Origin of the sequence: Gulosibacter massiliensis, assembly GCF_900626105.1 — a bacterium.
In the GTDB taxonomy this organism is placed as follows: domain Bacteria; phylum Actinomycetota; class Actinomycetes; order Actinomycetales; family Microbacteriaceae; genus Gulosibacter; species Gulosibacter sediminis.
Genome location: NZ_UYZX01000002.1, coordinates 400,374 through 456,301, shown reverse-complemented (window position 1 = coordinate 456,301; position 55,928 = coordinate 400,374). Strand labels below are relative to the sequence as shown.

54 protein-coding genes, 1 tRNA gene and 1 pseudogene (2 of these 56 cut by a window edge) are annotated in these 55,928 nt (G+C 67.9%); 27 read left to right on the top strand and 29 right to left on the bottom strand.

Annotated elements, in window-relative coordinates; all coding sequences use genetic code 11:
• A protein-coding gene (locus tag EJL01_RS11900; protein WP_125107843.1) for a siderophore-interacting protein crosses the window boundary here: on the bottom strand, window positions 1-16 show its 5' portion. The gene continues 815 nt to the left of window position 1, outside the view; only the first 16 of its 831 coding nucleotides appear in the window; the start codon lies at window positions 14-16; its stop codon lies off the left edge, out of view.
• A gap of 127 nt (window positions 17-143) precedes the next feature.
• On the opposite strand from EJL01_RS11900, the gene EJL01_RS11895 reads away from it, so the two are divergent.
• Window positions 144-1,196, top strand: a complete 1,053-nt coding sequence (locus EJL01_RS11895; protein ID WP_125107842.1) for an NAD(P)-dependent alcohol dehydrogenase — start codon at window positions 144-146, stop codon at window positions 1,194-1,196.
• A gap of 2 nt (window positions 1,197-1,198) precedes the next feature.
• Here EJL01_RS11895 and treS read toward each other — a convergent pair whose 3' ends face one another.
• Both treS and EJL01_RS11885 read right to left on the bottom strand, forming a co-directional pair.
• Entirely contained in the window at window positions 1,199-3,445 is a 2,247-nt protein-coding gene (gene treS / locus EJL01_RS11890) for a maltose alpha-D-glucosyltransferase (RefSeq protein WP_125107841.1), read from the bottom strand.
• A 61-nt stretch (window positions 3,446-3,506) separates the two neighbouring features.
• Entirely contained in the window at window positions 3,507-4,451 is a 945-nt protein-coding gene (locus EJL01_RS11885; RefSeq protein WP_125107840.1) for a ribokinase, read from the bottom strand.
• Window positions 4,452-4,605: 154 nt separating this feature from the next.
• On the opposite strand from EJL01_RS11885, the gene EJL01_RS11880 reads away from it, so the two are divergent.
• Window positions 4,606-5,571, top strand: a complete 966-nt coding sequence (locus tag EJL01_RS11880) for an MsnO8 family LLM class oxidoreductase (RefSeq protein WP_125107839.1) — start codon at window positions 4,606-4,608, stop codon at window positions 5,569-5,571.
• A gap of 18 nt (window positions 5,572-5,589) precedes the next feature.
• On the opposite strand, the gene EJL01_RS13025 is transcribed toward EJL01_RS11880, so the two are convergent.
• Window positions 5,590-5,742, bottom strand: a complete 153-nt coding sequence (locus EJL01_RS13025; protein ID WP_164509816.1) for a hypothetical protein — start codon at window positions 5,740-5,742, stop codon at window positions 5,590-5,592.
• Between the two features lie 120 nt (window positions 5,743-5,862).
• Here EJL01_RS13025 and EJL01_RS11875 point away from each other — a divergent pair, with 120 nt between their 5' ends.
• Window positions 5,863-7,065, top strand: coding sequence for an MFS transporter (locus EJL01_RS11875; RefSeq protein ID WP_125107838.1), 1,203 nt, complete (start codon window positions 5,863-5,865; stop codon window positions 7,063-7,065).
• Window positions 7,066-7,069: 4 nt separating this feature from the next.
• Here the strand turns inward: EJL01_RS11875 and EJL01_RS11870 are convergent, their stop codons facing one another.
• The 4 genes from EJL01_RS11870 to EJL01_RS11855 form a co-directional block, all read right to left on the bottom strand.
• Window positions 7,070-7,972 carry a TIGR01777 family oxidoreductase gene (locus EJL01_RS11870; RefSeq protein WP_125107837.1) on the bottom strand — a complete coding sequence of 301 codons (903 nt, stop codon included), beginning with the start codon at window positions 7,970-7,972 and terminating at the stop codon, window positions 7,070-7,072.
• On the bottom strand, window positions 7,969-10,155 hold the full coding sequence (locus EJL01_RS11865; RefSeq protein WP_125107836.1) for an MMPL family transporter: 2,187 nt from the start codon (window positions 10,153-10,155) through the stop codon (window positions 7,969-7,971). The genes EJL01_RS11870 and EJL01_RS11865 overlap by 4 nt, the downstream gene beginning before the upstream one ends.
• A gap of 119 nt (window positions 10,156-10,274) precedes the next feature.
• Window positions 10,275-10,832, bottom strand: coding sequence for an NADPH-dependent FMN reductase (locus tag EJL01_RS11860; protein ID WP_125107835.1), 558 nt, complete (start codon window positions 10,830-10,832; stop codon window positions 10,275-10,277).
• Between the two features lie 127 nt (window positions 10,833-10,959).
• On the bottom strand, window positions 10,960-11,481 hold the full coding sequence (locus EJL01_RS11855) for a TetR/AcrR family transcriptional regulator (RefSeq protein ID WP_125108047.1): 522 nt from the start codon (window positions 11,479-11,481) through the stop codon (window positions 10,960-10,962).
• A 34-nt stretch (window positions 11,482-11,515) separates the two neighbouring features.
• Between EJL01_RS11855 and EJL01_RS11850 the strand changes: the two genes are divergently transcribed.
• Complete coding sequence (locus tag EJL01_RS11850; protein ID WP_125107834.1) at window positions 11,516-12,355, top strand: hypothetical protein; 840 nt, start codon at window positions 11,516-11,518, stop codon at window positions 12,353-12,355.
• A 50-nt stretch (window positions 12,356-12,405) separates the two neighbouring features.
• Here EJL01_RS11850 and EJL01_RS11845 read toward each other — a convergent pair whose 3' ends face one another.
• Window positions 12,406-13,221 (bottom strand): DUF1206 domain-containing protein, encoded by an 816-nt coding sequence (locus EJL01_RS11845; RefSeq protein ID WP_125107833.1) that lies wholly within the window; start codon window positions 13,219-13,221, stop codon window positions 12,406-12,408.
• Between the two features lie 128 nt (window positions 13,222-13,349).
• Here EJL01_RS11845 and EJL01_RS11840 point away from each other — a divergent pair, with 128 nt between their 5' ends.
• A complete protein-coding gene (locus EJL01_RS11840) occupies window positions 13,350-14,393 on the top strand; it encodes a YeiH family protein (RefSeq protein ID WP_125107832.1) in 1,044 nt (347 codons plus the stop codon).
• Window positions 14,394-14,409: 16 nt separating this feature from the next.
• A complete protein-coding gene (locus EJL01_RS11835) occupies window positions 14,410-14,967 on the top strand; it encodes a 4'-phosphopantetheinyl transferase family protein (protein WP_125107831.1) in 558 nt (185 codons plus the stop codon).
• Here the strand turns inward: EJL01_RS11835 and EJL01_RS11830 are convergent.
• Window positions 14,954-16,318, bottom strand: coding sequence for a M1 family metallopeptidase (locus tag EJL01_RS11830; protein WP_125107830.1), 1,365 nt, complete (start codon window positions 16,316-16,318; stop codon window positions 14,954-14,956). The two genes, EJL01_RS11835 and EJL01_RS11830, sit on opposite strands and share 14 nt — an antisense overlap.
• A 27-nt stretch (window positions 16,319-16,345) precedes the next feature.
• The gene (locus EJL01_RS11825; protein WP_125107829.1) at window positions 16,346-20,335 is read right to left on the bottom strand and encodes a Pls/PosA family non-ribosomal peptide synthetase; all 3,990 of its coding nucleotides are present in this window, start codon (window positions 20,333-20,335) and stop codon (window positions 16,346-16,348) included.
• 266 nt (window positions 20,336-20,601) lie between these two features.
• Here EJL01_RS11825 and EJL01_RS11820 point away from each other — a divergent pair, with 266 nt between their 5' ends.
• The 6 genes from EJL01_RS11820 to EJL01_RS11795 all read left to right on the top strand — a co-directional run bounded on the left by EJL01_RS11820 (window position 20,602) and on the right by EJL01_RS11795 (window position 25,070).
• Window positions 20,602-21,228, top strand: a complete 627-nt coding sequence (locus tag EJL01_RS11820) for an arsenate reductase/protein-tyrosine-phosphatase family protein (RefSeq protein WP_125107828.1) — start codon at window positions 20,602-20,604, stop codon at window positions 21,226-21,228.
• Window positions 21,229-21,403: 175 nt separating this feature from the next.
• Window positions 21,404-21,727, top strand: coding sequence for a thioredoxin (gene trxA / locus EJL01_RS11815; RefSeq protein WP_125107827.1), 324 nt, complete (start codon window positions 21,404-21,406; stop codon window positions 21,725-21,727).
• Window positions 21,724-22,815: an ACR3 family arsenite efflux transporter gene (arsB, locus tag EJL01_RS11810; protein WP_125107826.1), complete on the top strand. Its 1,092-nt coding sequence runs from the start codon at window positions 21,724-21,726 to the stop codon at window positions 22,813-22,815. The genes trxA and arsB overlap by 4 nt, the downstream gene beginning before the upstream one ends.
• Window positions 22,812-23,807, top strand: a complete 996-nt coding sequence (locus EJL01_RS11805; protein ID WP_125107825.1) for a metalloregulator ArsR/SmtB family transcription factor — start codon at window positions 22,812-22,814, stop codon at window positions 23,805-23,807. The genes arsB and EJL01_RS11805 overlap by 4 nt, the downstream gene beginning before the upstream one ends.
• A 9-nt stretch (window positions 23,808-23,816) precedes the next feature.
• Window positions 23,817-24,224 (top strand): arsenate reductase ArsC, encoded by a 408-nt coding sequence (locus EJL01_RS11800; RefSeq protein ID WP_125107824.1) that lies wholly within the window; start codon window positions 23,817-23,819, stop codon window positions 24,222-24,224.
• Window positions 24,225-24,317: 93 nt separating this feature from the next.
• Window positions 24,318-25,070 (top strand): SDR family oxidoreductase, encoded by a 753-nt coding sequence (locus EJL01_RS11795; RefSeq protein ID WP_125107823.1) that lies wholly within the window; start codon window positions 24,318-24,320, stop codon window positions 25,068-25,070.
• 3 nt (window positions 25,071-25,073) lie between these two features.
• Here the strand turns inward: EJL01_RS11795 and ykgO are convergent, their stop codons facing one another.
• Window positions 25,074-25,217 carry a type B 50S ribosomal protein L36 gene (gene ykgO, locus EJL01_RS11790; RefSeq protein ID WP_241209228.1) on the bottom strand — a complete coding sequence of 48 codons (144 nt, stop codon included), beginning with the start codon at window positions 25,215-25,217 and terminating at the stop codon, window positions 25,074-25,076.
• Window positions 25,218-25,231: 14 nt separating this feature from the next.
• Between ykgO and EJL01_RS13150 the strand changes: the two genes are divergently transcribed.
• Together EJL01_RS13150 and EJL01_RS13500 are read left to right on the top strand one after the other, a co-directional pair.
• Window positions 25,232-25,705, top strand: coding sequence for a hypothetical protein (locus EJL01_RS13150; RefSeq protein WP_206427737.1), 474 nt, complete (start codon window positions 25,232-25,234; stop codon window positions 25,703-25,705).
• Between the two features lie 30 nt (window positions 25,706-25,735).
• Window positions 25,736-26,191, top strand: a pseudogene (locus tag EJL01_RS13500) (GTP-binding protein); the annotation flags it as partial.
• Between the two features lie 114 nt (window positions 26,192-26,305).
• Here EJL01_RS13500 and EJL01_RS11780 read toward each other — a convergent pair.
• From EJL01_RS11780 to EJL01_RS11770, 3 genes are all read right to left on the bottom strand, one after another.
• A complete protein-coding gene (locus EJL01_RS11780; RefSeq protein WP_206427736.1) occupies window positions 26,306-27,598 on the bottom strand; it encodes an alpha-amylase family glycosyl hydrolase in 1,293 nt (430 codons plus the stop codon).
• Between the two features lie 161 nt (window positions 27,599-27,759).
• The gene (locus EJL01_RS11775; protein ID WP_125107821.1) at window positions 27,760-27,966 is read right to left on the bottom strand and encodes a cold-shock protein; all 207 of its coding nucleotides are present in this window, start codon (window positions 27,964-27,966) and stop codon (window positions 27,760-27,762) included.
• Window positions 27,967-28,283: 317 nt separating this feature from the next.
• On the bottom strand, window positions 28,284-28,952 hold the full coding sequence (locus tag EJL01_RS11770; RefSeq protein WP_241209217.1) for a serine aminopeptidase domain-containing protein: 669 nt from the start codon (window positions 28,950-28,952) through the stop codon (window positions 28,284-28,286).
• Between the two features lie 159 nt (window positions 28,953-29,111).
• On the opposite strand from EJL01_RS11770, the gene EJL01_RS11765 reads away from it, so the two are divergent.
• The 4 genes from EJL01_RS11765 to EJL01_RS11750 all read left to right on the top strand — a co-directional run bounded on the left by EJL01_RS11765 (window position 29,112) and on the right by EJL01_RS11750 (window position 33,584).
• Window positions 29,112-30,431 carry an ISL3 family transposase gene (locus tag EJL01_RS11765; RefSeq protein WP_431834734.1) on the top strand — a complete coding sequence of 440 codons (1,320 nt, stop codon included), beginning with the start codon at window positions 29,112-29,114 and terminating at the stop codon, window positions 30,429-30,431.
• A gap of 461 nt (window positions 30,432-30,892) precedes the next feature.
• Entirely contained in the window at window positions 30,893-31,342 is a 450-nt protein-coding gene (locus tag EJL01_RS11760; protein ID WP_125107820.1) for a hypothetical protein, read from the top strand.
• A 102-nt stretch (window positions 31,343-31,444) separates the two neighbouring features.
• Window positions 31,445-32,329 carry a hypothetical protein gene (locus EJL01_RS11755; protein WP_125107819.1) on the top strand — a complete coding sequence of 295 codons (885 nt, stop codon included), beginning with the start codon at window positions 31,445-31,447 and terminating at the stop codon, window positions 32,327-32,329.
• Window positions 32,330-33,005: 676 nt separating this feature from the next.
• Window positions 33,006-33,584: an NADPH-dependent F420 reductase gene (locus EJL01_RS11750; RefSeq protein WP_125107818.1), complete on the top strand. Its 579-nt coding sequence runs from the start codon at window positions 33,006-33,008 to the stop codon at window positions 33,582-33,584.
• Window positions 33,585-33,700: 116 nt separating this feature from the next.
• Here the strand turns inward: EJL01_RS11750 and EJL01_RS11745 are convergent.
• Window positions 33,701-33,775, bottom strand: a tRNA-Gln gene (locus tag EJL01_RS11745).
• A 161-nt stretch (window positions 33,776-33,936) separates the two neighbouring features.
• On the opposite strand from EJL01_RS11745, the gene EJL01_RS13140 reads away from it, so the two are divergent.
• The 3 genes from EJL01_RS13140 (at window position 33,937) to EJL01_RS11735 (ending at window position 36,583) form a co-directional block, all read left to right on the top strand.
• Window positions 33,937-34,317: a VOC family protein gene (locus tag EJL01_RS13140; protein WP_193128325.1), complete on the top strand. Its 381-nt coding sequence runs from the start codon at window positions 33,937-33,939 to the stop codon at window positions 34,315-34,317.
• A 75-nt stretch (window positions 34,318-34,392) separates the two neighbouring features.
• On the top strand, window positions 34,393-34,719 hold the full coding sequence (locus EJL01_RS13135; RefSeq protein ID WP_206427735.1) for a dihydrofolate reductase family protein: 327 nt from the start codon (window positions 34,393-34,395) through the stop codon (window positions 34,717-34,719).
• 295 nt (window positions 34,720-35,014) lie between these two features.
• Window positions 35,015-36,583 (top strand): DEAD/DEAH box helicase, encoded by a 1,569-nt coding sequence (locus EJL01_RS11735; protein ID WP_241209216.1) that lies wholly within the window; start codon window positions 35,015-35,017, stop codon window positions 36,581-36,583.
• Between the two features lie 141 nt (window positions 36,584-36,724).
• Here EJL01_RS11735 and EJL01_RS11730 read toward each other — a convergent pair whose 3' ends face one another.
• The 7 genes from EJL01_RS11730 to EJL01_RS11700 form a co-directional block, all read right to left on the bottom strand.
• Window positions 36,725-38,035 (bottom strand): O-acetylhomoserine aminocarboxypropyltransferase/cysteine synthase family protein, encoded by a 1,311-nt coding sequence (locus tag EJL01_RS11730; protein ID WP_125107816.1) that lies wholly within the window; start codon window positions 38,033-38,035, stop codon window positions 36,725-36,727.
• Window positions 38,032-39,084 carry an LLM class flavin-dependent oxidoreductase gene (locus EJL01_RS11725; RefSeq protein WP_125107815.1) on the bottom strand — a complete coding sequence of 351 codons (1,053 nt, stop codon included), beginning with the start codon at window positions 39,082-39,084 and terminating at the stop codon, window positions 38,032-38,034. Before EJL01_RS11725 ends, EJL01_RS11730 begins: the two co-directional genes overlap by 4 nt.
• Window positions 39,085-39,094: 10 nt before the next feature.
• Complete coding sequence (locus tag EJL01_RS11720) at window positions 39,095-40,126, bottom strand: ATP-grasp domain-containing protein (protein WP_125107814.1); 1,032 nt, start codon at window positions 40,124-40,126, stop codon at window positions 39,095-39,097.
• On the bottom strand, window positions 40,126-40,647 hold the full coding sequence (locus EJL01_RS11715) for a flavin reductase family protein (protein WP_125107813.1): 522 nt from the start codon (window positions 40,645-40,647) through the stop codon (window positions 40,126-40,128). Before EJL01_RS11715 ends, EJL01_RS11720 begins: the two co-directional genes overlap by 1 nt.
• Window positions 40,644-42,056 (bottom strand): LLM class flavin-dependent oxidoreductase, encoded by a 1,413-nt coding sequence (locus EJL01_RS11710; RefSeq protein WP_125107812.1) that lies wholly within the window; start codon window positions 42,054-42,056, stop codon window positions 40,644-40,646. The genes EJL01_RS11715 and EJL01_RS11710 overlap by 4 nt, the downstream gene beginning before the upstream one ends.
• Before the next feature lie 143 nt (window positions 42,057-42,199).
• The gene (locus EJL01_RS11705; protein WP_125107811.1) at window positions 42,200-42,790 is read right to left on the bottom strand and encodes an HD domain-containing protein; all 591 of its coding nucleotides are present in this window, start codon (window positions 42,788-42,790) and stop codon (window positions 42,200-42,202) included.
• Window positions 42,784-43,182, bottom strand: a complete 399-nt coding sequence (locus tag EJL01_RS11700) for a hypothetical protein (RefSeq protein WP_125107810.1) — start codon at window positions 43,180-43,182, stop codon at window positions 42,784-42,786. The genes EJL01_RS11705 and EJL01_RS11700 overlap by 7 nt, the downstream gene beginning before the upstream one ends.
• Before the next feature lie 289 nt (window positions 43,183-43,471).
• Between EJL01_RS11700 and EJL01_RS11695 the strand changes: the two genes are divergently transcribed.
• Together EJL01_RS11695 and EJL01_RS11690 are read left to right on the top strand one after the other, a co-directional pair.
• A complete protein-coding gene (locus tag EJL01_RS11695) occupies window positions 43,472-44,080 on the top strand; it encodes a SatD family protein (RefSeq protein ID WP_164509815.1) in 609 nt (202 codons plus the stop codon).
• A gap of 244 nt (window positions 44,081-44,324) precedes the next feature.
• Window positions 44,325-45,731 (top strand): HNH endonuclease signature motif containing protein, encoded by a 1,407-nt coding sequence (locus EJL01_RS11690; protein WP_125107808.1) that lies wholly within the window; start codon window positions 44,325-44,327, stop codon window positions 45,729-45,731.
• On the opposite strand, the gene EJL01_RS11685 is transcribed toward EJL01_RS11690, so the two are convergent.
• Window positions 45,728-46,660 (bottom strand): NAD(P)/FAD-dependent oxidoreductase, encoded by a 933-nt coding sequence (locus tag EJL01_RS11685; RefSeq protein WP_125107807.1) that lies wholly within the window; start codon window positions 46,658-46,660, stop codon window positions 45,728-45,730. The genes EJL01_RS11690 and EJL01_RS11685 overlap by 4 nt on opposite strands.
• Before the next feature lie 9 nt (window positions 46,661-46,669).
• Entirely contained in the window at window positions 46,670-48,154 is a 1,485-nt protein-coding gene (gene gltX / locus EJL01_RS11680) for a glutamate--tRNA ligase (protein WP_125107806.1), read from the bottom strand.
• 38 nt (window positions 48,155-48,192) lie between these two features.
• Here gltX and EJL01_RS11675 point away from each other — a divergent pair, with 38 nt between their 5' ends.
• A complete protein-coding gene (locus EJL01_RS11675; RefSeq protein ID WP_241209215.1) occupies window positions 48,193-49,227 on the top strand; it encodes a magnesium and cobalt transport protein CorA in 1,035 nt (344 codons plus the stop codon).
• A gap of 84 nt (window positions 49,228-49,311) precedes the next feature.
• A complete protein-coding gene (locus EJL01_RS11670; RefSeq protein WP_125107804.1) occupies window positions 49,312-50,043 on the top strand; it encodes an ion transporter in 732 nt (243 codons plus the stop codon).
• Here EJL01_RS11670 and EJL01_RS11665 read toward each other — a convergent pair.
• From EJL01_RS11665 to EJL01_RS11655, 3 genes are all read right to left on the bottom strand, one after another.
• Window positions 50,018-50,788, bottom strand: coding sequence for a fumarylacetoacetate hydrolase family protein (locus EJL01_RS11665; protein WP_125107803.1), 771 nt, complete (start codon window positions 50,786-50,788; stop codon window positions 50,018-50,020). The two genes, EJL01_RS11670 and EJL01_RS11665, sit on opposite strands and share 26 nt — an antisense overlap.
• A gap of 19 nt (window positions 50,789-50,807) precedes the next feature.
• Window positions 50,808-52,370, bottom strand: a complete 1,563-nt coding sequence (locus EJL01_RS11660; RefSeq protein ID WP_125107802.1) for an APC family permease — start codon at window positions 52,368-52,370, stop codon at window positions 50,808-50,810.
• A 62-nt stretch (window positions 52,371-52,432) separates the two neighbouring features.
• Entirely contained in the window at window positions 52,433-53,323 is an 891-nt protein-coding gene (locus tag EJL01_RS11655) for a universal stress protein (protein ID WP_125107801.1), read from the bottom strand.
• A gap of 124 nt (window positions 53,324-53,447) precedes the next feature.
• On the opposite strand from EJL01_RS11655, the gene EJL01_RS11650 reads away from it, so the two are divergent.
• Complete coding sequence (locus tag EJL01_RS11650; RefSeq protein ID WP_164509814.1) at window positions 53,448-54,113, top strand: TetR/AcrR family transcriptional regulator; 666 nt, start codon at window positions 53,448-53,450, stop codon at window positions 54,111-54,113.
• Here the strand turns inward: EJL01_RS11650 and gabT are convergent.
• Window positions 54,094-55,425, bottom strand: a complete 1,332-nt coding sequence (gabT, locus tag EJL01_RS11645; protein WP_125107799.1) for a 4-aminobutyrate--2-oxoglutarate transaminase — start codon at window positions 55,423-55,425, stop codon at window positions 54,094-54,096. The two genes, EJL01_RS11650 and gabT, sit on opposite strands and share 20 nt — an antisense overlap.
• Window positions 55,426-55,568: 143 nt before the next feature.
• Between gabT and EJL01_RS11640 the strand changes: the two genes are divergently transcribed.
• Window positions 55,569-55,928 carry the 5' end (the start) of a PucR family transcriptional regulator gene (locus tag EJL01_RS11640; RefSeq protein WP_125107798.1) on the top strand. The gene runs 1,092 nt beyond the window's last position, so 360 of the gene's 1,452 nt are visible here — the first part of the coding sequence; the start codon lies at window positions 55,569-55,571; the stop codon falls past the right edge of the window.

Genomic DNA, 55,928 nt, shown 5'->3' with positions numbered 1-55,928 from the left:
CATTCGCGGTCGTCATATTAGGTAAGCCTAACTTGCAACCCTGACCGTGCGAAATCATTCAGATTCCCAGACCTACACTTGCCGTGAACGCCACGCCCACGCGGTTCCAGGCAGGAACCCGGCGCGGCCCCCAGGAGGAAATCATGAAGGCAGTTCGCTTCACGAACTGGAAGACATTCCCCGAACTCAAGGACGTCGAGAAGCCGACGCCCGGCCCCGGCGAGGTGCTGCTCAAGGTCGCCGGCGCGGGCGCCTGCCACTCCGACGTCGCGGTCTTCAGCGACTACGACGCCGACTTCCCCGTCGCGAGCATGATGCAACCCGAGTTCACGCTCGGCCACGAAAACTCCGGCTGGGTTGAGGAAGTCGGCGAGGGCGTCACCGGGTTCACGAAGGGCGACGCGTACCTCGTCTACGGCCCCATCGGCTGCGGCCATTGCGCCGCGTGCAGCCGTGGGCAGGACACCTACTGCGACAACGTCGCCACGATGCCGTACCTCGCGTCTGGCCTTGGCCGCGACGGTGGCATGGCCGAATACCTCGTCGTGCCCGCCCGCAACCTCGTGCCGCTCGGCGAAGCCGACCCCATTGACGCCGCGCCACTGTCGGACGCCGGTCTCACGCCGTACCACGCCATCAAGCTCGCGCTGCCGAAGCTCGCAGGTGGCGGCAAGACCGCGCTCGTCATCGGCCTCGGCGGCCTCGGCCAGGTGGCCGTGCAGATCCTCCGCGCCATCACCGGCGCCACCGTGATCGCGACCGACACGAAGCCCGAGGCGATGGCCGAAGCCGAGCGCAACGGCGCCGTCACGGTACCCGGCGGCGGGGGTCAGGTCGAGCGAATCCGCGAGCTCACCGGCGGCAAGGGCGTGGATGCGGTGTTCGACTTCGTCGGTGTCAAACCCACCATCGAGACGGCTCAGCAGGTCGTCGCCCGCCGCGGCCGCATCACGATCGTTGGCATCGCCGGCGGCGAGGTGAGCTGGTCGTTCTACTCGAACCCCTACGAGGCCGAGCTCACGAACACCTACTGGGGCACGATCGAGGAGCTTTACGAGGTCGCCGAGCTCTACCGCAACGGCCAGATCAAGCCCGAGGTGAAGCGCTACGCGATGGCCGACGCACTGCAGGCCTACCACGACCTCCACGACGGCAAGCTCTCGGGCCGCGCCGTCGTCGTGCCGCACCAGGCCTAGCCTTAGCCGGCCTGCCCACCCCGCTCGGCGAGCATCGCCGACGTCACGACCGGGATTGCTGACGTCGGCGTCTCGTCGCCGCCGATGAGCAGGAACAGACCCTCCATCGGTGCGATCTGTACCGGGAAGCTCTGCAGGTCGTCGACGCGGCCGATGACCTCGCGGCTCACCGCATCGGTCACGAGCCTGCGGGTCGGCAGCTCGTCGGAGCGCACGATGCCGAACACCGGCTCGTGCGAGAAGTTCAGCACCGTCACCTGCATCTGCGCGTCGAGCTGGTTTGGATTGCCCTCGTCGAGTCGGTGCACGAGCACGAGCAGACCAGGATGCGACACCTCGGGCACGTCGACCTGGCTCGCCTGGGGCAGGCGGTGCTGCTCGCGCACCTGGATGACCCGCGAAAGTTCGCTGAGGAATGACTCATCGTCGTCAAGCTGCTCGGGAATCGAGTCGTAGAGCGTGCGGGCGCGTGGTAGCCCCGCCTCGGATGCCTCGGCCTCGGGGTTCGCATTCATGATGTCCACCGCGCCGCGCTCGATCCAACGCGTGTCGCCGCCGTCGATCAGTTCGTCGACCGCCTGCTGCGGCACGGTCAGCGCACCGAGCACATCCCACGCCGAGAGCGCGAACGCGCCTGGCTGCCAGGCGTTATATTTCGCCAGGAGCAGGTGGCCCTTGCGGATGCGCGCCGTAAGTTCGTCGTCGATGTCGTTGAGCCGCTGCACACCGAGCGACGCGGCGACGACAGTCGCGCTCGTGCAGGCGATGCCGTTCGTCGTGAACACGAGGTTGTAATCGATCTCACCACCCGTGAGCTTTTCGGTGAGTTCGTGTCGCACGGTCGCCGCGATCGAGGCACCGGCAACCTCCTGGTCGCGGAAGATGTAGGTGTCGGCACCGTGACGTGAGGTCCAATGCACGAGCTCGTAGGTGAGCTCGTCGTGGTTCTGCATTCCGTGAATGAGGCTCGCGGGCTCGACGCCGTACTCGAGCGAGGTGCGCAGCGTCAGCCGCAGAAATTCGGTATCGCCGGTGAGCAGGGCGTGCTGGTACGCCGGACGAGTGATGAAGTCGTACGAGAGGTCAGCGCCGGCTGCGCCCGAGTCGCGGATGTCTTCGACCGCAAGGTTGAGTTCCTGGAACGAGAAGCCGCCGACCTTGCGAATCATGCTGCCGATGAACTGGTTGGCGGCGTGTGACAGCGGGTGCCCCTCCGACCACGCCGGCCGGCCGTCGACTGAGCGCTCGGCGGCAAGGAAACCGTTGGCGTCGAGGCGCAGCGCCGTCGCCCCGAGGTCGCCGAGCGAGTGCAGCGCGTCGCCGATGACGAGGCGCATGCCGGCGAACGTGGGGTCAAGCCAGTTGATGGTGGGCTGCCCCGCCTTGAAGTAGTGCAGGTAGACCCAGCGGCGCGTGACGCCGTCGACGCCGAGCACCTCACCCGTCGCGCTCCAGTTCGTCTCTTTCACGCCGGGCTGGTAGAAGATGACGCGCTGCAGCGAGCCAATGATGAGCCCCTCGCGGGCGAGCGCCGCCTCGGCCGAGGGGCTGAGGTTCGCCGAGTCCTCGCCCTCGGGCAACTCGGGCAACAGGTGCCAGAATTCCTCGGGGATGTTCACCATGTGGAAAATGCCGGGATACTCCTTGTACCCCATCTCGGCGAGGCGGAAGTCGGCGCCCTTGCCGGTGTGGCCAGGCACGATGTCGTCGATGACGATGCCGCCGAACTCCTCGGCCCGGTCGGTGAGCCGCTGGAATTCCTCTTCGGTGCCGAACGCGCCGTCGACGCGCGTTGAAATGCGGTCGAACTGGCCGTCGACGCTCGGGCTCGTCTGCCAGCCGACGATGCCGCCGGCGATCTTCGTCGGCCCCGTGTGAATCGCACCGATGCCGACGCGAGCGAACGCGCGCCAGAGTTCCTCGTTGCCGAGGGTCGCGAGGAACGACTCCCCCGGCTCCGTGATCATCGCGCTCGGGTAGGTCGTGAACCACACGGAGGCCTGGTCGAGCGCGCGGCGCGCGTCGGGCACGGCGTACGCGTTGCGCCACATGCTCGCCTGACCCGACAACCCCCGCGCCATAACATTCGCGTCGCCAAGCATCGAGTGCCGCTTGAGCCACTCCACGTACGAGGGATTCGATGCGTCGGCCCGGCGCGGGTCGGCGAACGTGCGCTGAATGCGGCTGATGCCGAGGCTCAGGCGCGGGCGTCCGCGCCCTTTGTGCTCATTGGTATTCTGCTCGACCATGCGGCCTCCCATCGCTCGGGGCCAGTGTAGGAGTGGCGAGTACGCGCAGCCTGGATGGCCGCTAGCGTCGCGCCGCGAGCGCGCGGTCGACCTCGTCGCGCGTCGGGATCGACTCGGATGCGCCGACTCGCGTCGCCGCGAGCGAGCCGGCCGCAAGTGCCCGCGTGACCGCTTCGCGCAGTTCCCCGCCCGCCGCGAGCGCGGCGCCAAGGTGGCCCGCGAACGAGTCGCCTGCCGCGGTCGTGTCGACGGCGTCGACGGCGACCGTGGCGAGGTGCTCGGCTCCGGCGCTGGTAACGAGGCTCGCCCCGGCCGCGCCGCGGGTGATGAGGACCACGCGCACGCCGCGCTCGAGGAACCAGCGCCCGGCTCGCTCGGCGGAGGCGTCGTCGGTGACCTCAATGCCCGAGAGCAGCCCGGCCTCATGCTCGTTCGGGGTGACCACCTCGACGTCGCGCCACAGCGACGCCGGCAGCTCGCGGGCGGGGGCCGGGTCGAGCACGACGGTCAGGCCAAGCTCGGTGGCCTCGGCCGCGACGGCAACCACCGTCTCGAGCGGCACCTCGAGCTGCAGCAGCACGACGCCGGCGCCGGGCGCGATCGCCCGCAGGCTCGCGACCGCACGCTCGGGGGTGAGGGCCGCGTTGGCGCCGGGAATCACGAAGATCGAGTTGTCGCCGCTCGCCGCGTCAACGCGAATGTGCGCGACGCCGGTCGTGCCGTCGACCTCGTGCAGTTCGCCGAGGTCGACCCCGGCCTCGCACAGCTCGTGAATCGCGACGATGCCGAAGATGTCGTCACCGACGCAGCCGACGAGCCGCGTGGTGGCGCCCGCCCGAGCCGCGGCGACGGCCTGATTTGCGCCCTTGCCGCCGAGGCCCAGGGCGAAGCGGTCGCCGGTGCGGGTCTCCCCCGCACTCGGCACCGGCGTGCCCGCTGCGGTGAGGTCGACGTTGACGCTGCCGACGACGATGACCGCAGAGCTTGCCGTTTTGGCGTTCGACATGCGCACCTGCCCTCTCGACTCCACTGGATGCTGCCGTGCCAACATACGACGAACATCCGACACCGACTCTCGGCGTCGGCCTCGGCGCGTCGCCTCGCGGAATTTCACCGCGCAAACTCCGTTGCCCTCTGGGAAGCCCGGCGAAAGGAACCTCATGCAGATCTCGTTGCTCGATCGCACTCGAACGCGCGTCGGCGACACGGATGCGCAGACCGTCGCGGCCACGGTCGACCGCGCTGTGCGCGCCGACGAGCTCGGGTTTCACGGCTTCTGGGTCGCCGAACACCACAGCGTGCCCGGCATCGCGAGCGCGACACCGGGCCTGCTGCTCGCCTCCATCGGCGCGCGCACGCGGCGCATCCGCCTCGGCACCGGCGGCATCATGGTGCCGAATCACCGCCCGCTCGTCATTGCCGAGCAGGCGGCGCTGCTTGAGGCACTGCATCCGGGTCGCGTGGACCTTGGGCTCGGCGGTTCGCTCGGCTTCATCCCCGCGGTGCGCGAGGCACTCGGCCGGATGCGCGTGACCGACGAGGAGTACCGCAACGAGATTGCCCAGGTGCGCGCGCTCGTCCGCGGCGAGGGACCGGTGCGCACGATGCCACGGGTCGCGGCGCCGCTGATCTATCTGCTCGCGATTCGGGGTGGCCTCACGCTCGCGGCCGAACTCGGGTTGCCGGTGATCGTCGGCGGCTCGCTACTCGACAATGCCGAGGCGCTCGAGGCCTACCGCAGCAACTACGTGCCGAGCGAGGACGCCCCCGAGCCTCGCCTCATTGCCAACGTCGATGTCATGATCGCGTCGACGCGCGAGCGCGCCCGTGAACTGCTCCTCCCCGAGGCGTGGGCCCTCGCCGACTCGCGCAATGTCGGCGAGTTTCGCGCACTGCAGCCGGTCGAGGAGGTGCACCGCCTGCGTGCCGCCGCCGATGCGAAGCTGCAGCAGGAACTCGCGCGACAGGTACGCCGCGGCATCGCGGGCACGGCCGACGACGTCGCCGAACGGCTCGAGCAACTCGTCGCCCGCACCGGCGTCGAGGGGCTGCTCGTGAGTTCGAGTACCTTCGACCGCGAGGCCATTGCTGCCACCGATGAGGCGCTCGCGGCGCGGCTCACCTAACGCTCATTCGCAGCGGGCTCAGTCGGCGTCGTGGCCCTTCTCGACGGCGCCGCCCTCATCGGCCCAGTCGGAACCGGGCTCGGTGTTTTCGGCGGGGTCGCTGACGACATCGGGCTCGTGCGGTGGCGCGTCGACGTTCGGCAGTGGCACGGAGATGGGGTCGATAGACATGGTCACACCTTGCTCTCGTTGGGAACTTGGGTGCCAAGCTACGCCCGCTCGGTCGACGTTCCCTCAATGTTCCTGGGTCCACCCCGTGTGACGAAACACCCGGAGGATACGATCGCGGGCATGACGACGAACCCCGCCGCCCCGCTCCTCGAGGATGCGCGGGCTCGCCGCGCGGTCGGCGCCCTGTTCCTCACGAACGGCGCGATTTTCGCGAACATCGTGCCGCGCTTCCCCGAGATTAAGGCGCAGCTCGGCCTCGACAACGCCGTCTACGGGCTCGCGGTCATCGCGTATCCCCTCGGCGCAATTCTTGCGGGGCTCGCGGCCGGGGCGCTGATCCGCCGCTTCGGCTCGGGCAAGGTCGCGGTTGCCGGAACCATCGCCACCGGCGTTGGCGTCCTCGCCGCCGGCGCGTCGCCGACGCTCGCGCTGTTCGTCGCGGCACTCGCCTTCGGCGGGGCGATGGATGCGGTCACCGACGTCGCGCAGAACACGCACGGCCTGCGGGTGCAGCGCCGCTACGGCAAGTCGATCATCAATGGCTTCCACGCGATCTGGTCGATCGGATCGGTGATCGGCGGCGCGATGTCTGCGGCCGCGATCGCGCTGCGCCTGCCGCTCGTGCTGCACCTCGGCATATCGGTGGCGTTGTTCGCCACCGTCGCGCTCGTCGCCTACCGCTATCTCTTGCCGGGGCGCGACACGGAGGTTGAGTTGGATACGCAGGGCATTGAGGTGGTGCGCTCACTCGCGACCCGCCCATCGCCACGCATCTACGTCACGCTGTTCATGCTCGTGCTCATCGCCATCGCCGGCGCGACGGTCGAGGACGCGGGCTCATCCTGGGCCGCCCTCTATCTCTCCGACTCGCTCGGCGCGCCCGAGTCGCTCGCCGCGCTCGGCTTCATCGCGCTGGTCGGCGCGCAGTTCGTCGGGCGCATCCTCGGCGACCCGCTCACCGACCGCTTCGGTCAGCGCGCCGTCGCCTTCGCCGGTGGGGCGTTCACCTTCGCCGGCATGGGCCTCGCGCTCTGGTTCCCGACCGTGCCAGGCACGATCGCGGGCTTCGCGGCCGCCGGCTTCGGCGTGGCGACGCTCATCCCGGCCGCGATGCACCGGGCGGATGAGCTGCCCGGCTTTCGCCCCGGCACCGGCCTCACGCTCGTGTCGTGGCTCCTACGCCTCGGCTTCCTGCTCTCGCCGCCGCTCGTCGGGTTCGTCGCCGATCACGCCTCGCTTCGGCTCGCCCTGCTCGTCGTGCCGCTCGCGGGGCTCGTCGTCATGGCGACGGCGTGGGCGCTCGACGGCCGCAAGCGCGAGTAGCGGCCTAGCCGCGCGCGGGCACTGCCGCGGCTACCGCTTCCGCTACCGTCGGATGCTCGAACTCGAACCCGCTCTCGACGAGCCGGGTTGGCTGCACGGCCGCGTCGGCAAGCAGCAGCGAGTCCGCGGCCCGGCGCCCGAGTGCCGTCCGCAGGCCCCACTTCGGCACCGGCAGCACGTAGGGGCGCCGCAGCCGTTGCGCGAGGGCGCGCCCGAGGTCGTTCGAAGTCGCCAGGGTCGGGCCGGTGAGATTCACGGGGCCGGTGAGCCCCTTGTCGATGATGTGGCGAATAGCCCGCACCTCGTCCTCGAGCGAAATCCACGGCATGACCTGGTTTCCGCTGCCGAGCGGTCCGCTCACCCCGAGCTTCGTCAGCGTGAGCAGCGGCTTGAGCACTCCGTCAGCGTGCACGAGCGGCGCCGTACGGAGCAGCGCCACCCGCGCATCCGGCCCCGCAAGCAGGGCCGCCGCCTCCCACTGCGCGCAGAGCCGAGCGAGGTACGTGTCACCGGGCGCGCCCCGTTCGTCGAGGGTGGCACCCGGCTGGTCGCCGTAGAAGCCGACGGCCGAGGAAGAAATGAACGCCGGAGCCTCCTTGCCGAGGGCGCGCAGCGCGTCGGCAAGCACGCGGGTCGGGCGCAGCCGCGAGCGCCGCAGTTCGGTCGCGTACCCGGGTGTCCACGGCAGGCGGCCAATGCTCGCGCCGCAGAAGTTCATGACGGCCTTGCTGCCGACAAGGATGCTCGGGTCGAGCGGCTCGAAGTTCGCGAGCCACTGCACCTCGTCGGGCGACTCGGCGGGCCGGCGCACGAGCCGAATGACGGTCGCGCCGTCATGCTGCAGCGACTCGGTGAGCGTCCGCCCGATCAGGCCGGATGCACCCGCGATTACGTATCGATCCGTCATTGAATATCCTTGCGAGCGAGTTTCGACGGCCACCAGACGGCACGTCCGACGTCAGTGAAGAGCGCAGGCACGAGCACAGCGCGTACTAAGAAGGTATCCAGCAGAACGCCAAACGCCACGATGAACGCGATTTGGGCGAGGAAGAGGATGGGGATGACGGCGAGCGCCGCGAACGTTGCGGCGAGCACGAGGCCCGCCGAGGTGATGACACCGCCCGTGGCGGCAAGCCCCCGCAGGATGCCCGCACGGGTACCGAACCGGAGCGTCTCCTCGCGCACTCTCGTCATGAGGAAGATGTTGTAGTCGATGCCGAGCGCGACGAGGAACACGAAGCCATAGAGCGGCACGGCCGCGTCGGCGCCAGGGAAGTGGAACACCTCGTTGAACACGAGCGCCGCGACACCGAGCGCGGCGAAGAACGACAGCACGGTCGTGAGCACGAGCAGGACTGGCGCGAGCACTGACCGCAGCAGCAGCATGAGGATGAGCAGGATCACCAAGAGCACTGCGGGAATGATGAGGTTGCGGTCGTGAATCGACGCCGCGTTCGTGTCGATGGCCGTCGCGGTGACGCCGCCGACGAGCGCGTCAAGGCCGGCGTCGGCGTAGGCGGCCCGAATTTCGGTCACGGTTGCCTCGGCGGCGGCTGAGTCGGCCGCGTCCGTGAGCGTGCCCTGCAGCAACACTTGGCCGTCGACGACGGTCGGCTCGGGCGTCGGTGTGCCGGGCGGACCCGCCGCCGAGATACCGTCGGCCGTGACCAGCGCGGAGCCGGATACGCTGTCGCCGCTCGCGACGCTGACGCTCGCGATGCCGTCGTGAGCGAGCAGCACGTCGGCCGCCTGCTGCAGCGAGTCGGCCTCGACGATGACGTTCACCGGGCTCCCCGAGCCGCCCGGGAAGTGCTCGCCGAGCGCCGCTTGGCCGTCGCGCGCATCCGAGCTCGCAAGCACGAGGTCGGACTGGGGCACGCCGTGCGCCTGCAGCTGGGTCACGCCGAGCGCGCCGGCGAGCAGCACGAGCGAGGAGACAACCCAAACCGCCCGCGGGCGGCGCTGGATGCGGCGGCCGAGGCCAGCCCAGCCGCCAGTCACGGCCTCGACCGCCGCGGCGTCGGCACCGGTGGCGTGCTCCGGCTCGTACTTCGGGCGGCGCGGCCAGAACGCTGCTCGCCCGAACGCATAGAGCAAGGCTGGCAACAGCGTAAGCGCGGCGAGTATCGCGAAGGCGATGCCGATCGCCGCTACGGGGCCGAGGGCGCTGTTCGACTTGAGGTCGCTGAGCAACAGGCACAGCAGGCCCGCGATGACGGTGCCTCCCGAGGCCAGGATCGGCTCGAAGGCACCGCGGAGCGAGTTCTTGGTGGCCCGCCATTTGTCGTTCGTGTGGCGCAGTTCTTCGCGGAAACGCGAGACATAGAGCAGGGAGTAGTCGGTCGCGGCGCCGATGACGAGAATGAACAGGATGCCCTGGGTCTGGCCGCTCAACATCAGCACGCCTGCCTTCGCGAGCCACCAGACGGTGAGCAGGGCGACCGTGAGCGCAAACACGCTCGTCGCAAGCACCGCGATCGGCAGCAGGAGCGAGCGGTAGACGACGATGAGGATGACGAAGACAGCGAGGAGCGCCACGAGCAGCAGCACGCCGTCGATGCCCGAGAACGCCGCGCTGAGGTCGGCTGTGAACCCGGCCGGGCCGGTGACGTAGGCCGTGACTCCCGCGGGCGCGGCGGCCTCGAGCCGCTCGGAGAGTTCGGCCACGACGTCACCGACCTCGGCGTCGGCCGAGATCGGTACGAATGCCTGCGCCGCGAGGCCGTCGTCGGAGGGCATCAGCGGCGAAATGTCGTCGGGCACCGCGTCGAGCTGCGACAAGTCGGCCACCGCGGCCTGAAGAGTGTCGAGCTGCTGCGCATCCAACTCGGTGGACGACGTGAACACGACCACCGCCGGCAGCACGTCGTCGTCGGTGAAGCCGCTCGCAAGTTCCTGCACCCGCGTTGCGTCCGCTGAGTCGGGTAGGTAGGCGGTTTGATCGTTCGACGAGACCTCGCTCACTTTGCCGAAGTACGGGCCTCCGATGCTCGCCCCGAGTAACCAGAGCAGGATGATCGAGGCGGGAAGGATCACCCTCAGCCAGCGCGGGATGGCGGCGGTCGTCGCAGACGAATTCGCGTGGCTCATGGGGCTCCTGTCGACTCCGACCAGTATTCCCGTCGTGCGCCCACAAGTCCAACCAGAATGCACCGAAAACGGCGACGGCCCGCGAGTCACCGCGGGCCGTCGCCGCGTCGAGGAGGCGCCTAGGCGTTCGCCTTCTGCACGCGCTCAATGAGTGAGATGAACGCGCCGAGGTAGGCGGTCAGGAACTCCTTGGTGCCGCCGTTCGTGATCTCGCCGTGCTCGTCGATGAGGCCCGGCGTCATCTGGATCATGCCCTCGGGCTGGCCCATGACGATCGCGTTGAAATGACCCATGATTGCCCGGAGGTGCTGCTGCGCAGCGGCGGTCGAGATCGGGCCGCCCGAGGCACCGATGACGGCGACGGGGCGACCGCTGAACGACATGTTGCCGTAGGGGCGGGTCGACCAGTCGAACGCGTTCTTCAGCACGCCGGGGATCGAGCGGCTGTACTCGGGCGTCGCGATGAGCACGCCGTCGACGTCGCCAATCGCCTGCTTGAAGTCGGTCGCGACCTGGGGGAACTCGGCCTCGAGGTCCTGTGAGTAGAACGGCAGGTTCTTGATCTCGATCTCGCGGAACTCGACGCCCTCCGGCGCGAGCTTCGCGATCGCCTCGACGAGCGCGCGGTTAATAGACGTGCTCGAGAGGCTGCCGACGATGTAACCGATGGTGGTCACGAATGTGGTCCTAAAAGTCAGGCGGAAGGGGCGGGCCGACAGCGCGGCCCGAGAGAATGCAATCCACGACGGCGCGCATCTATTCCCACGACTTCGGGCGCCCGCGCCTCGCCGGAGACTGCCCCGCTTACTCGGCGTCGAATCTCGGCGCGAGCCGCTGGTGGAGGGCGCCGACATCGGCGCCCGGCAGCAAGGCCGAACGCACGATGATGCCCTGCGCAGTCGTCAGCAACGCCTCGATCTCGACCGCGACGCGTTGAGGAGCCTCTTCGCCATACTTTTCCTCGCCCCAGGGCAGCAGCAATTCGGTGAGGTGCTGCTCGAGCAGCGCGAGGTTACCGGCCATCAGTTGCCGCAGCTCGGGGTCGTTGAGCACCTCCGCCCACACCTGGAGCAACACTTGCGGCACGTTCATGATCGGCAGTTTCGGTGCGTAGTTGAGGAAGATCTCGCGCGGGGTCACCATGCGCCCGGCGGTTCTCGCCGCGTCTCCGATCGAGGTCGCTCGATCTTCGAGGAGCTCAGCTGCCACGTGCCGAAACAGTTCGGTTTTGCTCGAGAAGTGCGAGTAGATCGACCCGGCCGAGAGCCCCGACTCGGCCGTCTCCGCGATCGAAGACGCAGTCGCAACCCAGGCCGACGGTGCCATCGACTTCGTCCGCGCCGGCGACCGCGACGAGGCCGTGGCCCAGGTCGAGGGCCGCGACACTTACGGCGCGATTGTGATCAGCGCATCCGGCGCGCCCGAGGTGCTCACTGCATCCGCCGGCAGCGCCGTCGCCACCCAGCTGCTCAACGGCGTCGCGACCCAGCTGCAGGCCCAGCTCACCGAGCAGGTGACCGCCGCCGGCGGCGATGCGAGCATGGCGCCGCAGGTCGTCGTGACCGAGCTTGTGCCGCTCGCGGCATCAGATGCGGCAGGCTCCGGCCTCGCCGCGTCGGCATTCCCCCTTACGATGGGCGGCATGCTTGGCGGCGTGCTCACGGCGCTGTCGATCAAGGGCCTGTGGCGGCGCCTCGCCACCGTCTCCCTGTTCAGCGCGAGCGCCGCGCTCATCATTACCTTCGTGCTGCAGACCTGGTTCGAGTATCTTCAGGGCAACTTCGGGGTGAACTCGCTTGCGATCGGCCTGTCGATTCTCGCGTCGTCGACGTTCATCGTTGGTGCCGCGACGCTCCTCGGCACGCCAGGCATCGGCGCCGGCGCGCTCGTGACGTTCCTCATTGGCAACCCGCTCTCGGCCGCCGCGATGCCGTGGCAGTTCCTCGTCGAGCCATGGGGTGCCATCGGTCAGTTCCTCGTGCCCGGCGCCTCGAACTGGCTGCTGCGTTCACTGAGCTACTTCCCCTCGGCAGACACCTCGCAGCAATGGTGGACCCTGGCGGGCTGGGTCGCGTTCGGACTCGCACTTGCTTTCATCGGCACGACCGTTCGCGGCCGACGCGGCATCGCACCCGCCGAGGTCGAGCCCGCCGAGGCAGCGACGGCCGAGGCAACGACGCGCGCACCGGTCGCCGCCTAGCGCCCGCTCGGCCCCAGACCCCCGCGCCCAACTCAGTTTGGCGCGGGGGTTTACGCGTGTTTCGCGTGGCGCAAGAGGTACCAGCACCACAGCGCGAAGCAACCGATACCGACCGCGAGCGCGACGAGCAGGGCGACGCCGAACGGCTGCTGCGTGAGCGCGGTGAGCGCCTCGTCCATGCCGCCAGCCTCCTCGGGGTCGTGGGCGATCGCGGCAGCGATGAACAGGCCGCCGATGAGCGAAATGGCGATGCCCTTCGCGATCCAGCCCGCGCCAGCGAGCCAGCGGGTGGTGCCGGTGAGCTCGGTCTCGAGCTCTTCGTTGAACCTGCCCGAGATGCCCTTGACGATCTGAGCGACGCCAACCGCGACAACGCCGAGGCCGACCGCCGCGACGAGCCAGGGACCAAACTGCATCGACATGAGCCGCGACGTGAGTGACTCCTCGCCGCCACCGCCACCCGAGCCGCCGCCGAGCGCGGCCGCGATCGACGAGGCCGCGAGCACCGCGTAGAGCACGGCGCGGGCGAACGCGCCGAGTCGCTTGCGAAGGCGCTTGCCGCCATCGAACTCGCGGTAGCCCACGAACCCGGCGACGAGCTGCCACACGACGAGCGCGATGAAGCCGATGCCCACGACCCAGAGCAACACACCACCGAGGGGCGTCTTCGCAAGTTCTTTGAGCGCGCCGGTGTTGGAGGCATCCGCGCTGTTGTCGCCGAACGCGACCCGCAGCGCCAGCCACGCGATAACGAGGTGCATGAGGCCGTAGGCGAACACCCCGATCTTGACGAGGGCGCGATAGGCAGGCTGCCGCTGCACCTGATGTGCGGCATCTTTGGCGGTGGACTTGGCGACGTTCGACATGTCTCGACGCTAGCGAATCCGCTCGGCAATCCACAGGGCGCCCGCGAAAGCCCGTTACAAGACGCACCGGTACCCCTGCCGAAAGGTGCCTCTACCGTGCGGGCACACGGCGCGGAAACATCGACGACATGGCCTCCACCACCGTCGACGCACCAGCCCAGTCCGCCCTCGCCCCTCGCATCCGCTCAGCAGTGCCCGGCACGGTCATCGCGGTCGCGGCCGCGATGGTGTCGATGGCGGTGGGGATGCTCGTACCCGGGCTGAGCGCGATGCTGCTCGCGATCATCCTCGGCGTCGTCGCGGCGAACACGGGCCTCATTCGCGCGCCGCTCGAGCCGGGCATCAGCTTCGCCGCGAAGCACCTGTTGCGGGCGGGCATCGTGCTGCTCGGCCTGCAGCTCGTGCTTGGCGACATCGTCGCCCTCGGGGGCCCGATACTGGTCGTGGTGCTCGCCATCGTCGGCGGCGGCATCTTCGGCACGCTCGCGCTCGGTCGTCTCTTCGGCGTGCCGCGGCAATTGCGTCTCCTCATCGCCTGCGGCTTCTCAATCTGCGGCGCCGCTGCGGTCGCGGGCACCGCCGGCGTCACCGACCCCGACGACGAGCACGAACAAGACACGGTCACCGCGGTTGCCCTCGTCGTTATCTTCGGCACGATCATGATCTTCGCGGTACCCGGCCTAGCGACCCTGCTCGGTCTGGATGCGCGCATGGCCGGTATGTGGGCCGGCGGTTCGACCCACGAAATCGCGCAGGTCGTGGCGATCGGCGGCATCGTTGGCGGTAGCGCGCTCACGGTCGCCGTGCTCGTGAAGCTCGCGCGCGTGCTGCTGCTCGCGCCGGTCATGGCCGTGCTGAGCATCCGCGCCCGGCGAGAGGCCGCAGCCCACGCCGAGCAGTCGGCGCCGAAACTGCCGCCGATTCTGCCGCTGTTCATCGTCGGGTTTCTCGCCGCGGTGCTGCTGCGCTCGTTCTTGCCACTGCCGACCATGGCCCTCGACCTCGCCGGGCAACTGCAGACGGTGCTCCTCGCGGCGGCGATGTTCGGCCTCGGCTGCGGCGTGCGCGTCGCGCAGCTGCGCAAGGTCGGCGCCCGACCGTTCGCCCTCGCCGCCGCAGCCACCGTGCTCGTCGCTGGCATCGCGCTCGGCGGGGTTCTCGTCGCCGCCTGACGCGTACGATGCTCGCGTGGAGACGCAGCAGCTCAAGACGCCTGGCGGCGCCCGCCTCGCCTGGGCGACGACGGCGGGCGCGCCGCGGCGTGAGATCGCCCGCGGTCTGCTGCGCGGGCTGCTCGCGCCCGACTTCGGCGACATCGCCTTTACGCAGGCGTGCGCCGTCTGCGGCAGCCGCGAGCATGGCCCGCTGCGAGTCATCGCCTCCACGCGCGAGCGCATCCCGCGCGTCAGCGTGAGCTATGCCGCCGGCGTGGCGGTCGCCGCGGTGGCGCCCATCGGCGTTGCCGAGTTCGGCATCGACGCCGAGGCCGACTCTCCCCGAACCAGGGCCGCGATTGCCGAGGCCCTGCCCGACTGCCCGGACTCGAGCATCCGGGCCTGGACCGCCCTTGAGTCCGTCGCGAAGGCGAAGGGCACGGGCCTACGCGGTGACTGGCAGCGGGCGGATACGGCGGGCTACGACCTCGAGCACGTCACGCTGCCCACCGTGCCGGACGCGGCCGAAACCGACTCCCGGCCGATCGTCGTGGCGCTCTGCGCGCGGTGGACCGTCGCTACGCGGAGGTAGTGGGCGGCAGAGGGGCTGCCGGGGTCGGAGGCGTCGCTGGCGACACGGGAGGCAGCGGCGGCACCGGCTTCTCGTGGAGCCACGCCTTCCATAGGTCGGCCTGCGTCGGAATGCCCGCGACTTCCTCGACCACCGCGAGGAAATCTTCCGTGCCAACGAGTCGGTGGCGATACTTCGAAGCCCAACGCCGCAGCACGGCCCGGAACACGTCGTCGCCGACCGTGCGCCGCAGCGACTCGAGCAGCAGGGCGCCGCGCTTGTAGACGCGGTCGTCGAACAACTGCCGCTCACCCGGATCGGCAAGCACCAAGTCCTGCCGCTCGCGCACAAGTTGCGCGTAGTGATGCTCCGCGCACTCGGCGATGGTCTGGCCGCCCGCTGCCTCCGACCACACCCATTCGGCGTAACAGGCGAAGCCCTCGTTGAGCCAGATGTCGGCCCACTGGCGAATGTCGACGCTGTTGCCGAACCACTGGTGCGCGAGCTCGTGCGCAATGAGCCGTTGCTCGTCGGCCGCGCAGTGGTTCACACCGAACGTCGCCATGCCCTGCGCCTCGAGCGGAATCTCGAGTTCTTCCTCAGTCACGACCGTCGTGAGGTCGACCTGCGGGTACTGACCGAACCAGTCCTCGAACACCTCGACCATCTTCGGCATGGGTGAGAACGCCTGGCGCACGCGCGGCCACTGAGCGGGCGGCGTGACGATGCGGCCCGCGCCGAGCTTGTATTCGCGGTACTCGCCGACGTGCACGGCGACGAGGTAGGTCGCCGTCGGCACCGAGCTCGCGAAGCGCCACGTGCGCTTGCCGCCGCGCGACGACACACGCCCCGGCTTGCCGGTCGCCGCGACGAAGAAATCCTTGTCGCAGGTGAAGGCGATGTCGTAGGTGGCGCGGTCGTCCACGCGGTCGTTGCAGGGGAGCCAGGTCGGCGCACCGGTCGGCTGCGAGGCGACGAGGGCGCCGTTCTCGAGCTCTTCCCAGCCAATCTGCCCCCACTTCGAGCGCACTGGGCCAGGCCGGCCCCCGTACTCGATCTCAACCTCGAAGCGGGCCCCCGCCGCGAGCCGGTCACCAAACTTGAGCTGCACGCTGCGGCGATCCTGTGTGAACTGCTTGTGTAGCTTGCCGCGCACCCTCACCTTCGACGCCTTGAGCGCGTGCAGGTCGACCCGCAGCGACTTCGTCGCCTCGAGCACGAGGATGCGCAGGGTCGCGGTACCCTCGAGCCGGTTCGTGCGCGGGGTGTAATCGAGCTCGAGTTCGTAGTGCTCGACCGAGTACCGGCCGTCGCCGGAGTCGGGCATGTAGGGGTGCGGAAAAGCGGTAGGTAGCGTCGAAAGTGACTTCATTCGGAGAATCTCAGCGCGCGAGCGCGGTTAGTTGGTGGATTGGTAGGCGCGCACCTTCACGGCACGCCACGGGCCGATGGGATTTCCGCTCCAGCGCGAGCCAACGGGCACCGTCTCGCCACGCATCACGAGCGACGCGGGGCCGACCGTGGCATGGTCGCCGATGCGCGCAGCGGGAAGCACCACGCTGTGTGGGCCGAGCGTTGCGCCCGCGCCGAGCTCGACCCTGTCGATGCTCATGATGCGGTCGTGGAACAGGTGCGTCTGCACGACGCAGCCGCGGTTCACGGTCGAGCCGTCACCGAGCGTGACGAGGTCGGGCTCGGGCAGCCAGTAGGTGTCGCACCAGACACCGTGACCGACCTTCACTCCGAGCGAGCGTAGCCACACCGCCATCGCGGGCGTGCCGATGGCCGAACGCGCGAACCAGGGCGCGGCGAGCATCTCGGTGAATGTGTCGCTCACCTCGGTGCGCCACACGAAGCTCGACCAGAGCGGATGCTCGCCGACGCGGATCGGGCCGACGATCGTCCACTTTGCGACGGTGGTGATGAGCGCCGCAACGCCGCCGGCGACGAGCATGACGACACCTGAGAGGAGAAGGGTCCACAGCGGGCCCGTCGTCTCCCACAGCCAGGCGAACGTGAACAGCACCGCGACGCCAAGCCCGCAGGTGACGAACACCGGCACGATGCGACAGAGTTCCCAGAGCGTGCGCGCAATGCGCAGGCGGCCGCCGGGGTTGTACGTGCGCTCGTCGTCGCCATCCTGCGTCACACGCCGCAGGCGGGTCGCCGGCGAGCCGAGCCACGACGAGCCCGACTTCGCCTTCGACGGCGCGACCGAGAGCACCGCGACGAGCGAGTTCTTCGGCACCTTGTGGCCGGGGCCGGCCATGCCGGAGTTACCGAGGAACGCCTTCTTGCCGATGCGTACCTGGCCGATACGCAGCCAGCCGCGGTGCAGCTCGTACGAGGCCACCATCGTGTCGTCGGCGAGGAACGCGCCATCGTCGATGCGCGCCATCTTCGGCAGCAGCAGTACCGTCGAGGCCTCGACGTTCTTGCCCACCTTGGCCCCGAGCATCCGCAGCCAAATCGGTGTGAACAGGCTCGAGTAGAGGGGGAAGAGGAAGTTGCGAGCCGCGTCGAGCAGGCGCTCGGTGGTCCAGGCCGCCCAGCCCTGGCGGCTGTGCACCGGGTAGGTGCCCTCGCGCATCCCGATCGACAGCAGGCGCACAAGCACGACGACGGCGCCCGCGTAGACGACGCCGGCGGCAAGCACGGCGGGCACGAGCCACGCCATCGCACCACCGAACGCGCCGAGCAGCGTCTCGGCACCGCGGATGCCCTGCACGAGTACCAGCGCGCCGACCGTGAAGGCGACGAACGGCAGCAGCGCGAGGCCGACCGACGAGATGCCGTAGGCGACCTTCCAGATCGGCCGCTGCGGGGCGACGCCCTTCGGCCAACCTTCGAGCGCCTTGCGCTTCTTCGAGTCTTTCGCGCCACCGATGCGCACTGCGGGCGAGCCCGCCCAAAGCTGCTCCGACTTCACGCGGCCGAACACGGCCGAGCCCGGTGCGATCTCGGCGCCGTCGTCGACGCGGGTGCCGGGCGCGAGCGTCGAGCGCGCGCCGACCGTGACGTTGTTGCCGATCTGCACGCCGCCGAGGCGCAGCAGATCGCCGTCGATCCAGTAGCCGGTGAGGTCGACCTCGGGTTCGATGGCGCTGCCGCGGCCGACCTCGAGCATGCCGGTGATCGGCGGCAGCGAGTGGAGGCTGACCTCCTTGTCGACCTTCGCGCCGAGCAGGCGGGCGTACACCGACACCCAGGGGGCACCGGCGAGGCCGACCGCGTCGATCTGCGTCGCGAACTGTTCGGCGAGCCAGAGGCGCATGTGCACGCCGCCGCCACGCGGATAGTCGCCAGGCTTGACGCCCGCGAGCAGCAGCCGGGCAACAAGCACGGCGATCGACATGCGACCGAACGGGGTCGACACGATCACGAGGCCGATGATGAGCACCCACCACGAGACTTCAGGCAGCACGGCAAACGCGACCGGGTCGATCGCGTTCAGAATCGTGGTCGCGGTGAGCAGGTACAGCAGCCAGCGCACGCCGCTCGCGATGAACAGCGGAATGCCCGCGAGCGTCTGCGCCCACTGCGTGCGCTTCGGCGTCGGCCTGGGCTGGTGGTAGCTGTCGGGGTCGGCGTTCGCGTCGGTCGCGGCGACCGCCTTCGCCATCGCGGCGAGGCGCGGCACGTCGTAGATGTCGGCCACGGTGAACTCGGGCACGCGGGTGCGGATGCGCGACACGAGCTGCGCCGCGGCGAGCGAACCGCCGCCGAGGTCGAAGAAGTCGGCGGTCACCGACGGCACCGGCACGCCGAGAACGGCCTGCCACTGCTCGCCGAGCCAACGTTCGGCGTCGGTGAGGTCGGGGTTCGCGTCGAGTCCCTCCCCCGCGCCGGCGCCGGGAATCGGCCATGGCAGCGCGGCGCGGTCGACCTTGCCCGAGGTGCGGATGGGCAGTTCGTCGACGACCGCGAGCAGCGGCATGACGCCGGCCGCGAGGCGCGAGGCGAGGTAGTCGCGGGCGTGCGCGCGGTCGAGCTCGCCGCCGTTGCCCTCGACGACGAGATAGCCGACGAGCACGGCGACGCCGGCCTCGCTCTTACGCACGGCGGCCGCGGCCGCGGTTACGCCGGGGAGGTCCTGCAGCGCGTTCTCGACCTCGCCGAGCTCGATGCGGCGGCCGCCGACCTTGACCTGGTCGTCGGCGCGGCCGAGGAACATCAGGCCGGTGTCTTCGAAGCGCACGAGGTCGCCCGAACGGTACGCGCGCTCCCAGCCGAGCGACGGCATGGGTGCGTACTTTTCGGCGTCTTTGGCGGGGTCGAGGTAGTGGGCGAGGCCGACACCGCCGATGATGAGCTCGCCCTGTTCGCCCGGGGCCACACGGTTGCCCTCGGCGTCGACGACGGCGAGGTCCCAGCCGTCAAGCGGCAGGCCGATGCTGATCGGCGAGACGCCGTCGAGCTGGCAGCCGCACGAGACGACGGTTGCTTCGGTCGGGCCGTAGGTGTTCCAGACCTCGCGCTCCTCCGCGACGAGGCGGGCGGCGAGCTCGGGCGGGCAGGCTTCGCCGCCGAAGATGAGCAGGCGCACGTTCTCGATCGACTCGGCAGGCCACATCGCGGCGAGCGTCGGCACGGTCGAGACCACCGAGATGCTCTGGCGCACGAGCCACTGCGCGAGGTCCTCGCCCGAGCGCACGAGCGCGCGCGGGGCGGGCACGAGGCAGGCGCCGTGACGCCACGCAAGCCACATCTCCTCACACGACGCGTCAAACGCGACCGAGAGACCGGCGAGCACGCGGTCGCCGGGGCCGAGCGGATCCTGCTGGAGGAACATATTCGCCTCAGCGTCGACGAAGGCGGCGGCCGAGCGGTGCGTCACGGCGACGCCCTTCGGAACGCCCGTCGAGCCAGAGGTGAAGATGATCCAGGCGTCCTCTTCGAGGGCCGGGTCGGCCGAGTCGATCGGCGTCTCGGGCGGTTCGACGCCACCGAGCTCACGTTCGCTCGGCACGTAGCCCTCGTTGCCAATGATGCCGGCAACGTGGGCCTCACCAAACACGAGCGTCGCGCGTTCCTCGGTGTCGTCGGCGTCGACCGGCACGTACGCCGCGCGGGCCCGCATGATGCCGAGGATCGCGATGTAGAGCTGCTGCGAACCCGAGTCGACGCGCACGCCGACGCGGTCGCCGGGGCGGACTCCCGCCTCGCGGAGGGTCGCCGCCATCGCCTCGACCTCGTCGAGCAGCTGGCCGTAGCTCAGCGCGGCCGAACCGTCGTCGATCGCCGAGGCCTCCGGATGCTCCGCGGCCGTCGCGCGGAGGATGTCGATGAGGGTGCGCGGTGCCGGCGCGTGGGATGCGCGGCGAAGCACCTCCTGCGCGTTCGGGGAGGGCTGCTCGACGGGCTGCGCGTTGGTCGGGGTCGTCTCCAAGTTCTCCGGTGCTCCTTCTTCGGGATCCGCGGAAGTCGGATCAGTGCGACAGCCCCCATTGTCTCACCGGCCCTGCGCCCCGCCGCGGCGCGGCGCCACGTTGCCCCGTGCGCGCCACGATCTACGCTCATATCGATTCTGATCAATGTCAGGCGATACGCCCTTTCCTTCCCCCGCGAGTCCCGCAGGCCCGGATCCGGTCGTCTCGATCACCGACTCGGCACTCGCCAACAGATTGAGTTCAGCCCGCCGAGGGAACCCGCAGCATGAACATCGACAACGCGATCGGTGCCGGGGTCGCCACCAACCTCGCAAACAAGCTTGCAGCCGAGTTCCCCCAGTTCAGCCCCGAATTCGCGGCCACGATGGTTCATGATTCGTACGCACAGCTTGCCCAATCTCAACCGTCTGCACACCAGCTCGTCGCACTGACCGAGCGCTTCTCCCGACAGCGCATCACCGACTTCGCGCGCGAGCACCACTCCACCGTGCCGCAGGTCCTCTTCGCCTCCGTCGCCAACGCTGGCCGCTCGCAGCCCGCCGCCGCCCTGCTCGAGCGCGAGTCGGGCGGCGCGATCATCGCCCGCTCAGCAGGCTCGCGACCGGCCGCGGAGATCCACGCGAACTTGCATCCGCTGCTCGTCGAGATCGCGGGCCAGGCGGGCACCGACGCCGCGTACCCGAAGCCCCTCACCGACGACGCGGTGCGAGCGGCGGACGTGGTGATCACGATGGGCTGCGGCGACGTCTGCCCGGTGATCCCCGGCGTTCACTACGAAGACTGGCCGCTCGGCGACCCGGCGCTCGCCTCGGATGAGGGCGTCCGGGCGATCCGCGACGAGATCGAGACCCGCGTCCACCACCTCATCCGCTCCCTCGACGACCCGCGGTAGCACAACGCGCGGCTGATCCACTGCGGGCGACCCCCGGGGCCACGCCGCCGCCATTGCCTGCACCGGTTCGAAAACTGTCGCATTATCGGTTGACAAACTGTTTCGATGCACGCCAATATAGACACACGTCGAAACAGCGTCCGGCTGTCTCACCGCCCTCCCGAGGAGCCCCGCCATGACCGTCACCGAAGTCACTGACGCGACCTTCCAGCACGACGTCCTCGAATCCGACATCCCCGTCGTGGTCGACATCTGGGCCACCTGGTGCGCCCCCTGCAAGGCCATCGCGCCGATTCTCGACGCCGTGTCCGCCGAGTACGACGGCCGCGTCAAGATCGTCAAACTCGACGCCGACGCAAACCCTGACACCGTGACGGCCGCCGGCGTCACCTCGATCCCCACCCTCAGCTTCTACAAGGACGGTGAGCGCGTCGACGTGCTCATCGGCGCACACCCACGCGGCGTCATCACGGCGAAGGTCGAGGAGCTGCTCGCATGACGGCCACCCAGGTCACCCCCGCGCCCCAGACACCCGCCCGCCTCTCGAATCTCGACCGCTTCCTGCCCCTGTGGATCGGCCTCGCGATGGTCGCGGGCCTGCTCATTAGCCGGTTCATCCCGGCGCTGTCGGATGCGCTGCACCGGCTCGAGGTCGGCGGCATTTCGGTGCCGATCGGCATCGGTCTGCTCGTGATGATGTATCCGGTGCTCGCGAAGGTGCGCTACGACCGCATCGCCGCAGTCACCGGCGACCGCAAGCTCCTCGTCTCGTCGCTCGTGCTCAACTGGCTCGTCGGCCCGGCCGTGATGTTCGCGCTCGCCTGGATCTTCCTACCCGACCTGCCCGAATACCGCACCGGCCTCATCATCGTCGGCCTCGCCCGCTGCATCGCCATGGTCGTGATCTGGAACGACCTCGCCTGCGGCGACCGCGAGGCCACGGCGGTGCTCGTCGCCATCAACTCGGTGTTCCAGCTCGTCGCGTTCTCGCTGCTCGGCTGGTTCTATCTCACGGTGCTGCCCGGCTGGCTCGGCCTCGACACCCAGGGGCTCGACGTCTCGGTCTGGAACATCGCCCTGAACGTCCTCGTATTCCTCGGGGTACCGCTCATTGCTGGCTTCGCCTCCCGCTGGCTCGGCGAAAAGCGAAAAGGGCGGGCCTGGTACGAGGAGAAGTTCCTTCCAAAGGTCGGGCCCTGGGCGCTCTACGGCCTCCTCTTCACAATCGTCCTCCTCTTCGCGCTCCAGGGCGACGCGATCATCGCGAAGCCCCTCGATGTGGCCCGCATCGCCCTCCCGCTGCTCATCTACTTCGCCGTGATGTGGTGCGCCGGCATGCTGCTCGGTCGCGCCCTCGGCCTCGGCTATTCACGCTCAACCACCCTCGCGTTCACCGCTGCCGGCAACAACTTCGAGCTCGCGATCGCGGTCGCGATCGGCACCTTCGGCGCCACCTCGGGCCAGGCGCTCGCCGGCGTCGTCGGCCCACTCATCGAGGTACCAGTGCTCGTGGGCCTCGTCTACGTCTCCCTCTGGGCCGCCCGCGCCTGGTTCAAGACTGATCCGTATCAGGAGTCGACAACATGACCACCACATCCGACCCCGCCTGCTCACCCGTCGAAGTGACGGCAATTGGCGAAGACACCGCCAACGACCTCGCTGAAATGTTGAAGTCGCTGTCCGATCCGCTCAGGCTTCGGATGCTCTCGGCGATCGCCACCGACCCGCGCGGCGAAGCCTGCGTCTGCGACCTCACCGACCTCGCCGATGTCTCCCAGCCGACGATCTCCCACCACCTGAAGAAGCTGAAGGACGCTGGGCTGCTGCAGTCCGAGCGCCGCGGCACCTGGGTGTACTACCGCGTTGCCCCCGAGCGGCGCGTCGCGGTCGCCTCACTCCTCGACACCTTCGCGGCGTCGATGATCTCCTACGGCCCCGAGGAGCGCGCCGAGCGCGTCGAAACACTCCGCCGTATGGATGCGCGGGTCGAGTCGCTCGCGCAAGAGCTCGTCGAGTCGTTCGACCAGCTCAATCCCGAGTTCGTCACCACGATGGTGCGCGAGTCCTACGCCGACCTCGTGCGGTCGGCACGCTTCACCCAACACCTCATTCCACTGACCGAGCGATTCGCCCGACAGCGGTTCACCGACTACACGCGCGACCATCACGCCGACCTGCCGCAGGTGCTGTTCGTCTGCGTCGCGAACGCAGGGCGGTCGCAGCTCGCCGCCGCCCTCGTCAACAAGCTGGGTGAAGGCAAGGTCGTCGCCCGCTCCGCGGGTTCATCGCCGGCCGCCGAGGTGCATCCGCACGTCCGGTCGCTCCTCGTCGAGATCGAAGGCGAAGAGCTCGCCGGTAAAGCCTTCCCGAAGCCGCTCACTGACGACGCGGTCCGCGCGGCGGATGTCGTCGTCACGATGGGCTGCGGCGACGTCTGCCCCGTGATCCCCGGCGTCAACTACGAGGATTGGCCGCTCGGCGACCCAGCCCTCGCATCCGAAGAAGGCGTTCGCGCCATCCGCGACGACATCGAGGGCCGCGTCCGCGACCTCATCGCATCCCTCACCTCAACGAACTAAGGACAACACGTGACCACTCAACGACCAAGCGTGCTGTTTGTTTGCGTGCACAACGCGGGGCGCTCGCAGATGGCCGCCGGCTACCTGCGCCACCTCGCGGGCGACGCCATCGAAGTGCGCTCCGCCGGTTCCATGCCCGCCGACCAGCTCAACCCCGTCGCCGTCGAGGCGATGCGCGAAGAGGGCATCGACATCGCCAGCGAGCAGCCGAAGGTGCTCACGACCGAGGCAGTCAAGGAGTCTGACGTCGTCATCACGATGGGCTGCGGCGACACTTGCCCGATCTTCCTCGGCAAGCGCTACGAGGACTGGGAGCTCGACGACCCCGCCGGTCAGGGCATCGACGCAGTGCGTCCGATCCGCGACGTGATCCGCGGGCGCATCGAGGCCCTCGTCGCCGAGCTGACCAACGCCTAACCCGAGCATCCCCGGCGGAATCACAGCGCCCCCCACAAGACTGTGCGGGGCGCTGTGACGTTGCGCCAGAACACACAATCTTGGGGGGTACCAATGCGCATCGCTGTCGCAGGCGGCACCGGCACGGTCGGTCGCCACGTCGTTCGGGCGGCCTCGGAGGCCGGGCACGAGCCCGCCGTGCTCGCCCGCTCGCTCGGGATCAATGTCGTCACCGGGCAGGGCATCGGCGGCGCGCTCGCCGGCGCGGACGTCGTGGTCGACGCGACGAACCTCTTCACGCTCTCGGGCACGAAGGCGCGCCGCTTCTTCCTGTCGGGCACGCGCACGCTCATGGATGCAGGGGCTCGCGTCGGCGTGCAGCACTACGTCGCGCTCTCCATCGTCGGCATCGACGGCATCAACACGAGCTACTACGGCGCGAAGCTCGCGCAGGAGCGCTCGGTTGCGGCGGGGCCGATTCCGCACACGATCGCGCGCGCGGCGCAGTTCCACGAGTTCCCGGGCCAGCTCCTCGGGCTGCAGCGGGGCCCGCTCGCCGCGATCCCAAAGGTGCTCATGCGCCCCGTGTCGGCTCGCGAGATCGGCGACCGGCTCGTGCGCCTTGCCGAGCAAGGCCCGGCGGGGCGGGTGCAGGATCTCGTCGGTCCGCACGACGAGACGGCCGCCGACCTCACGCGCCGCCAGCTGAAGTTCGACGGCAGCCGACGAAAGGTCATCGAGGTGCGGCTCCCGGGCGCGTACGGCAAGGGCCTCGCGTCCGGCCTGCTGCGCGGCACCCAGGATGCGCTGCAGGGCACGATCACGTTCGACGAGTGGCTCGCGAGCGAGGACCGCCTGCCCCGCTAGCCGCTACCCCTGCCGCCCCTTGAACCGCGGGTTGCGCTTGTTGATAACGAACACTTTGCCGCGCCGGCGCACGACCTGCGCGCCCGGCTGACTCTTCAGCGACTTCAGCGATGCCCGAACCTTCGTTTCAACCTCCTTATTGCTAATAGTTATCATCCTAGATGCTTGCCGTTCAGTCGGCCAAAGGAGACCGCAGGCACGAGACCAAGGTGGCCGCCGTCGTGGGCAGTTGCGCACCCGAACGCGCCCGCTACGCCGAGCAGCTCAGGCGGGCGACCGACGGGGTGCACGTGAGCGCGCGGCGTCTCAGCATGTCGCCAGACCCGCTCGACGAGGCGTGTGCCCTCGCTCAGTGGGCAAACACCCCGGCTGGCGCAGTCATTGAGTTCCCGACCACGACGATCATGACCGAGCTCATCGGCGCGCTCGCTGACCCGGCCGCGCACCTCGAGGTCGCGGCGATCGTCCGTGTCGTCGACGCCGCCCACCTGCTTCGCGATCTCGCGCGCGACGACTCCGCGCGCCACCGGGCCGCGCCGTGGCAACGTGAGGCGGGCGTCCGCTACGCTGCACGCGCCATGCTCGCCGCCACCGAGATCGAATACGCCTCGATGGTCGTGCTTGTGAACTGGTAGGCGCTCTCGACGCCGGATCTCTCGACCACGATGGCGCTCGTGAGCAGCCTCAGCCCGCAGGCGCGGCTGCGGCTCGACCACGACGGTGTCGCCGTACCCGAGACCGCCGAGAACTACGCCGCCACGCGGGAGCGTCCGGGCTGGGTCGGCCTGCGTGGCGGCGACTCCGACCCGCACATTACGGACCGGCGCGTCACGGGGCTCCGCTACGAGCACCTCCGCCCGCTGCACCCCGAGCGCCTGCAGACGCTGCTCGACGATTGCATCCAGCAGGGCGAGTTCGGCACGGTGCTCCGCTCGACGGGCTTCTGCCACTTCGCGACGCGGCCCGGCATCGTCGGCGAGTGGAACCACGTCGGCTCGATGATCTCCTTCGAGCCGCTCTCCCTCGCCGCACGCCGCCACGACGCCGACGAGGTGCTCGCGATCGGGCAGGACCTCGCGCTCCTCGGCCTCGACCTCGATGTCGCGGCCCTCACCGCCGCGCTCGACGAGGCCGCGCTCACCGACGACGAGTTCGCCACGGGCCCCGGGGCCTGGGCCAGATTCCCCGACCCCGTCCCCGCCTGGGACACTGCCGACGCCGAGACCGACGAGCTGCTACGCCTGCACGCACCAGCCGTGCGGCGCCACCGAGCCGGTGAGGCCGCGCGTCGCGTCATCGCAGTCGACGAGCTCGCCCGGCCCGAGCGGCCCCGCGGCGTCACCGAGGTTCAGCGTGAGGCGCAACGCCTGGTCGCTCGAGGTCAGCGCGAGCACGAGCCGCTCGTTCGCCACCTCGACCGCCTTCGACCTGGCCCGGTGGAGCCAAGGGTGCCGGCGGCGCAGGCCGAGCAGCCGCTGGTGCAGGTGATACGTGCGCGAATCCGCGCCGACGAGTTCGTCAGGCGACGCGGGAAACTCGGGGCGAATCGCGTCATCTCCGCCTGCGCGCTCCTCCTTCACTGCGCGGAAGGCGAACTCGTCACCGCTGTAGATCTCGGGGGTGCCACCGAGCAGCGCGAGGAGCACGAGCGCGTGGTCAAGGTCGCGCGGGTCGGCGATCTGGCTCGCGATGCGCGTGACGTCGTGGTTGCCCACGAAGGTCGTCGGCACAAACCGTTCGAGCATCTCGTTGTGCCGCCCGAGCGCCCATGCAAGCTCGTAGAAGTTGCGGTCGTTGAGGCTCGACCAGATCGCCTTCCACAGCTCATATTGCGTGACCGCGTCGACGCTGCTCGCCGCCGCGAATTCGGCGTAGTCGCCGTGAATCACCTCGGCTTCGAACCACACGTCGGGGTATCGGCGGCGCACGTCCGGGAGCACCGCCGCCCAAAACTCGGTCGGCACCGCGTACGCGGCGTCGAGGCGCCAGGCGTCGGCGCCGCGCTCGAGCCAGGTCGACATGATGTCGACGACGAGGTCACGCACCCGCTCACTGTCGTGATTCAGGGTCAGGAGTTGTTCGTGCCCCTCGAACGCGACGAACTCGCGGGCTGCACCAGGCGCATCCGTGCGCAGCAGCGAGTCGGTGCGCGGCCCTTCGCGCAGCGCCGCCGCGGCGATCGGATGCGCGCGGCCGACGTGGTTGAACACACCATCGAGCTGGATGCGCAGGCCCCGGTCGTGCGCCTCGCTCACCAATCGCTCGAAGTCGTCGAGCGTGCCCAGGCGCGGGTCAATCTCAGAGTGGTCGAGGGTGTCGTAGCCGTGCGTGGCGGCGGTGAAGATCGGCCCGAGGGCGATGCCCGAGCAGCCGAGCTCGATTACGTGGTCGAGCCAGGGAATCAAGCGGAGCAGCCGGTGCGCATCCTGGTCGTGGGGCGCGGGGTAGGCGCCAGTGAAGCCGAGTGGGTAGGCGCGCCACCAGATCGCGTGTTCGACCCATGCGGGTTCGTGAATGTGTTCGGTCATGACGCCTCCAGGCCGGAACGTGCTGGCCGCCGGGTAAGCGGCCGCAGCTACCAGCTTCGACGATGACGGCTTGACGCGAGGTCAGTGGCCGCGACCGGAAACGGCGAAGGCCACTCCGCCCGGGCAATCATGCCCAGCCGAAGCGGCCTAGTGCGCTCGAACTACGAGATAACGGTGATGTTCGCCGCCTGCATGCCCTTGGGGCCCTGCTCGGCGTCGAATTCAACCTTCTGACCCTCTTCAAGGCCGCGGAAGCCGCTGCCGTTGATGGCGCTGAAGTGCGCGAACAGGTCAGCCGACCCGTCGTCGGGGGCGATGAATCCGTAGCCCTTTTCGGAGTTGAACCATTTGACGGTGCCTGTGGCCATGACGTCTTAACTTTCTTTGTCTTGGACCTTGGGTGATCCGGTGCCCGCGGTGAAGGTGCCACCGCGGCTCAGTTGTGCGGAGGCGGTGGTCGCGGTCTTCACCAGCGACGCCCGCAAACGCACCATCCACGCTGCAGCGGGTGCGTCGCGGAAACCTGAAGCATCATCGTATCGTGTCGAATGACCGAGCGACACCACCGCCGCCGTTTGACCGTCAGGCGGATGCGGTGAGCCAGTCGACGAGCTCGGGCCAGGCCCGCTCGCCGACCTTGCGGCGCAGGAGGCCGTGGTGACCGAGACGCTCCGCGCCGAGTTGCTCAGGCGAGAAGGTGCGGCGATCGACACTGGCCGAAGTCAGGCGCGAGGTGAGCGCATCCATCCGACCGGGCGAGGCCCACGGGTCGTCCGAGGCGCCGATCGCAAGCACGTCGCTCGTCACCGCACCGGCGCGCGCCACCGCATCCATGCTCGGGTCGTCGAAAAAGTAGCCCGGTTTGCCCGCCCAACGGCCCCCGTTCGATCATGGCGGCCGCAGGGAGGTCCTCGCCGAGGCCGAGCCGCTTGCCGGGCATGTACCCGAGCGTGCGGCTCAGCGTCGGGCCGACGACGCCGAGGATCGCGCCGACCCGGTGCCGCTCCCCAGCGGGCTCGATCCTCTTCGTGTGCGCCACGTGCGACGACACGATCGCGAAGCGCGCGACGTCGTCGACGCCGTTGCCGAGCGCCATCGCGTGCCCGCCGATGCTGTGGCCAACCGCGGTGACCGGCACCGCCGGAAAGCGCGACCACGCCCACTCGGCGACCGCCGGCACGTCCTCCTGCATCCAGTCGCGCATGCGCAGGTGCTTGTGGCGACGCGGGTCGCCGGAAGCGCCCGTGCCGCGATAGTCGTAGGTCACGGCGGCGAGCCCGCGGCTCGTGAGGTACTCGGTGAAGGTCGAATAGAAGCGTTCCGGTGTCGCGGTGGCCGGGTTGACGATGACCACGCCGGTCGGGGTGCCCGCGGGGCGCCAGAGCGTCCCGGCAATCGGGCTCTTCGGACATTCGGTGGGGGTAGGGCTCGCCGGGTGAGGTTCGACGGGTAGGGGTCGAGGTCCCCGAGGATCAGAAGCGCTAACCACCTGATCCATTACGAGGACCTCGACGTGCTTCACCCTACTTCGGGGTGCGCTGACGCGCGCTCTGCCACTGACCCGTGTTCCCGCTGCGACCTCCTGCTCGGCCTCGACGGCGTCCATGTCGAGCACGTGGACCGCCGCAACGGACTACTGATCGTGACGGTCTCGAGTCCTGCGGCGCCTGCCGGTTGCCCGTCGTGCGGGACCGTGGCGACCGGCCGTGGACGTCGCCGCCGGCGGCTTCATGACGTGCCCGGCATGACACGGGTGCGAATCGTGTGGCGGCAGCGAGTCTGGCGGTGCGACGAGTCGGGCTGTGCACGACAGACGTTCGTGGAACAGCTGCCGTCTCTTGTCGCCCCGCGTGGGGCACTCACCCGACGCGCGGTCGTCTGGGCAGTCGGTCAGCTGCGTCGCGAACACGCCACGATCGAAGGATTGCGTCGCCAGCTGGGCACGTCGTGGAAGACGGTGTGGCGGGCCGTCGAGCCGGAGCTTGTGAAGCTCGCGGCCGATGAGTCCCGGTTCGAGAACGTGACAACGCTGGGCGTTGACGAGCACATCTGGCATCACGTCGACCCGCGCAAGCGCGGTCCGAAAGAGCTGACCGGGATGGTCGACCTCACCCGCGACAGCACCGGGAAGACGCGGGCCCGGCTGTTGGACCTCGTGCCGGGCAGGTCGGGGAAGGCCTACGCGACCTGGCTCAGCGCACGTGGCGACGCATTCCGCGAGCAGGTGAAGGTCGCGGCGCTGGATCCGTTCGCCGGTTACAAGACCGCGATCGACGACAAACTGCAAGATGCCACCGCCGTGCTGGACGCGTTCCATGTCGTCAAGCTCGGCACCGTCGCGGTCGACGAGGTTCGCCGTCGGGTCCAGCAAGACACTCTCGGCCATCGCGGTCGGAAAGGTGATCCGCTCTACGGGATCCAGACCATCCTCCGCGCCGGGGCTGAGAACCTCACCGACAAGCAGTGGGCGCGCCTGACCGCAGCCATCGAGGCGAACCCGGCCCACGACGAGGTGTTCGTCGCATGGCAGTGCGCGCAGCAACTTCGCTCGGCCTATCACCAGAAGGACCTCGCTGAGGGGCGACAGATCGCCGAGAAGGTCGTCGAGTCGTTCCACACCTGTCCGATCCCCGAGATCGCACGCCTCGGCCGCACCCTGCGACGCTGGCGCTCAGCGTTCCTCGCCTACTTCACCACCAGCCGAGCAAACAACGGCGGCACCGAAGCAATCAACGGGATCATCGAGCTGCATCGTCGCCTCGCTCGCGGCTTCCGCAACCGCGAGAACTACCGCCTACGAATGCTCCTCGCCGCCGGCGGACTCACCCCATGACCCCACCGAATGTCCGAAGAGCCGGCAATCGTGTCACCGCCGACCGAGATGGCGAGGCGTTCACTGCTCGACGTTGAGGCTGAAGACATGTCGAGGAGCCTAGGTCGGGGCGCAACCACCGAACCGGAATTTGGATGCTCTCGCCCATGTTCGAGCTCACGAGTCGCTGCGTGTTGTGCATCCATTCGAACCGCGGCTCGTTCGTTGAATTCGGATACACCACCCACAAAACTTGCACGAGCGCGAGCACATCAGACAATTTTCAGGATGTTTCGCGAATTGACTTGACTCACACACATTTGGGTGCGTACGTTAAACAGGTCTCAAGGAAAGGGGGCAGGAAGATGATTATTTCAACTCGGTACATCACGTCAGGCAATGTCTTTGCCGGCACGCCGATTTCCCTTCGCTGCGCCCCGGGAGTAGCCCTCCACTAGGCACCAAGCTGGGCCTCCGCCCGCTTGATCTGCGCGAATCAGCATCGCTGGCCCGATGCGGGAGACGTCTCTGCACTGCAGCCGTGCATCCACTCGATCATTCTCGAGCCGGGCACTAACGCACCGCCGCAATTCCCCACCGCCAATTCTTTGGCGTGCGCAATTATTCTTTGTGACTCGAAAGTCTTTCTCGTGAACAATAGCGTTCAACTCGTATCCACCGACCGCAATCACCAACATCTGTCCGTTCAATTACCCGTTCAAGAACAATTCGAAGGCCTTACGTTCTTCGACCGCGTTTCGCTCCGCATGGGCGTCTGGCTCGTGCTGCGCACCGAACGCCGGCGCGTCAAAGAGGCGCACGAGCGCGAGACCCTGCTGCTGCGCCACCGCCTGCAGCAGGAGGCCGAGAGCCTGCAGCTCGAGCGCGAACGCAAGTTCGCGGTGCCGGGCCTGCAGCGCCGCATATTCTAGGCGCGTGTGTCATGGCACCGCCGACGACACCAAAGGTGGGGCCCGGGGTGGTCGCTAGTCAGACTGCCCCGGGCGTCACCGACCAGTAGCGTGGCTTTCGCTATGAAGTTCACCCACGACACGCAGCGCGGCGCCTGGCTGCTCGACCGCGTCGGCGCTTGGTCCAGCGTCGGCGGCGTCGCCGGCACTGGCTTCGAGACGTATGCGCGCATCCTTCACCCCGTGCACGCGTGGCGTTTCGGCGACGACGTCGACGATTGGGGCTCAGCCTGCATCACCGAGAAGGCACGGTGGGGATGGGCGCGCGTCGCCGAGCGCAACGGTCGCGTCATGCATCCGCTCGTGCAATGGCGCAGACTCACCGACGACGGAACGGCGCTTTCTTTCACCGATGGTTGGGAGGTGTCGCAGAGCGATGAGGGGCGGCTTGACCCAGAATTGCTTGCAGCGCTGACGCAACACCTCGGCGCCGCGACGACCGCGCCCGACGATGTCACCGCCGGCGTCTGGACCGGCTGGGGCGAGCTCCACGACGGCGGCTCGAGCGCCTACATCGTCTTCGGCACCGACGAAGCCGAGGCGAAGCGCGAGCGGGCCCGGCTCGCGGCGGAGGCACGCGCATCCGTCGCACCCGAGGTGCGCAAGGCCGTGACCCGTGGCCCCTGGCTGCAGTGGCCCGGCCGCGAATTCCTCTTATTCGAGACGAGCCTCGCCGAGCTCAGAGACCCGAGCTGGATGCGCGGCGCCGGCCTCGGCGCAACGAACGGCGACGACGGGGTGACGCCGCAGCTGCTCTGGCCGGCCGACCGGGCCTGGGTCGTCGCGAGCGAGATCGACTGGGATTCGACGATCGTTGCGGGCAGCCGCGAGCTGATCGACGCAGTGCTCACTGACCCCACGTTCGAGGCGTTCGAGGTCGACGAACACTCGGATCTGTCTTGGGACGGTGACACTGTCAATCCGACGGGCAGCCAGCGCAACGGCTGAACCCACGTCGGCCGCGGCGCAGAGCACGGCAGACGCGGTCGCCCTAGCGGTCCTTCTCTGTGACGTTGTGAACGGTGTGATGGCGAGTTAGTTGGCCCAACGGCTCAACCAGGCAACGAGGCAAGGTGACCCAGCTGTCCCATATTTGACGCAGAAGGGATATATACCTCCTGCGCCGTATATGGGACACCTGGGTCACGAAGACCCGGTCAAATTGCGTGGGGTCGCGAACTTCGGTGCCAGTGGGGTCCCAAATCACTGTCGTGGCCGTCGCCGATCGGCGCCCTGATGACCGTCGCGTGAGCAGTGGCCCTCTCGGCGACGCGGCCGAGTGGAAGTGGGGTTCTCGGCCACGCAGCCGGATCGAAGTGGCGCGCTCAACGACGCGGTGCGAGCGGACGGGGCGCTGTCAGCGACAACTGGCGCGATGCTGACAGCGCCAGTTGTCGCTGACAGCGCCCCTGCGTACGACGAGAAACCGATGGCGCCGCGCAGGCCGGCCTCGGCGAACGGACAGGCCCTGGCCGGCACCCCACTCCCGTTTCCCGGCGCACCCGAACGGCCCAAGCTGGGAACTTCCAGAGCACCTAGAAATTTAGTTGCAGCTTGAAGCGATTAGTGCTTGTATTTAGTTGAAGCTGCAATAAAGGGCTGCGGCACGAAAAGGAGTTCAATCATGACCACCTTCACGATCTTCGGCACCGGCAACATGGCCAACGCGATCGGCGGCATCCTCGCTGCCGGCGGTGCGTCGGTCGAGCACATCAGCCACGAGCAGGGCGCGAACGCGACCGTCTCGCGCGACGTTGTCATCCTCGCGGTCCCCTTCCCCGCCGTCGCGGAGATCGTCGCGAACTACGGCGAGCAGCTGAACGGCAAGGTAGTCGTCGACATCACCAACCCGCTTAACTTCGAGACCTTCGACTCGCTCGTCGTGCCCGAGGGCAGCTCCGCCGGCGCCGAGCTGCAGAAGCGGCTGCCGGGCGCTCGCGTGCTCAAGGCTTTCAACACGAACTTCGCCGCGACCCTCGCCTCTGGCAAGGTCGGCGAGAACGCCACCACCGTGCTCGTCGCGGGCGACGACGCCGACGCGAAGTCGCAGCTCGTAAGCGCCGTCGTCGCGGGTGGCCTCAAGGCCATCGACGCCGGCTCGCTCAAGCGGGCGCACGAGCTCGAAGCCCTCGGCTTCCTGCAGCTCACCCTCGCCGCGGGCGAGAAGATTCAGTGGACCGGCGGCTTCGCTGTCGTCGCGTAGTTTTCGCAGCCACAATAGGGGGAGGGCCTCGACTTCGGTCGAGGCCCTCCCCCTATTGTTTCCGCCGTCGCGAACATCGGAAACGAAAAAACCCTCGCGCTCGCGAGGGTTTTCATTGGCTGGGGTACCTGGACTCGAACCAAGAACAACGGTACCAGAAACCGCCGTGTTGCCAATTACACCATACCCCATTGGTGCGCCCGCCGACCCGTGGAAGAGGCCGCGGCACAACGAATTACTTTACAGGGTTTCGAGCGAAACGCAAAATGGGCAGAACTTCGGCAACCGCTCACCTCCGGGCGCAATACTCACCGTGACAGGAACCAGCAACCAGCAACACCACGGAGGCACCATGATCACTGAGTTCGGCAACGTCATGATCTACGTCGAAAACCCTCGCGAGGTCGCGGATTTCTGGGTCGACACCGTCGGCTTCACCAAGGTCGACGAGCAGGCGGTCGACGGCACGACCCTCTTCATCGAACTCACCCCGACAGCGGACTCCGACGCCCACATCACGCTCTTCGATCGCAACGTCGTCGCGCAGTCCTCGCCCGAGCTCGACCTCGCGACCCCGTCCATCCTCTTCAAGAGCCCGAACATCACCGAGATGCGCGAGACGCTCGCCGCCGCCGGCACGACGGTCGGCGACATCGTCGAGGCGGGCGGCATGACCACCTTCAACTTCGCCGACCCCGAAGGCAACTGGTTCGCGGTCCAGCAGGTCGCGTAACGCAACCAATTCGAGAGGAGCCCCCGATGGCTTCCACCACCTCGCGCGAACCCCCCGTTCCACACCCCGGTCGTCGTGCTCACGAGCCAGCCGCGCGAGCCGCTGCACCTCGAGGGCGGCACGAGCTTCTACTTCTTCGATGGCCCCGCGGATGCGGCGCTCGCCTACGCTCGCGAACTCGCGCCCGGCACCGACGTGCGCATCGGCGGTGGCGCCACGACGGTGCGCGAGTTCCTCGCCGCCGACCTCATCGACGAACTGCACATCGCCATCGCGCCGATCGTGCTTGGTCGCGGCGAGCGACTCTGGGACGGTCTCGAGGGGCTCGAGGAACGGTTCAACATCGAGTCCGTCACTTCGCCGAGCGGGGTCATCCACCTGATGCTCTGGCGGCGCGGCTAACTGTGCCGGGCCACCCACGTGCCGCCGGGCGTTCGCGCTCAGCGGCACATTTCTGTGCGCACCCGGGGCGCCAGCCCTGGCCCCGCATCGGGCTCGCCTGTAGACTAGGCAGTCGGTCCTCCTGTGAGGCCCATCGTCGCTGACGTAACTTGCCCGGGCATTCCAGCACCGTGCGGCACTCTTCCGCGGCGAACCGATGCGCAACATCTTGCGCACTCGCCGACTAAGTCACGATGCATGCTGCGCGACGCAACCCGTCGTGCTGGAGCCCGTGGCTGCACACCGAAAGCACAACTTGACTTCACCTACCTTCGCCGAGCTCGGCGTTCCGGCCCCCATGGCCACCGCCCTCGAGCAGAACGGCAAGACCACCGCCTTCCCCATCCAGCGCGACACCCTCCCCGACTCGCTCGCCGGCCGCGACGTGCTCGGCCGCGGCCGCACCGGCTCGGGCAAGACCATCGCCTTCGGCATCCCGCTCGTCGCGAACCTCGCGAAGGATGCGCAGGCGAAGCGCAAGCAGGCCCGCCCGCGCGGCCTCGTGCTCGCGCCGACACGTGAGCTCGTCACGCAGATCGCCGAGACCATCGAGATGCTCGGCACCCCCATGGGCGTGCGCGTCACCACGATCTTCGGCGGCGTTTCGCAGAAGCGCCAGGAAGATGCCCTCAACCGCGGCGTCGACATCGTCGTGGCCGCGCCGGGTCGCCTCGACGACCTCATGCGCCAGGGCGTTGTGAGCCTCGACTCTGTTGAGATCACCGTGCTCGACGAGGCCGACCACATGGCCGACATGGGCTTCCTGCCCGTCGTCACGCGCATCCTCAACGCCACCCCGAAGCGCGGCCAGCGCCTGCTGTTCAGCGCGACCCTCGACGGTGGCGTCGACGGCGTCGTGAAGAAGTACCTGCACTCCCCCGTGCTGCACTCGGTCGACAGCGCCGAGTCGCCCGTGCCGCAGCTCACGCACCACGTGTTCGAGGTCTCGGGCAAGAACGACAAGGATGCCCTCATCGAGGCGCTCGCGTCGGGCACCGACCGCCGCATCTTCTTCACGCGCATGAAGCACCAGGCGAAGAAGCTCGCGCGCCACCTGACGGCCCGGGGCATCCCCGCCGTCGAACTGCAGGGCAACCTCTCGCAGAACGCGCGCGACCGCAACCTCGCGGAATTCGTGAACGGCGAGGCCAAGGTGCTCGTCGCGACCGACGTCGCCGCGCGCGGCGTGCACGTCGATGGCGTCACCCTCGTGGTGCACATCGACCCGCCCGTCGAGCACAAGGCCTACCTGCACCGCTCGGGCCGCACCGCGCGTGCCGGCAACGAGGGTGACGTCGTCACGATCGTGCTGCCCGAGCAGCGCGGCGAGATGAAGCAGCTGCTGCGCGCCGCGAAGATTCGCGTGACGCCCGAGCAGGTCACCGCAACGAGCGCATCGGTCGCGCCCCTCGTGGGCGAGATCGCCGAGCGCGTCGACCCGAAGGTCACCGAGCGCAAGCGCGCCGACGCGCAGACGGCCCAGCAGCGCGCCAACGGCCAGGCTCCGGCCGGCGAGGGCCGCTCGCAGGGTGCCAACGCGAAGCGCAAGCGCTCGCGCGGCGGCCGCGGTCGCAGCAACGGTTCGGGCCAGGGTCAGAGCCAGGGCCGGGGCGACTCGCAGTCGCAGTCGCGCGGCGACAGCCCGCGGCAGAACACCGGCGGGCACCGCTCCGCGGGCGAGCGCGCCGGCAACGGCCAGCGTTCGGGTTCGGGTCAGCGTTCTGGCTCGACTTCGGGCAAGTTCGCGAGCCAGTTCCCGTCGCAGGGTTCGGGCCAGCGCCGCGGCGGCCGCCGCGCGCAGAGCCCCGGCGGCAGCACCCGCTAACTAGCTGATCGTCGCGGCTCGCCGCGATGAAGTTGGACGAAGGCCGAGATTTTGGTGGTTTGAACGGGCTGAGCCCGTTCAAACCACCAAAATCTCGGCCTTCGTCCGTGTTTCCGAAGTGTCTCCGAAAACAGCGCCCAACTACCGCGCCCCGACCGCCGCGAGCGCGCCGGCGAGGTCGGCGCGCAGGTCCTCGACCGACTCGATGCCAACCGAGAGCCGCACGAGCCCGTCGTGAATGCCGAGCGCGGCGCGGCGCTCGGGCGTGAAGTTCACGTGGGTTGTCGTGCCGGGGTGAATCGCGAGCGAGCGGGTGTCGCCGATGTTCGTCATGCGCGAGAACACGCGCAGGTGATCGATGAAGGTGCGGGCGCCCTCGAGGCCGCCCTCGACTGTCACCGAGAACACCGAGCCGCTGCGCCCACCGTAGAGGCGCTGCGCGAGCTCAAAGTCGCGGCCGCCCGGCAGCCCCGCGTAGTCGACTGACTCGACGCCCGGCTGCTCGGCGAGCCAGAGCGCGAGCTCGTGCGCGTTCGCGGAGTGTCGCTCGAGTCGCAGCGACAGCGTCTCGAGGCCCTGCTGCAGCAAGAACGCGTTGAACGGCGACAGCGTCGCGCCGAAGTCGTACAGCTGGTTGAACCGCACGTACTGCTCGAATGCTCGGCGTTCGCCCCAGCGCGTCACTGCGTCGGCGAGCTGCGGGTAGCGGTCGGCATTCGCTGCCCAGTCGAAGGTGCTGCCGTCGACGACGACGCCCGAGAGCGTCGCGCCGTGCCCGCCGAGAAACTTCGTCGATGAGTGCACGACGATGTCGGCGCCGTGCTCGATCGGGCGAATTAGCGCGGGCGTACCCACCGTGTTGTCGACGATGAGCGGCACGCCGGCCTCGCGGGCGATCGCCGCCACCGCGGCGACGTCGACAATGTCGTTCTTCGGGTTCGGAATCGTCTCGGTGAAGACGGCGCGCGTCTCGGGCCGCAGCGCCGCCCGCCATTCGTCGGTGTCGCGCCAGTCGGCGACAAACGAGACCGAGATGCCGAGCCGGCTCAGCGTCCGCTCGAAGCCGGCGATCGTGCCGCTGTAGATGCTCGCGGTCGAGACGAAGTGGTCACCCTGGCTGCACAGCGCGAGAATCGTCGCCATGATCGCGGCGCTACCCGACGCAAACGCGACGGCACCCGAACCGCCCTCGAGCGAGGCGACGCGCTCCTCGGCCACCTCGACGGTCGGGTTGAGGTGGCGCGAATACAGCTGGCCGTCCTCGACGCCCGCGAAGCGATCCCAGGTGTCCTGAAATGAGTCGAAGCGAAACGCGTTGCTCACGTGAATCGGCACGACCCGGTCGCCATGGTCGGCGTTCGGCCGCTCGCCCGCGTGCACCTGGCGCGTGTCGAAACCGAACGCATCCCAGTCGTAGTTCGGCGGCACGACGCCGTCGTGGGGCGTCGTCATTGGCCGACCAGTTCGGCCGCCCGCAACTGCTCCACGAGCGGAATCACCTGCTCGCCGAAGCGAATCAGGTCGCCCTCGGGGTCGGCGAACTGCAGCAGCAGCACGTCGAGGCCGACGCGCTCGAACTCGAGGATGCGCCGGGCCACCTGCTCTGGCGTGCCGACGAAGTTCGGGCGCAGGCCGCGGTTCGACACCGAGTAGTCCTCGAGCGAGACGTTGACGTTGAGTTCTGACTTCGAAATGAAGTCCTGGTACGACTCGAAGCCGGGCGAGCCCTCAGCGACGTTCGTGATGCGTTCACGCTCGGCGAGGGCCTCTTCTTCGGTGTCGCGCACGATCGCGAACGCGGCCATGCCGAATTGCTTGAACGGCGCGAGCCCGGTCGCCTCGCGGCGCACGCGCATGTCGGCGATTTTCTCTTCGAGCTCGTCAACGGTGCCGCCGTGCGTCAGGTACGAGTCGGCGTACTGCGAGATGGATGCGCGGCCGGCCGCTGATTCGCCGCCCGCGAAGATGTGCGGCGCGGGGCTCGGCTTCGGCTGCAGGTGCGTGCCCTCGAACTTGATGAACTCGCCGTCGAAGTTCGCGACGTCGTCGCGCCAGAGCGTCGTCATCGCATCTACGTACTCGCGCGTGAACGCGTAACGGTCGTCGTGCGCAGCGAACTCGATGCCGTACTGGCGCGCCTCCTCGGCCCACCACCCCGACACGACGTTGATGCTGAAGCGGCCGCCCGTGAGGTACTGCAGCGTCGCCGCCTGCTTCGCGGTGAGCTGCACCGGCTGGTGGTAGATCGGGCGAATCGCGGCGAGAATCTCGAGCTTCTCGGTCGAGGCCCCGAGCGCTGAGGCGAGCGACCAGGCGTCGAGCACCGGCCCATCCGCCCCGCCGATGTCGCTGAGGTTGAGTTCGAGAATCAGCGTGATGTCGAAGCCGACCCGCTCGGCCGCGCGCGCGATGCGTTGTTGTGCCGCGAGGTCGATCGGGAAGGTCTCATCAACGTTGCGAAGCCAACGATCCATCGTCGGCGTCCAGTAGCCAAAGCGCATGTGGGGAGGGTTACTTTCGGAGCTGGTCGAGTTCGCGGCCGAGCGCGCGAACGAGGGATGCGGCGGCCGACGCGGGGGCGATGGCCTCGACGTCGGGGTTGTAGTTCGTGTTCGTGTTGATGTCGTAGACGACGCGGCGGCCGTCGACCGTCTCCATGAACTCGATGCCCGCGACCTCGATGCGGTTCGCGGCGAGGAAGTCGCGCAGGCGCACGATGAGCTCGTCGTCGGCGGTCACCGATTCGCGGATGCTGAACAGGCTGTCGGCCCCGACCTCGCACGCGGCGGCGGCCGGCGCGAAGTCGCCGAGCTGAATCGTCGTGGCCGCCAGTGCCTCGACCTCGACGCCACCCGCGCCGACGGGCACGGCGCACGCCTCGGCCGGGCACAGCTCGAAGCTGCCGGCCGACGTGTCGACGCGCACGGCGTAGACGAACTCGCCGTCAACGAACTCGGCGCGCGTGATGAACGCCTCCGCGCCGACGAGGTATTCCTGCAGCAGCGTGATGCCGTCGATCGGCTCCTCGAAGTCGGGCCCGTCGACGTAGGCGACAAACTCCTCGAGGCGGTCGAAGCGGCGCACGCCCAGGCCCTTGCCGCCCTGGTTGTGCTTCGTGATGAACGGGGTCGCGAGCTCGGTGGCGCGGGCGACCAGCTCATCTTTGCCGAACACCGCGACGGTGTGCGGCACATCGAAGCCGGCTGCCGCGAGCGCGGAGGTCTGCGCCAACTTCGACACCTCGAACTCGATGACGTGGGCGCCATTGACGACGCGGCGACCGTGCGCTTCGAGCCAGCGCAGCGCCGCGCGGGCGTAGTCCTTGGCGTTGCCGTGGTCGCGCGTGTGTGACGAGGCGCTGAGGCGCGACCAGAAGACGCCCTGCGGAGGCTCGGCCGCGAGGTCGATCGAGCCCGAGATGAGCTCGATCTCGCGCAGCGGCACACCCTGCGCGGCGAACGCCTCGCGCAGCGGCGGCAACCAGGCTTCGTTTTCGTGCAGCACGTAGACGGCAGGCTCGGCCCGTGGCGTGAAGTCGCTCATCAAATTTCGAATTCCTCGAATCGGCCGAAGCGGCCGCGGTAGTACGCAAGTGGTCCGCCGGATGCGGCGGTCGCCTCAAGCGCGCGGCCAAAGTACACCGTGTGGGTGCCGCCGACCGGCGTGTCCATGACCTCGCAAACGATCGTCGCGAGCGCGTCGTCGAGCGTCGGCACGCCGCCGAACTGCGAGAGGCTGTAGTTCACGCTCGCGAACTTGTCGTCGTTCTTGCGCGAGAAGTGCTTCGCCAGCTCGGCGTTGTGCTCGCCGAGGATGTTCACGGCGAAGTAGCCCGAGCCGGTCACGGCCGGGTTCGTCGTGCTCGTCTTGTTGAGGCAGACGAGCACCGACAGCGGGTCCATCGACAACGAGGAGAAGGCGGATGCGGTCGAGCCGTAGAGCTTGTCGCCGAATGCGGTCGTGACGACGGTGACGCCCGAGGCGAAGTGGCCGACGACGTTCTTAAACTCGGCCTCGGTCAGCGCGTCGAACTGCGTGTGCGTGGTGGTGTTGGTGTCTGTCATAGTGCGAACTCCCGATCTTCTGCATCTTCCACCGTCTCGCTGAACGCCCCACGGTACCGGGCGGCCGGGTGCGTCTCGAGCGCCCTCGCCTGGCCCTCACCGTAGAGGCCCTCGCGCAGGGTCGTGCCGGTGTACTCGGTCTGGGCACGGCCGCGTCGCTGCAGCTCGGGGACGACGTAGTCAACGAGGTCCTCGAAGCTGCCCGGCGTCACGGCGTAGGCGAAGTTGAAGCCGTCGAGCCCGCCGACCTCGACCCAGCGCTCAAGTTCGTCGGCAACGGTTTCGGGCCCGCCCACGATGACGGGGCCCATGCCGCCGATGCCGCGGCGGGAGACGATGTCATTGACCGTCCACTGCACCGTGTTGTCCGAAGACGCAAGCGATGCGAGCACCGAGCGCAGGCTGTCGTTGTCGACGGCCTCGAGCGGCTGATCGCGGTCGAACTTCGAGTAGTCGATGCCCGTCCATCCGCCGTAGAGCGCGAGCACGCCCTCGGGGCTGGCGTAGCTCAGGTAGTCCTTGAGCTTCTCGATCGCCTTGGCGTCGTTCTCATCGGTGACGACGGTGACGAGGGCGAAGATCTTCACGTCGTCGCGCGAGCGGCCCTGGGCCTCGGCGCGGTCGCGGATGTCGTCGGTGATGACGCGCGCACCCTCGGGGGCTGCCGGCGAGATGAACACGCCCTCGCCGTGGGAGGCGGCGAAGGTGCGGCCGCGGGGCGAGGCGCCGGCCTGGAAGATCACCGGCGTGCGCTGCGGCGACGGCTCGGTGATCGCGAAGCCGGGCACCGAGAAGTGGGTGCCTTCGTGCTTGATCGGGTGCACCTTGGCGGGGTCGGCGAAGATGCCGTTCGCTTGGTCAAACACGACCGCGTCGTCGTCCCACGAGCCCTCGAGCAGCTTGTAGACGACGTCGAGGAATTCTTCGGCGAGCTCGTAGCGGTCGTCGTGGCCGAGCTGCTTTGTGAAGCCGTGGTTGAGTGCGGCCGAGTTGAGGTACGAGGTCACGACGTTCCAGGCCACGCGGCCCTTCGTGAGGTGGTCAAGGGTCGCGATGCGGCGTGCGAAGGGGAACGGCTGGTCGTAGGTGACGGCGGCGGTGACGCCGAAGCCGAGGTGCTTCGTGACGGCGGCCATGGCGGGCACCTGCAGGAACGGGTCGTTGACCGGGGTCTGCGCACCGTCGCGGAGCGCGGCTGCGGCCGAGCCACGGAAGACGTCGTAGGTGCCGAGCACGTCAGCGATGAAGATGCTGTCGAAGCGGCCGCGCTCGAGCGTTTGGGCGAGGTTCGTCCAGTAGTCGAGGTCCTTGTAGCGGTGCGCCTGGCTTTCGGGGTGGCGCCACGTGCCCGAGCTTTGGTGCGTCGTCGTGGTCATGTCGAACGCGTTGAGAATAATGCGTTTCGCCATCGGCGTTCCGTTCTCTCGAGGTCAGTTGGCAGCGCGCACGAGGGGCGCGACCAGTTCATCTTGTGGGCGATGGCTCGCCGAAGCGAACCACCGTGACCCCGAGTTACAGCTATTACGGTGTGTGACGAGTTGGGCGATTGGGGCTAGCGAAGATCGTCGAGTTCGCGCAGCAGGTTCACGCGGGCCCGGTCTTCCCAGTGGTCGCGGCCGTAGTCGGTGAAGAAGAGTTGCGGGCGACCGACGAGGTCGTCGACCTGCTTGCGGCGGCGCGCTCGCCACGCCCGCCCACTCAGCTCCGGCAGCTCGACGCGGATGCCCTCGATGTTCTCTTCGTACGCATCCCAGTCGAGCGCGAGGCCGACCAGGTCGGCGTCGGACACCCGCGCGCCGGCCGCGTCCTGCGCATCCGGCCAGTGGTTGATGGTGATGAGGATGAGCCGGGTCACCTCGTCGAGTTCGCCATCGGTGAGGTTGCCCCAGAGCAGCTGCTCGGCGATGTCGACCGACGCGTGCTCGTCGTCGGGTGACGTGTTGGTGTGCACGGCGTCGTGGCACCAAAAGGCGATCTTCTCGAGCTGCGTGCCGCCAAGCGTGTCGAGCGCCGCGAGGCCCGACTCGAGGTGGGTCACGCCGTGGTAGTCGCGGTGGGGCTCCTGCCACATCTCAAGCAGCCGCTGCTGCACAGAGTCGGGCAGCCCGGCCGTGTCGAGATTGCCGCCGTCATTGGTCACCACAGTCGCACCACTCCATACGCGATTCCAGCGAACGCGGCCGCCCAGAGCATGCTCGCGAACGTTCCAATAATGAAGAGCTCGCCCACGCGAGAGTCGGCCTGCGCACGCAACTCGGGGTATCGCCCGAGGCCCTTGATCGCGATGATCATCGCGAGGCCGGCCGGGAAGCCGGCGACGAGCGTCGCGTACACGGCGGCGCGCTCGAGGATGCCGATCCAGCGGCCCCCGCGCAGCACGCGGCCGGTCTCGAGCAGCGGCAGGCCTGATTCGGCCGACGGCTGCGGTGCATCGATGCGGCGCAGCAGAAAGCGAACGACCGGGTTGCCGAGCAGCGCGACCACGCCGAGGGCGGCGATGATGAGGGCCTTGAGCAGCAGCTCGAGGGGGTCCATTTCGCCTCCTACGGTGTGGGATGTTCGGGTGTAGTTCGCTCGCGGGCACTGAAGGTTTGGGCTTCATTTCTGAGAAATGAAGGTTTGCTTCGCGGTACGCGAGGCGCGCCTGTTGATTGTCGCAGTTTCAGCCAGGGCGTGTCGTGCCACGCCGAGGCTGGCCGCTAACGCAAGTCAAGCAGCAGCATGCGACATTGCGGCCACTCCACCTCAGCCTCCACCCCTTCCAAAGCAGTCAAAATGAAGGTAAACTCTTCATATGAGCAAAATGAAGGCAAATACTTCATGCGTGGCGCTGCTTGTTGACATCGTCGACTCGCGCGGCTCTGATCGCTCGGCGGCCCACGCGGCGATTCTCGACGCGCTGCCCCAACTCGACTCTGCGGCAGCGCTTGAGCCACTGCATCCCACCGTTGGCGACGAACTGCAGGGCATCTACCCCACGCTCGGTGCAGCGCTCGCTGCGAGCTACCGACTGCGACTCCTGCTCGACGGCGTGGTCGAGTTGCGCTTCGGCCTCGGCGGCGGCGAGGTTCGAGTGATCGACGAAGAGCGCGACATACAGGACGGCAGCGCGTGGTGGCGCGCCCGCGAAGCGATCGAGGCCTCCGAAGCCCTCGAAAACGACCCGCAATATGTCGACGTTCGCACCGGCATTGTCGACGGTCGCGAGGCCGCCAACCCGCTGGCACGGGTGACCGTGGAGCTCGTGGATGCGCAGCTCGCGCGGCTCCGCGCCGGCGCGCGCCACAGCCTCCGCCTCTTGCTCGATGGCGTCGACAATCAGCGCGCCGCGGAAGCCCTCGGCATCAGCGCATCCGCGAACTCGCAGCGGGTGCGCACGAATCAGCTGCGCATCCTCGCCGACACCATCGCCGAGCTCGGCAAGCTCGCGTAGACGGCAAAGCCGCACCGCGCCGAGACGGGCAGCGGCACGCAATATCCAGCGTCGTCGATTCATGTCGTAGGCCCGTGGTGCACTTGCTTCAGCTCCACGGGACTTCGACTCGCACGACGAGAGGATGCACGCCGAAGCACGTGGGCTTAATTAGCATGTTTGTTCTAATGCACTGAAGATTCCTCTTGCCTTTCTGTTCTATTGCTGGGAGAATTGACACATCCCGCGAAGGAGGTGCAGCCCGATGCCATCTACGCCACCAGCCGACGACCACTTCGACTCCGCCACGCCTCCTCCCGAAACCGATGGACTCAACGAGCCGCTACAGCAGATCGGCGACTTCCTCGTCGAGGTGAAGGCGGCACGCGGCAAGGCCGACGCCGCCGAGGCACAGGCGCTCTCGGCCGCGTTCCTCATCACCGAGCAGCGGTCACACGCCGAACGTGCGGAACACCCGCATCGCGGGGCGTATGCCGAGCTCTTTCGCCACAACCTTCGCTCGATCATGGGCTCCTATGGCGCCCTCCTCAACCTCAGCGACGCCGCACTGATCACGCGCGCGCACGCCTCACACCGGCTCACCTCAAAGTTCGCCTCTTGGCTCGAGCCGTTGCGCGCCGGCGAAGTCTCGAAGCAACAAGTTGACTCGATGCTGCGGCATTCGAAAGACCTGCCCGACGAGGTCCTCGACTCCTACGGCGAGCAGGTGCTCAACTATGCCAAGACGCACCTCCCCGGCAAGACCGAGAAATTCGCCGAGCGCCAGGCCGCACGGCTCGCGGCAAGCGAGTTCGAAGAGAACCATGCCCGCGAGGTACAAGAACGCCGCGTCGTCATCCAAGATGTCGAGAACGGCATGTCTTGGCTCTCGGCGTACCTGCCCTCGAGCATGGCGAACGCTGCGTTCGACCTGCTGACCACCGAGGCCAAAATCCTGCGCGATGAGAACAAGCGCGAGATCGCCGAACACAACGAAGCGAACGGCGGGGATGCATCTGGCACAGACGCCGACGACTTCCGGCCCGACGAGCGCACCATCGAGCAAATCCGGGCAGACCTCCTCCTCGACACCCTGCTCACCTCCACCCCGCAGGGCATCCTCGAGAGCAAGTCCGCCGGCAAACGGCGCGTGGAAGCCAACATCAGCATCGTCGTGCCCGTGCTCGCGCTTCGCGACCCAGAAGCGCCGCGCGACATCGCGACGCTCAACGGCACACAGCCGATGAGCGTCGAGGAGGCTCGCGACTGGTTCGGCGATGTGCCCTCGATCGAGCGCATCCTCACCGACCCCATCAACGGCCACGTCATTACGGCCGACACCCGGGTCGCGACCGCATCGCTCACCCGCTACCTACGTGCACGAGATCAAACTTGCCGGCACCCCGGTTGTCGCCGACCCGCGGCGAAATGCGAGCTCGATCACACCATTCCGTGGGAAATCGGCGGCAAAACCGTGCCCGAAAACCTGCAATACCTCTGCAAACGCCACCACATACAGAAACACCGCAAGCCCTGGCGAGTACGACATCTCGGCGGCGGCGTGCTCGAGTGGACCTCACCACTCGGCCATGTGTTCATCGATTACCCAGAACCGATGGGCCCAGTCATGGGCCCAGAGTTCAAGTACGCCGACGACCCGGCGCCGTTCTAGAACCCGGTCGCGTCGCGGTGCGCGGCGATCGCCGTGCGTGCGCCCTTGCCCGCCGAGATGATGAGCACCTCGGGCCCGGGCGCGGTGAGCTCGCCCGTCGCGTAGAGGTTCTGCACACGGGTGCGGCCGAAGTTGTCGGCGACGATGAGGCCCTCGGCATCAAGATCGGGCCGCAGGTCGTCGTCGAGAAACCCGATCTGTGCCTCGAACGCCGGCAGCACGAACGCCGCCTCGACCGGCACCACATCGCCATCGACGGTGCGCACGCCCGTCATGGTCGCGCGCTCCCCCACGACGTCCTCGATGTCGCGGCGGTCAACGGCCACACCGAGCAGCCGCAGCCGCTCGGCATCAACCTCGTGCACCTGCTCCTCGTTCGCAAACAGCGTCACGTGCGAGCCGATGCGCGACAACTGCGCGGCCCGGTACGCGAGCGTCTTCGCGCTCGGCACGCCAAACACCGCGATTGAGGCATCGCGCTTATTCCACGCATCGCACACGACACACGAGTGGATGTGCGTGCCGTAGTACGCGCGCAGGGTCGGCAACTCCGGAAAAATTTCCTTCAGCCCGGTCGCGAGAATTACGCGATCGCCATGCACGAGCCGTGCCCGCGTGCCGCGCACCCCCTTCGCCTCGACCCGGAATCCCTCGCCGTCACGCGAGATTCGCGTCACCTGCGCGAACTGAATCTCGGCGTTCTCGTACGCCTCGACCGACTCGCGGCCAGCGGCACGCAGCTCGTTCGGAGGAATGTTGTCGCGTGAGAGAAAGCCGTGCGCCTCCATCGTCGCCGAGTGCCGCGGCCGATTGCCGTCGAGCACGAGCACGCGGCGCAACTGCCGCGCAAGCAGCAGCGCCGCCTGCAGGCCGGCGGGGCCGCCGCCAACAATGACGACCTCGTAGTGGTCTTCCGGCGCGATGGTCACATCGGCCCCCTAGGCGCTCAGGTGGTCGCGAAGCTTCTGGATGCGCGCGAGCGTCGCCTCGCGGCCGAGCAGCTCCATCGACTCGAACAGCGGCGGCGAAATGCGGCGACCCGACAGGGCGACGCGGGCAGGGCCAAACGCGAGCCGCGGTTTGATGCCGAGCTCGTCGATGAGCTTCGCGCGCATCGCGGCCTCGATCGGCTCGGTCGCCCACTCGCTCACGCCCTCGAGCGACTCGGCGGTTGCCGCGAGCACGTCGAGCGCGCCATCTTTCAGCGTCTTGAGCGCGTCGTCCTCGAACACGAGGTCGTCGGTCGACACGAACAGGAAGCCGAGCAGGCCGGGCGTCTCGCCGAGCAGCTGCATGCGTGACTGCACGAGCGGCGCGGCCTGGCGCACGATCTCGAGCTGCGCATCCGTCGCCGGCGTCGCGACGAGCTCGGCGGCCTGAAGGTACGGCACGAGCCGACCCGCGAAGTCCTCGGGCTCGAGCAGGCGCACATGCTCAGCGTTGATCGCCTCGGCCTTCTTCAGGTCGAAGCGGGCCGGGTTCGGGTTGACGTCGGCGACGTCGAACGCCGCGCACATCTCTTCCATCGTGAACACGTCGCGGTCGGCCGCAATCGACCAGCCGAGCAGCGCGAGGTAGTTGAGCAAGCCCTCGGGGAGGAACCCGCGGTCGCGGTGCAGGAACAGGTTCGACTCGGGGTCGCGCTTCGAGAGCTTCTTGTTGCCCTCGCCCATGACGTACGGGAGGTGACCGAAGCGCGGAATGAACTTCGCGACGCCGATCTCGACGAGCGCGTGGTACAGCGCGATCTGTCGCGGCGTCGACGAGAGGAGGTCCTCGCCACGCATGATGTGCGTGATCTCCATGAGCGCGTCATCAACTGGGTTCACGAGCGTGTAGAGCGGCTGGCCATTCGGGCGCACGACGACGAAGTCGGGGAACGAGCCCGCCTTGAACGTGATCTCGCCGCGCACGAGGTCGTCGAAGCTGAGGTCGGTGTCGCGCACACGCAGACGCAGGCTCGGCTCGCGGCCCTCGGCGCGGAACGCCGCCTTCTGCTCGTCGCTGAGCTCGCGCTCGAAATTGTCGTAGCCCTGGCGCGGGTCGCGACCGTTCGCGACGTTGCGCGCCTCGATCTCCTCGGCCGTCGCGAACGACTCGTAGAGGTGACCGGCCTCAAGCAGCTTCTGAATCACATCCTGGTAGATGTCACCACGCTGCGACTGGCGGTACGGCTCGTGCGGGCCGCCGACGCCGATACCCTCGTCCCAGTCGAGACCGAGCCAATTCAGCGCCTCGAGAATCTGCTGATAGCTCTCCTCCGAGTCGCGCTGCGCGTCGGTGTCTTCGATGCGGAACACGAACGTACCGCCGACGTGCTTCGCATATGCCCAGTTGAACAGGGCGGTTCGGATGAGCCCGACGTGCGGGGTGCCGGTGGGCGACGGGCAGAAACGAACACGAATCTCTGATGGTGCAGTCATGGTCTCTCTATCCTAATGTTCGTGAGACCATTCGACTTGTGACTCATGGCCCGATCATTCGCCTTATTTCTGGCGGGCAGCCCTCGAAGGCCCCCGCCGGTACGACGCCCGCCGACGCCCTCGACTTCGTCAGTGACGCACCCGATCGCATGGCCATGTCGTTCTACCCAGAGCCCACGCCCGAGCAGATCGCCGAGCTCGGCACCGCCTGGCAGCTGCACCCGGTCATGCTCGAAGACATCCTCATCGCGAACCAGCGGCCGAAGCTCGAGCGCGCCGGGGACGTGCTGCTGCTCGTACTGCGCTCGGCCCGCTACCTTGACGACATCGAAGAGATCGACTTCGACGAGTTCCACGTGCTCGTGCGCCCGGGTAACGTCGCCGTGCTCTGCCAAGACAACGAATGGATCGACGGCACGCGGGTGAGCGATCACGACGCCGAGCATCCCTTCAGCCTGATTCGCCGCGACGACGACAGCGTGCTGGCGCAGACGAACCTGCTCGCGCTCGGCCCCGAGGCGGTCGTTTACCGCGTCATCGACGCGATCGTCGACGGTTACGAGCCGGTGCTCCGCGGCCTCGAGATCGACCAGGAGCAGATCGAGCGCCAGGTATTTAGCGGGGATGCGGCGGTCACCGAGCGCATCTATCGCCTGAGCCAGGAGGTCATCGACATGCTTCAGACCGTGTCGTCAATGACCGAGGTCGTGACGGCCCTGCGCGGCGGCTTCGGGAAGTATGACATCCCCGCCGAGCTGCAGAAGTACCTTGACGACGTCGCCGACCACCTGGCGCGCCACGTCGCGCAGACGCGCGAGCTCAAGGAGTCGCTCACGCAGATCCTCAGCGTCAACTCAACCCTTGTGGCGCAGCGCCAGAACGAAGACATGAAGAAGATCTCCGGTTGGGCCGCGATCCTCTTCGCCCCGACCCTCGTCGGGGCCATTTACGGCATGAACTTCGACCACATGCCTGAACTCCACTGGGCGTTCGGCTACCCGATGGCGCTCGGCATGATGCTCGCGGTCGGCGTCGGGCTCTACTTCTTCTTCAAACGCGCAAATTGGATGTAGCTGGCCGCGTCCCGTCCGAAGGCGCAGGCCAAGTACGCCAACGGGGCGATGTCGATGCGCCCGCACGCTTTTTAGGCTTAGCGAATGCGCACCGCCTCCCCGCCTGAGCCCTGGCAGCCCAATCCCCACGCGACGGGCCTCCGACGTCGCATCGGCGAGTTCGTGCTGCACCCGGGGGTGCAGAACTTCATCATCGAGCTCGCGGCGAAGATGTTCTCGCTCGGGCGCGCATTCTGGCGCGATGGCTGGAACGTGTTCGACTTCCTCGTCGTCGCGATCGCGCTCATCCTCTCATCGGGGCCGCTCGCGGTGCTCCGCGCCCTGCGCGTGCTGCGGGTGCTACGGCTCGTCAACCGACTCCCCCAGCTGCGCCGCATCGCCGAGGCGATCATCCAGGCCATCCCGGGAATCGGCGCGATCGCCGCGCTCATGGCAATCATCTTCTACGTCGGCGCCGTGATGGCGACCGTGCTGTTCGGCGACTCACACACCGAGATGTTTGGCTCGATCCCGGCGTCGCTGCTCACGCTCTTTCAGGTGATGACGCTCGACAGTTGGGCGCTCGGGGTCGTCGTGCCCGTGATGAATGCGCATCCGAGCGCGTGGCTCTTCTTCATCCCGTTCATCCTCGTGTCGGCGTTCGTCATGCTCAATCTCTTCATCGCGGTCATCGTCGACACGATGTCGAATCTGCACGAGACGGCGCCCAGAGACGAACGCCAAGCCCTCCCACACGACCACGAGCTCGCGGCAATGCGCCACGAGCTCGCAGAAATCAAGGCGTTGCTACTTAAGCAGCAGTCACCGGGTTCATAAGCGCGCCGATGCCCTCGATCGCGCAGGTGACCTCGTCGCCGTCGACGATCTGGCCGACACCCTCGGGGGTGCCGGTGAGCAGCACGTCGCCGGGCAGCAGGGTGAAGATGCTCGACGCGTACTCGATGAGCGTGCCGATCGAGCGCTCCATCTGGTTGAGGTTGCCGACCTGGCGGGTCTCGCCATTGACCTGGCTACCGATCGCGCCCTCGGTCGGGTCGAACTCGGTCTCGATGTAGGGGCCGAGCGGGCAGAACGAGTCAAAGCCCTTCGCGCGCGACCACTGGCCGTCCTTGCGCTGCAGGTCGCGAGCGGTGACGTCGTTGCCGACGGTGTAGCCGAAGATGACCTGCGCCGCGTCGCTCGCGGGCACGTTGCGCGCCACCTGGCCGATCACGACGGCGAGCTCGGCCTCGTAGTGCACCTCTTCGGACAGCTTCGGCAGGATGATCGGATGCCCGGGGCCGACGATCGACGTGTTCGGCTTGAGGAACATGAGCGGTTCGCCCGGTACCTCGTTGCCCATCTCGGCGGCGTGGGCGGCATAGTTACGGCCAAACGCAACGACCTTCGAGCGCGGGATGACCGGGGCGAGCAGGCGCGCCTCGTCGAGCGGGATGCGCTCGTCGGTCGTCTCGAAGCCGGTATAGAGCGGGTCGCCGAAGAGCTTGACGAGTTCGTTGGTCTCTTCGTCGAGAATGCCGTAGGCGAGCTGGTTCTGGTAATCGAAACGTGCGATCTTCACCGCGCCAGCCTAACGCGCCCTACTCGGGCAACAACTCGACACCCTCGACCTTGTCGCGCTCGTACTCCGATACCTCGAGGGTTTCGCCGCGGAAATACCGCGGGTTCACGACGCGCATCACGATCATGAGCACCACGCCGAGCAGCAGCACGCCGATGCCAAGCACGAACACGAGGCCGACCCCGCTGATCGACGAACCCGAGCCATACCCGGGGTCTATTGAGTCGATGCAGGTCTGCACGAACATCCACACGAGTGTCGCGCCGCCGGCGAGCGGCAAGAGGAAGCGCATGAAGAAGTTGCGGAGGCTCGTGAACCAGCTCCGGCGAAAGTACCAGACCGCGGCGAGCCCGGTGGCGCCGTAGTAGAAGCAGACCATCATGCCGAGCGCGGTGATCGTGTCCCACAGCGCGTTCTCGCTGAGCAGGCGCATGACCACGTAGAAGACGATGGATGCGGTGGCCGCGACGAACGTGGCAACCCCAGGCGATTTGAAGCGCGGCGAGATCTTCGCGAACGACTTCGGCATGGCCTCGTAGAAGCCCATCGCGAGCATCGTGCGTGCCGGCGAGACCATCGTCGACTGGAGCGAGGCGAGCGACGAGGTGAGGATCGCGATCGACATGAGAATCGCAAATGGCCCCATCACCTCGGGCGCGAGCACCGCGAAGATCGACTCCTGGTTCTCCGGGTTGCCGGCACCGAGCCCCTCATCGCCGACACCAGCCCACATCAGGGTCGCGACCGTGACGAGCAGGTAGAGCACGACGATGGTGATAATCGTGACGGTGGCGGCACGGCCGGGCGTGCGCTTCGGGTCCTTCGTCTCCTCGTTCATCGTGATGACGGTGTCCCACCCCCAGAACATGAAGATCGAGAGCGAGACGCCGGCGATGACCACCGAGAGGTCGCCGACCTCGAACGGGTTGAACCAGCTCACGTCGACCGGCGTCGCGTCGAAGGCGTCGCCGCCGAGCGCCGACGAGATCGCGGCGACCGAGTACCAGACGAGCGCGATGAGCTGGAACACGACGAGGCCCCACTGCACGCGCTCGGTCGTCTCGACGCCGCGATACCCGATCCACGCCGCGACCGCGACAAAGATCGTCGTGACGACGATGTTGAGGAACAGGTTGTCGCCCGGAACGTCCGCGATCGCGGAGTTACCGGTGATCTGCGCGAGCAGAATAAAGAAGAAGTCGGTCGCGACCGCCGCGAGGTTCGAGAGCACGAGAATCGTCGCCGACACGAGGCCCCAGCCGGTCATCCACCCGATGATCGGGCCAAACGCGCGCGTCGCCCAGGTGAACGAGGTGCCCGAGTCGGGCAGTGCCATGTTGAGCTCTCGGTACCCAAAGAGCACGAGCAGCATCGGGATGAAGCCGATGAGCAAGATCGCCGGCGTCTGCAACCCGACCTCCGACACGGTCGGCCCGAGCCCCGAGGTGAGGGTGTACGCGGGCGCAATTGTCGAGACGCCGATGACGGCGCCGCCAATCACGCCGACCTTGCCGACGCTGAGGCCCTTCGAGCTCGGGCCCTTAATCGCGGTGGTGATGGGGCCGTCGATCTGCTTCGTCATTCCGCTCCATTAATCGATTTAGTTCAGGACATAAGGATGCGCACCGACCGTACGCGTCAGGCTCAGTCGAGGTATTCGCTCGGCAGCACGACGACCGGCACCTCGAGCGCATCGAGGATGCGCCGGGCTCGCGAGCCGAGGAACACGCTGAGCCCGCGGCCGAGCCGGCTCGAGCCCAAATAGGCCACGTCGCCCGGGCGCCACTCGATCTTTGCGAGGGCATCCTCGAGGCGATGCCCCTCGGCGATCTCGATCGTCGCGCGTCCCGAATCGAGCAGCCCCGAAGCTACCGCTTCGAGCTGCTCGCCACCGAAACGACGGGCCTCATCGGTGATCTCGCGCACGTCGCGCGGCGCGATTTGGTCGATCTGCACGAGTGACACGAGCCGCAGCGGCACGTCGCGTCGTACGGCACGCACAACCGATCGGCCGATCACCACTTCGCTGCCCGAGCGCGTGCCGTAGATGCCGGTGACCCGCTGCACGCCGCCGCCTGGATTCGTGAACCTGCGCGGTGCGAGACCGACCGGCACCGGGGATGCGTGCAGCAACGCGTTCGCGACCGAACCGAGCGTGAATTTGCCGAGCAGCGGCCCAGCCTGCGCGCCGATGACGATCATTTTCGCGTCGAGCTCGGCCGCAGCATCCAGCAACCCATGCGCGGCCGAATCGTTGAAGCGAAAGTCGACCTGCGCGTGGATACCCTCGGGCACGCGCCGCAGCGCATCGTCGGCCCAGTCACGCAGCTGATGCGAGTAGATGTGGTCGCTCGGAACTGGGGTACCGACGCTCGCAGTACCAAAGGCGTTCGGCTCGGGCAGCACCATGACGATGCGCACCTCGGCGTCGATACCCTCGGCCATGAAGCTCGCGAACTCGAGGGCGTCGTAGCCGCGGGCATCCGCAATATACCCAACGACGAATCGATCACGGGGTACCTGCGTTTCGGCCATTCGTTGCCACTCCTCTGTGTCGCGCACGCAACTCTGCGCGCCGACAATGCTACCCCGAATGGCTTCGCTGACGAATGACGATCATTTATTGATTACGCTGGAGACATTCACCAAGGAGGTCGAAATGGTTGGCAATCGACGCCCGGCAGGGCGGCCGCGCACGCGCATCCTCGGCCGCGAGGTCATCACCGACGCAGCCCGCAAGATTATTGCAACGAACGGCGTGCAGTCGTTCACGATGACGCAGCTTGCCTCGCAGCTCAACGTCACCCCGTCGGCCGTGTACAACCATGCCGATTCGAAGCTCGAGATCCTTCGTTGGATCGAAGACGCGATCATGGGCGAGGTCGACACCGACGCATTCGACACGCTGCCGTGGCGAGAGGCGCTCAAGGTCTGGGCCCGCAGCTATCGCGACATCATGGCGAACCACTCCGAGCTCATCACGGCCATCGCGACCACCGAAGTGATCGAGTCGCCTCAGACCGTGGCGATGTACGAGCAGGTGACGAAGGTGCTCGTGGCGGCCGGCTGGCCGCTCGACTCGGTCGTGCGACTCATCACGGCGCTCGAGTCGTTCATTTATGGCAACGCGATCAACGAACACGCGCCGGAAGACATTTACAACGTCGGCGAACTCGCTGGCTACGCCCCAACCTTTTCGAAGGCGGTTGAGGCGCAGCCGACGCGCAGCCAACACGATGTCAATGACGAGCTGTTCGATATCGGCTTCGAGGCCATCGTCAGCTGGTCATACGACCACTACGTAGTTACGCGTTCGCGCGGATAGCCTCGACCAGCACGTTCAGGCCGTCGCGGAGAGTCTCCTCGGGCATCACGAGCGGGGGCAGCAGGCGAATCACGTTGCCGTAGGTACCGCAGGTGAGGAACAGCGCACCCTGCTCGAGGGCGGACTTGACGATCTTGCCAACGACCTCGGCGTTCGGCTCCTTCGAGCCATCCTTGACGAACTCGATCGCGAGCATCGCACCGCGACCGCGCACCTCACCAACGATGCCGACCTCGTCAACGAGCGGCTCGAGAATCTCCTTCGCCACCTCGCCGATCTTCAGCGCGGCGTCGAGCAGGCCCTGCTCTTCGTAGGCGTCGAGGGTTGCGAGCGCCGAAGCATTCGCCACCGGGTTGCCCGAGTAGGTGCCACCGATGCCGCCGGGCTGCGGGGCATCCATGATCTCGGCGCGACCGACGACGGCCGAGAGCGGCATCCCGCCAGCGAGGCCCTTCGCGGTGGTGATGAGGTCGGGCTCGATGCCGCTCCACTCCGAGCAGAACCACTTGCCGGTGCGGGCCATGCCGGCCTGCACCTCGTCGGCGACGAAGACGATGCCGTTGTCGTTCGCGAACCTCACGAGCGACTCGAGGAAGCCGTCAGCGGGCACGAGGAAGCCACCTTCGCCGACGAGCGGCTCAATGACGATCGCAGCGACGTTGTTCGCGCCGACCTGCTTCTCGATGGCGGTGATGGTGCGGGCCGCAGCCTCTTCACCGGTCATGCCCTCGGGGTCGCGGAAGGGGTAGCTCAGCGGCACGCGGTAGATCTCGTTCGCGAACGGGCCGAAGCCGTCCTTGTACGGCATGTTCTTCGCGGTCATCGCCATGGTGAGGTTCGTGCGGCCGTGGAAGGCGTGGTCGAACACGACGACGGCGTTGCGACCGGTGTACTTGCGCGCGATCTTCACCGCGTTCTCGAGCGCCTCGGCGCCCGAGTTAAACAGGGCGGCCTTCTTGTCGAAGCTGCCGGGGGTGAGTTCGGTGAGTCGCTTGCAGAGCTCGATGTAGTTGCCGTAGGGCGCGGTGTTGATCTGCAGGTGCAGCGCGTTCGCGGCGGCCTCCTGCACGGCCTTGACGACCTTGGGGTTCGCGTTACCGACCGTGGTCACACCGATGCCCGAGCCGAAGTCGATGAACTGATTGCCATCGACGTCGCGCAGTACGACACCGTCGACGTCCTCGATGTAGCTGGGCAGAGCCGAGCCAATCGACGCGCTGACGTACTTGGCGCGCTCCTTCGCGAGCTCCTGCGACTTGGGGCCGGGGATCTCGGTGACAATCTTTCGCTGCTGTTCGAGACGGAACTCCATTGCTCTGCCTTCCTTTCGTTGCTGACGGACGCAATTCTTCGCCACTGAGGTCAGCGTACGCTGATGGCCCCGGCGATTTGATGTGGCCTTGCACGACACTCATTTCGCTTGTTGTGCATGCGCACGAGCAATAGGCTCGGTCCATGGTCACGACAATTGCCGGTCTGCTGCGCACCCCCGAGCTCGGGCTTCGGCCCCGCCTCGGCGACGACGCGCAGCTGCGCCGCCCCGTCGACTGGGCCGTCGTTACCGAACTCATCGACCCCTCCCCCTACCTCGCGGGTGGCGAGCTGGTTCTTACCACCGGGGTGCGGCTGCGCACTCCCGGCAATTTTGAGCAGTTCGTCTCGACTGCCGCGAAGGCCGGCTCGGCGGGCATCGGTTTCGGTGTCGGCATTAGCCACGACGAACTGCCGGATGCGCTGCTCGCGTCCGCGAGGCGCGCGGGCCTGCCGGTGTTCGAGGTGCCCTTCGAGGTCGCGTTCTCAGAGGTGATCCGCCGC

Coding starts and splice junctions, on each gene's coding strand:
- EJL01_RS11670 (WP_125107804.1), top strand. CDS start 49,312: ATGCGCACCGCCTCCCCGCCTGAGCCCTGGCAGCCCAATCCCCACGCG.
- EJL01_RS11750 (WP_125107818.1), top strand. CDS start 33,006: ATGACCACCTTCACGATCTTCGGCACCGGCAACATGGCCAACGCGATC.
- EJL01_RS11730 (WP_125107816.1), bottom strand. CDS start 38,035: ATGACGACGCCCCACGACGGCGTCGTGCCGCCGAACTACGACTGGGAT.
- EJL01_RS13025 (WP_164509816.1), bottom strand. CDS start 5,742: ATGTCTATCGACCCCATCTCCGTGCCACTGCCGAACGTCGACGCGCCA.
- EJL01_RS11885 (WP_125107840.1), bottom strand. CDS start 4,451: ATGTCGAACGCCAAAACGGCAAGCTCTGCGGTCATCGTCGTCGGCAGC.
- gltX (WP_125107806.1), bottom strand. CDS start 48,154: ATGACTGCACCATCAGAGATTCGTGTTCGTTTCTGCCCGTCGCCCACC.
- EJL01_RS11655 (WP_125107801.1), bottom strand. CDS start 53,323: ATGGCCGAAACGCAGGTACCCCGTGATCGATTCGTCGTTGGGTATATT.
- EJL01_RS11805 (WP_125107825.1), top strand. CDS start 22,812: ATGACCACCACATCCGACCCCGCCTGCTCACCCGTCGAAGTGACGGCA.
- EJL01_RS11795 (WP_125107823.1), top strand. CDS start 24,318: ATGCGCATCGCTGTCGCAGGCGGCACCGGCACGGTCGGTCGCCACGTC.
- EJL01_RS11720 (WP_125107814.1), bottom strand. CDS start 40,126: ATGAGCGACTTCACGCCACGGGCCGAGCCTGCCGTCTACGTGCTGCAC.
- EJL01_RS11845 (WP_125107833.1), bottom strand. CDS start 13,221: ATGTCGAACGTCGCCAAGTCCACCGCCAAAGATGCCGCACATCAGGTG.
- EJL01_RS11840 (WP_125107832.1), top strand. CDS start 13,350: ATGGCCTCCACCACCGTCGACGCACCAGCCCAGTCCGCCCTCGCCCCT.
- arsB (WP_125107826.1), top strand. CDS start 21,724: ATGACGGCCACCCAGGTCACCCCCGCGCCCCAGACACCCGCCCGCCTC.
- EJL01_RS13150 (WP_206427737.1), top strand. CDS start 25,232: ATGCTTGCCGTTCAGTCGGCCAAAGGAGACCGCAGGCACGAGACCAAG.
- EJL01_RS11660 (WP_125107802.1), bottom strand. CDS start 52,370: ATGACGAAGCAGATCGACGGCCCCATCACCACCGCGATTAAGGGCCCG.
- EJL01_RS11715 (WP_125107813.1), bottom strand. CDS start 40,647: ATGACAGACACCAACACCACCACGCACACGCAGTTCGACGCGCTGACC.
- EJL01_RS11870 (WP_125107837.1), bottom strand. CDS start 7,972: ATGACGGATCGATACGTAATCGCGGGTGCATCCGGCCTGATCGGGCGG.
- gabT (WP_125107799.1), bottom strand. CDS start 55,425: ATGGAGTTCCGTCTCGAACAGCAGCGAAAGATTGTCACCGAGATCCCC.
- EJL01_RS13140 (WP_193128325.1), top strand. CDS start 33,937: ATGATCACTGAGTTCGGCAACGTCATGATCTACGTCGAAAACCCTCGC.
- EJL01_RS11710 (WP_125107812.1), bottom strand. CDS start 42,056: ATGGCGAAACGCATTATTCTCAACGCGTTCGACATGACCACGACGACG.
- EJL01_RS11755 (WP_125107819.1), top strand. CDS start 31,445: ATGAAGTTCACCCACGACACGCAGCGCGGCGCCTGGCTGCTCGACCGC.
- treS (WP_125107841.1), bottom strand. CDS start 3,445: ATGGTCGAGCAGAATACCAATGAGCACAAAGGGCGCGGACGCCCGCGC.
- EJL01_RS11865 (WP_125107836.1), bottom strand. CDS start 10,155: ATGAGCCACGCGAATTCGTCTGCGACGACCGCCGCCATCCCGCGCTGG.
- EJL01_RS11775 (WP_125107821.1), bottom strand. CDS start 27,966: ATGGCCACAGGCACCGTCAAATGGTTCAACTCCGAAAAGGGCTACGGA.
- EJL01_RS11875 (WP_125107838.1), top strand. CDS start 5,863: ATGACGACGAACCCCGCCGCCCCGCTCCTCGAGGATGCGCGGGCTCGC.
- EJL01_RS11725 (WP_125107815.1), bottom strand. CDS start 39,084: ATGCGCTTTGGCTACTGGACGCCGACGATGGATCGTTGGCTTCGCAAC.
- EJL01_RS11820 (WP_125107828.1), top strand. CDS start 20,602: ATGAACATCGACAACGCGATCGGTGCCGGGGTCGCCACCAACCTCGCA.
- trxA (WP_125107827.1), top strand. CDS start 21,404: ATGACCGTCACCGAAGTCACTGACGCGACCTTCCAGCACGACGTCCTC.
- EJL01_RS11830 (WP_125107830.1), bottom strand. CDS start 16,318: ATGAAGTCACTTTCGACGCTACCTACCGCTTTTCCGCACCCCTACATG.
- EJL01_RS11650 (WP_164509814.1), top strand. CDS start 53,448: ATGGTTGGCAATCGACGCCCGGCAGGGCGGCCGCGCACGCGCATCCTC.
- EJL01_RS11780 (WP_206427736.1), bottom strand. CDS start 27,598: ATGACCGAACACATTCACGAACCCGCATGGGTCGAACACGCGATCTGG.
- EJL01_RS11895 (WP_125107842.1), top strand. CDS start 144: ATGAAGGCAGTTCGCTTCACGAACTGGAAGACATTCCCCGAACTCAAG.
- EJL01_RS11700 (WP_125107810.1), bottom strand. CDS start 43,182: ATGGACCCCCTCGAGCTGCTGCTCAAGGCCCTCATCATCGCCGCCCTC.
- EJL01_RS11690 (WP_125107808.1), top strand. CDS start 44,325: ATGCCATCTACGCCACCAGCCGACGACCACTTCGACTCCGCCACGCCT.
- EJL01_RS11855 (WP_125108047.1), bottom strand. CDS start 11,481: ATGGCACCGTCGGCCTGGGTTGCGACTGCGTCTTCGATCGCGGAGACG.
- EJL01_RS11880 (WP_125107839.1), top strand. CDS start 4,606: ATGCAGATCTCGTTGCTCGATCGCACTCGAACGCGCGTCGGCGACACG.